Annotated in this window: 54 protein-coding genes, 1 tRNA gene, 1 other RNA gene and 2 pseudogenes (1 of these 58 only partly in view); 39 read left to right on the top strand and 19 right to left on the bottom strand. The window is 72.7% G+C overall.

What is annotated here, in order from left to right; translation table 11 throughout:
* A protein-coding gene (locus AC1WTP_RS22950; protein ID WP_481651326.1) for an NADPH-dependent FMN reductase crosses the window boundary here: on the bottom strand, positions 1-394 show its 5' portion. The gene continues 194 nt to the left of window position 1, outside the view; the window shows 394 of its 588 coding nt (coding positions 1-394); it begins with the start codon at positions 392-394; its stop codon lies off the left edge, out of view.
* Between the two features lie 94 nt (positions 395-488).
* Between AC1WTP_RS22950 and AC1WTP_RS22945 the strand changes: the two genes are divergently transcribed.
* From AC1WTP_RS22945 to AC1WTP_RS22925, 5 genes are all read left to right on the top strand, one after another.
* Positions 489-971, top strand: a complete 483-nt coding sequence (locus AC1WTP_RS22945; RefSeq protein ID WP_481651325.1) for a MarR family winged helix-turn-helix transcriptional regulator — start codon at positions 489-491, stop codon at positions 969-971.
* Positions 972-1,022: 51 nt separating this feature from the next.
* Positions 1,023-3,500: a thiamine pyrophosphate-dependent enzyme gene (locus AC1WTP_RS22940; protein WP_481651324.1), complete on the top strand. Its 2,478-nt coding sequence runs from the start codon at positions 1,023-1,025 to the stop codon at positions 3,498-3,500.
* A 110-nt stretch (positions 3,501-3,610) separates the two neighbouring features.
* Positions 3,611-4,048: a DUF3052 domain-containing protein gene (locus tag AC1WTP_RS22935; protein ID WP_481651323.1), complete on the top strand. Its 438-nt coding sequence runs from the start codon at positions 3,611-3,613 to the stop codon at positions 4,046-4,048.
* Positions 4,049-4,128: 80 nt separating this feature from the next.
* A complete protein-coding gene (locus tag AC1WTP_RS22930) occupies positions 4,129-4,596 on the top strand; it encodes a peroxiredoxin (protein WP_481651322.1) in 468 nt (155 codons plus the stop codon).
* Positions 4,597-4,675: 79 nt separating this feature from the next.
* Positions 4,676-4,747, top strand: a tRNA-Val gene (locus AC1WTP_RS22925).
* Between the two features lie 459 nt (positions 4,748-5,206).
* On the opposite strand, the gene AC1WTP_RS22920 is transcribed toward AC1WTP_RS22925, so the two are convergent.
* Together AC1WTP_RS22920 and AC1WTP_RS22915 are read right to left on the bottom strand one after the other, a co-directional pair.
* Complete coding sequence (locus tag AC1WTP_RS22920; RefSeq protein WP_481651321.1) at positions 5,207-6,460, bottom strand: right-handed parallel beta-helix repeat-containing protein; 1,254 nt, start codon at positions 6,458-6,460, stop codon at positions 5,207-5,209.
* A gap of 520 nt (positions 6,461-6,980) precedes the next feature.
* A complete protein-coding gene (locus AC1WTP_RS22915) occupies positions 6,981-7,718 on the bottom strand; it encodes a VOC family protein (protein ID WP_481651320.1) in 738 nt (245 codons plus the stop codon).
* A 305-nt stretch (positions 7,719-8,023) separates the two neighbouring features.
* Between AC1WTP_RS22915 and AC1WTP_RS22910 the strand changes: the two genes are divergently transcribed.
* Together AC1WTP_RS22910 and AC1WTP_RS22905 are read left to right on the top strand one after the other, a co-directional pair.
* On the top strand, positions 8,024-8,749 hold the full coding sequence (locus tag AC1WTP_RS22910; RefSeq protein WP_481651319.1) for a GNAT family N-acetyltransferase: 726 nt from the start codon (positions 8,024-8,026) through the stop codon (positions 8,747-8,749).
* Between the two features lie 68 nt (positions 8,750-8,817).
* Positions 8,818-9,138 carry a hypothetical protein gene (locus AC1WTP_RS22905; RefSeq protein WP_481651318.1) on the top strand — a complete coding sequence of 107 codons (321 nt, stop codon included), beginning with the start codon at positions 8,818-8,820 and terminating at the stop codon, positions 9,136-9,138.
* Positions 9,139-9,143: 5 nt separating this feature from the next.
* Here the strand turns inward: AC1WTP_RS22905 and AC1WTP_RS22900 are convergent, their stop codons facing one another.
* Genes AC1WTP_RS22900 through AC1WTP_RS22890 form a run of 3 tightly spaced genes read right to left on the bottom strand, consistent with a single transcriptional unit; the run spans position 9,144 to position 11,190 of the window.
* Positions 9,144-9,470: a DMT family transporter gene (locus AC1WTP_RS22900; protein ID WP_481651317.1), complete on the bottom strand. Its 327-nt coding sequence runs from the start codon at positions 9,468-9,470 to the stop codon at positions 9,144-9,146.
* A gap of 23 nt (positions 9,471-9,493) precedes the next feature.
* On the bottom strand, positions 9,494-10,273 hold the full coding sequence (locus AC1WTP_RS22895; RefSeq protein WP_481651316.1) for a hypothetical protein: 780 nt from the start codon (positions 10,271-10,273) through the stop codon (positions 9,494-9,496).
* On the bottom strand, positions 10,270-11,190 hold the full coding sequence (locus AC1WTP_RS22890) for a LysR family transcriptional regulator (RefSeq protein WP_481651315.1): 921 nt from the start codon (positions 11,188-11,190) through the stop codon (positions 10,270-10,272). The genes AC1WTP_RS22895 and AC1WTP_RS22890 overlap by 4 nt, the downstream gene beginning before the upstream one ends.
* A gap of 70 nt (positions 11,191-11,260) precedes the next feature.
* Here AC1WTP_RS22890 and AC1WTP_RS22885 point away from each other — a divergent pair, with 70 nt between their 5' ends.
* Positions 11,261-12,121, top strand: a complete 861-nt coding sequence (locus tag AC1WTP_RS22885; RefSeq protein ID WP_481651314.1) for a dihydrodipicolinate synthase family protein — start codon at positions 11,261-11,263, stop codon at positions 12,119-12,121.
* Between the two features lie 80 nt (positions 12,122-12,201).
* Positions 12,202-12,999 carry an alpha/beta fold hydrolase gene (locus AC1WTP_RS22880; RefSeq protein WP_481651313.1) on the top strand — a complete coding sequence of 266 codons (798 nt, stop codon included), beginning with the start codon at positions 12,202-12,204 and terminating at the stop codon, positions 12,997-12,999.
* A 113-nt stretch (positions 13,000-13,112) separates the two neighbouring features.
* Here AC1WTP_RS22880 and AC1WTP_RS22875 read toward each other — a convergent pair whose 3' ends face one another.
* The 3 genes from AC1WTP_RS22875 to AC1WTP_RS22865 all read right to left on the bottom strand — a co-directional run bounded on the left by AC1WTP_RS22875 (position 13,113) and on the right by AC1WTP_RS22865 (position 15,543).
* On the bottom strand, positions 13,113-13,856 hold the full coding sequence (locus AC1WTP_RS22875; RefSeq protein ID WP_481651312.1) for an SDR family NAD(P)-dependent oxidoreductase: 744 nt from the start codon (positions 13,854-13,856) through the stop codon (positions 13,113-13,115).
* Between the two features lie 104 nt (positions 13,857-13,960).
* On the bottom strand, positions 13,961-14,896 hold the full coding sequence (locus AC1WTP_RS22870) for a phosphotransferase (protein WP_481651311.1): 936 nt from the start codon (positions 14,894-14,896) through the stop codon (positions 13,961-13,963).
* Positions 14,897-14,937: 41 nt separating this feature from the next.
* Positions 14,938-15,543, bottom strand: coding sequence for a dihydrofolate reductase family protein (locus AC1WTP_RS22865; RefSeq protein WP_481651310.1), 606 nt, complete (start codon positions 15,541-15,543; stop codon positions 14,938-14,940).
* 76 nt (positions 15,544-15,619) lie between these two features.
* Here AC1WTP_RS22865 and AC1WTP_RS22860 point away from each other — a divergent pair, with 76 nt between their 5' ends.
* The 3 genes from AC1WTP_RS22860 (at position 15,620) to AC1WTP_RS22850 (ending at position 17,899) form a co-directional block, all read left to right on the top strand.
* Complete coding sequence (locus AC1WTP_RS22860; protein ID WP_481651309.1) at positions 15,620-16,210, top strand: TetR/AcrR family transcriptional regulator; 591 nt, start codon at positions 15,620-15,622, stop codon at positions 16,208-16,210.
* Positions 16,207-16,686: a GNAT family N-acetyltransferase gene (locus AC1WTP_RS22855; RefSeq protein ID WP_481651308.1), complete on the top strand. Its 480-nt coding sequence runs from the start codon at positions 16,207-16,209 to the stop codon at positions 16,684-16,686. Before AC1WTP_RS22860 ends, AC1WTP_RS22855 begins: the two co-directional genes overlap by 4 nt.
* Before the next feature lie 64 nt (positions 16,687-16,750).
* The gene (locus AC1WTP_RS22850; protein ID WP_481651307.1) at positions 16,751-17,899 is read left to right on the top strand and encodes a polysaccharide pyruvyl transferase family protein; all 1,149 of its coding nucleotides are present in this window, start codon (positions 16,751-16,753) and stop codon (positions 17,897-17,899) included.
* A 59-nt stretch (positions 17,900-17,958) separates the two neighbouring features.
* On the opposite strand, the gene AC1WTP_RS22845 is transcribed toward AC1WTP_RS22850, so the two are convergent.
* Positions 17,959-18,165, bottom strand: coding sequence for a hypothetical protein (locus tag AC1WTP_RS22845; protein ID WP_481651306.1), 207 nt, complete (start codon positions 18,163-18,165; stop codon positions 17,959-17,961).
* 84 nt (positions 18,166-18,249) lie between these two features.
* On the opposite strand from AC1WTP_RS22845, the gene AC1WTP_RS22840 reads away from it, so the two are divergent.
* Complete coding sequence (locus AC1WTP_RS22840; RefSeq protein ID WP_481651305.1) at positions 18,250-18,771, top strand: DinB family protein; 522 nt, start codon at positions 18,250-18,252, stop codon at positions 18,769-18,771.
* A 43-nt stretch (positions 18,772-18,814) separates the two neighbouring features.
* On the opposite strand, the gene AC1WTP_RS22835 is transcribed toward AC1WTP_RS22840, so the two are convergent.
* On the bottom strand, positions 18,815-19,678 hold the full coding sequence (locus tag AC1WTP_RS22835; protein ID WP_481651304.1) for a carbohydrate kinase family protein: 864 nt from the start codon (positions 19,676-19,678) through the stop codon (positions 18,815-18,817).
* A 64-nt stretch (positions 19,679-19,742) separates the two neighbouring features.
* On the opposite strand from AC1WTP_RS22835, the pseudogene AC1WTP_RS22830 reads away from it, so the two are divergent.
* The 3 genes and pseudogenes from AC1WTP_RS22830 to AC1WTP_RS22820 all read left to right on the top strand — a co-directional run.
* A pseudogene (locus tag AC1WTP_RS22830) lies at positions 19,743-20,778 on the top strand (ATP-dependent helicase); the annotation flags it as partial.
* A 20-nt stretch (positions 20,779-20,798) separates the two neighbouring features.
* A complete protein-coding gene (locus tag AC1WTP_RS22825; RefSeq protein ID WP_481651338.1) occupies positions 20,799-22,997 on the top strand; it encodes a DEAD/DEAH box helicase in 2,199 nt (732 codons plus the stop codon).
* A gap of 76 nt (positions 22,998-23,073) precedes the next feature.
* Positions 23,074-24,033, top strand: coding sequence for an SWIM zinc finger family protein (locus tag AC1WTP_RS22820; RefSeq protein ID WP_481651303.1), 960 nt, complete (start codon positions 23,074-23,076; stop codon positions 24,031-24,033).
* On the opposite strand, the gene AC1WTP_RS22815 is transcribed toward AC1WTP_RS22820, so the two are convergent.
* Positions 24,028-24,285 carry a DUF3040 domain-containing protein gene (locus AC1WTP_RS22815; RefSeq protein ID WP_447136897.1) on the bottom strand — a complete coding sequence of 86 codons (258 nt, stop codon included), beginning with the start codon at positions 24,283-24,285 and terminating at the stop codon, positions 24,028-24,030. The two genes, AC1WTP_RS22820 and AC1WTP_RS22815, sit on opposite strands and share 6 nt — an antisense overlap.
* A gap of 503 nt (positions 24,286-24,788) precedes the next feature.
* Here AC1WTP_RS22815 and AC1WTP_RS22810 point away from each other — a divergent pair.
* The 5 genes from AC1WTP_RS22810 to AC1WTP_RS22790 are packed head-to-tail and all read left to right on the top strand — an operon-like array spanning position 24,789 to position 30,994.
* Positions 24,789-26,816, top strand: a complete 2,028-nt coding sequence (locus AC1WTP_RS22810) for a DUF1800 domain-containing protein (protein ID WP_481651302.1) — start codon at positions 24,789-24,791, stop codon at positions 26,814-26,816.
* Positions 26,817-26,824: 8 nt separating this feature from the next.
* Positions 26,825-28,204 carry a DUF1501 domain-containing protein gene (locus AC1WTP_RS22805; RefSeq protein ID WP_481651301.1) on the top strand — a complete coding sequence of 460 codons (1,380 nt, stop codon included), beginning with the start codon at positions 26,825-26,827 and terminating at the stop codon, positions 28,202-28,204.
* On the top strand, positions 28,201-29,619 hold the full coding sequence (locus AC1WTP_RS22800; protein WP_481651300.1) for a ferredoxin reductase family protein: 1,419 nt from the start codon (positions 28,201-28,203) through the stop codon (positions 29,617-29,619). The genes AC1WTP_RS22805 and AC1WTP_RS22800 overlap by 4 nt, the downstream gene beginning before the upstream one ends.
* A gap of 9 nt (positions 29,620-29,628) precedes the next feature.
* Positions 29,629-30,222, top strand: coding sequence for an FMN-binding protein (locus tag AC1WTP_RS22795; protein ID WP_481651299.1), 594 nt, complete (start codon positions 29,629-29,631; stop codon positions 30,220-30,222).
* Positions 30,223-30,271: 49 nt separating this feature from the next.
* The gene (locus AC1WTP_RS22790; protein WP_481651337.1) at positions 30,272-30,994 is read left to right on the top strand and encodes an FAD:protein FMN transferase; all 723 of its coding nucleotides are present in this window, start codon (positions 30,272-30,274) and stop codon (positions 30,992-30,994) included.
* A gap of 660 nt (positions 30,995-31,654) precedes the next feature.
* Here the strand turns inward: AC1WTP_RS22790 and AC1WTP_RS22785 are convergent.
* Both AC1WTP_RS22785 and AC1WTP_RS22780 read right to left on the bottom strand, forming a co-directional pair.
* Positions 31,655-31,816, bottom strand: a complete 162-nt coding sequence (locus AC1WTP_RS22785; protein WP_481651298.1) for a hypothetical protein — start codon at positions 31,814-31,816, stop codon at positions 31,655-31,657.
* Between the two features lie 79 nt (positions 31,817-31,895).
* Positions 31,896-32,576, bottom strand: a complete 681-nt coding sequence (locus AC1WTP_RS22780; protein WP_481651297.1) for a bifunctional DNA primase/polymerase — start codon at positions 32,574-32,576, stop codon at positions 31,896-31,898.
* Positions 32,577-32,811: 235 nt separating this feature from the next.
* Between AC1WTP_RS22780 and AC1WTP_RS22775 the strand changes: the two genes are divergently transcribed.
* The 9 genes from AC1WTP_RS22775 (at position 32,812) to mctP (ending at position 42,504) form a co-directional block, all read left to right on the top strand.
* Positions 32,812-34,041: a helix-turn-helix domain-containing protein gene (locus AC1WTP_RS22775; RefSeq protein WP_481651296.1), complete on the top strand. Its 1,230-nt coding sequence runs from the start codon at positions 32,812-32,814 to the stop codon at positions 34,039-34,041.
* Positions 34,042-34,057: 16 nt separating this feature from the next.
* A complete protein-coding gene (locus AC1WTP_RS22770; protein ID WP_481651295.1) occupies positions 34,058-34,639 on the top strand; it encodes a flavoprotein in 582 nt (193 codons plus the stop codon).
* A gap of 96 nt (positions 34,640-34,735) precedes the next feature.
* On the top strand, positions 34,736-35,566 hold the full coding sequence (locus AC1WTP_RS22765) for a Nif3-like dinuclear metal center hexameric protein (protein ID WP_481651336.1): 831 nt from the start codon (positions 34,736-34,738) through the stop codon (positions 35,564-35,566).
* Positions 35,563-36,300 (top strand): zinc ribbon domain-containing protein, encoded by a 738-nt coding sequence (locus AC1WTP_RS22760; RefSeq protein WP_481651294.1) that lies wholly within the window; start codon positions 35,563-35,565, stop codon positions 36,298-36,300. Before AC1WTP_RS22765 ends, AC1WTP_RS22760 begins: the two co-directional genes overlap by 4 nt.
* 3 nt (positions 36,301-36,303) lie before the next feature.
* Entirely contained in the window at positions 36,304-37,527 is a 1,224-nt protein-coding gene (locus AC1WTP_RS22755) for a bifunctional RNase H/acid phosphatase (RefSeq protein ID WP_481651293.1), read from the top strand.
* An 89-nt stretch (positions 37,528-37,616) separates the two neighbouring features.
* Positions 37,617-37,697: a putative leader peptide gene (locus AC1WTP_RS22750; protein WP_355149468.1), complete on the top strand. Its 81-nt coding sequence runs from the start codon at positions 37,617-37,619 to the stop codon at positions 37,695-37,697.
* A gap of 113 nt (positions 37,698-37,810) precedes the next feature.
* On the top strand, positions 37,811-40,267 hold the full coding sequence (locus AC1WTP_RS22745; protein WP_481651292.1) for a M14 family zinc carboxypeptidase: 2,457 nt from the start codon (positions 37,811-37,813) through the stop codon (positions 40,265-40,267).
* Positions 40,268-40,597: 330 nt separating this feature from the next.
* Positions 40,598-40,855, top strand: coding sequence for a DUF3311 domain-containing protein (locus AC1WTP_RS22740; RefSeq protein WP_481651291.1), 258 nt, complete (start codon positions 40,598-40,600; stop codon positions 40,853-40,855).
* Positions 40,855-42,504, top strand: a complete 1,650-nt coding sequence (gene mctP, locus AC1WTP_RS22735; RefSeq protein ID WP_481651290.1) for a monocarboxylate uptake permease MctP — start codon at positions 40,855-40,857, stop codon at positions 42,502-42,504. The genes AC1WTP_RS22740 and mctP overlap by 1 nt, the downstream gene beginning before the upstream one ends.
* A gap of 171 nt (positions 42,505-42,675) precedes the next feature.
* On the opposite strand, the gene AC1WTP_RS22730 is transcribed toward mctP, so the two are convergent.
* Positions 42,676-43,437 (bottom strand): sulfite exporter TauE/SafE family protein, encoded by a 762-nt coding sequence (locus AC1WTP_RS22730; RefSeq protein WP_481651289.1) that lies wholly within the window; start codon positions 43,435-43,437, stop codon positions 42,676-42,678.
* Positions 43,438-43,670: 233 nt separating this feature from the next.
* Here AC1WTP_RS22730 and rnpB point away from each other — a divergent pair.
* Both rnpB and AC1WTP_RS22720 read left to right on the top strand, forming a co-directional pair.
* Positions 43,671-44,086, top strand: an RNA gene (rnpB, locus tag AC1WTP_RS22725) — RNase P RNA component class A.
* 462 nt (positions 44,087-44,548) lie between these two features.
* Positions 44,549-44,689: a hypothetical protein gene (locus AC1WTP_RS22720; protein WP_481651288.1), complete on the top strand. Its 141-nt coding sequence runs from the start codon at positions 44,549-44,551 to the stop codon at positions 44,687-44,689.
* 208 nt (positions 44,690-44,897) lie between these two features.
* Here AC1WTP_RS22720 and AC1WTP_RS22715 read toward each other — a convergent pair whose 3' ends face one another.
* From AC1WTP_RS22715 to AC1WTP_RS22700, 4 genes are all read right to left on the bottom strand, one after another.
* Positions 44,898-45,056 (bottom strand): hypothetical protein, encoded by a 159-nt coding sequence (locus AC1WTP_RS22715; protein ID WP_481651287.1) that lies wholly within the window; start codon positions 45,054-45,056, stop codon positions 44,898-44,900.
* A 273-nt stretch (positions 45,057-45,329) separates the two neighbouring features.
* Entirely contained in the window at positions 45,330-45,746 is a 417-nt protein-coding gene (locus AC1WTP_RS22710; protein WP_481651286.1) for a transposase, read from the bottom strand.
* Positions 45,747-45,753: 7 nt separating this feature from the next.
* Entirely contained in the window at positions 45,754-46,923 is a 1,170-nt protein-coding gene (locus AC1WTP_RS22705) for a transposase (protein ID WP_481651285.1), read from the bottom strand.
* Between the two features lie 254 nt (positions 46,924-47,177).
* Positions 47,178-48,305: an IS701 family transposase gene (locus tag AC1WTP_RS22700; protein WP_481651335.1), complete on the bottom strand. Its 1,128-nt coding sequence runs from the start codon at positions 48,303-48,305 to the stop codon at positions 47,178-47,180.
* A gap of 284 nt (positions 48,306-48,589) precedes the next feature.
* Here AC1WTP_RS22700 and AC1WTP_RS22695 point away from each other — a divergent pair, with 284 nt between their 5' ends.
* The 7 genes and pseudogenes from AC1WTP_RS22695 (at position 48,590) to AC1WTP_RS22665 (ending at position 55,937) form a co-directional block, all read left to right on the top strand.
* Positions 48,590-48,946 carry a hypothetical protein gene (locus AC1WTP_RS22695; protein WP_481651284.1) on the top strand — a complete coding sequence of 119 codons (357 nt, stop codon included), beginning with the start codon at positions 48,590-48,592 and terminating at the stop codon, positions 48,944-48,946.
* Between the two features lie 439 nt (positions 48,947-49,385).
* Positions 49,386-49,973: a hypothetical protein gene (locus AC1WTP_RS22690; RefSeq protein ID WP_481651283.1), complete on the top strand. Its 588-nt coding sequence runs from the start codon at positions 49,386-49,388 to the stop codon at positions 49,971-49,973.
* A 637-nt stretch (positions 49,974-50,610) separates the two neighbouring features.
* Positions 50,611-52,461, top strand: a complete 1,851-nt coding sequence (locus AC1WTP_RS22685; protein ID WP_481651334.1) for an IS481 family transposase — start codon at positions 50,611-50,613, stop codon at positions 52,459-52,461.
* A complete protein-coding gene (locus AC1WTP_RS22680; RefSeq protein WP_481651282.1) occupies positions 52,458-52,907 on the top strand; it encodes a hypothetical protein in 450 nt (149 codons plus the stop codon). Before AC1WTP_RS22685 ends, AC1WTP_RS22680 begins: the two co-directional genes overlap by 4 nt.
* A gap of 308 nt (positions 52,908-53,215) precedes the next feature.
* Positions 53,216-54,289 (top strand): IS110 family RNA-guided transposase, encoded by a 1,074-nt coding sequence (locus tag AC1WTP_RS22675; protein ID WP_481651281.1) that lies wholly within the window; start codon positions 53,216-53,218, stop codon positions 54,287-54,289.
* On the top strand, positions 54,286-54,621 hold the full coding sequence (locus AC1WTP_RS22670; RefSeq protein ID WP_481651280.1) for a hypothetical protein: 336 nt from the start codon (positions 54,286-54,288) through the stop codon (positions 54,619-54,621). Before AC1WTP_RS22675 ends, AC1WTP_RS22670 begins: the two co-directional genes overlap by 4 nt.
* Positions 54,622-55,202: 581 nt before the next feature.
* Positions 55,203-55,937 (top strand): annotated as a pseudogene (locus tag AC1WTP_RS22665) (VOC family protein).
* The last annotated feature ends 87 nt before the right edge of the window (positions 55,938-56,024 follow it).

Raw genomic sequence — 56,024 nt, 5'->3', positions numbered from 1 at the left:
GGAGCTGAGCCCGGACGGTGCCCATCCCGGTCGGCGCGGCGCCCATGATCGCCACCGGCTTGTGCGCCAGCGGCGACACCCAGGAGGTGACCGGGAAGGTCGGCCGGGACGCCCAGTCGAGCGTGTTCTTCAGCACTCCGGGCACCCCGTAGTTGTACTCCGGAGTGGCGATGAGCAGCGCGTCCGCCGCGGCGATCCGCTGCCGCAGGTCGAGTACGGGCGCCGGCGGCTGGGCCTCCTGGTCCTCGCTGAACGGCGGGATGGCGGCCAGGTTCTCGTACCGCTCGATGGTCAGCCCGGGCGGCGCGAGCCGCTGTGCCGCCCGGATCAGGGCGGTGTTGAACGAGGCGTCGCGCAGGCTGCCGGAGATGGCGAGGACCGAGAAGTCGGACATGAGGTTCTTCCTCCTGAACATCGCACACACGATTTGCGTGAGCTGCTCGATAGTAGAGGTATTCAACTATCGGCTGGCAAGTAGGATGTGAGGCATGGCGCAGAGCACCGTTCCCTCCACCGAGCGCGAGCTGACCGGGCGCTCCGGGCTGGCCGGGGACGCGGTGCGGCGGATCATGCACGTCGCCTCCGCCATGCGGCACTACCAGGACGTCGAGATCGCCGCGCTGGGGCTGACCCCGGCGGTCGCCCGGGCGCTGCACGAGCTCGACCCCGACCGGCCGCTGCCCGCCCGCGACCTCGCCGAGCAGCTGCGCTGCGACCGGTCCAACGTCACCGCCCTGGTCGACAAGCTGGAGCAGGCCGGGCTGGTGCAGCGCCGGGTGGACCCGGCCGATCGGCGACAGAAGACCCTGGTGGTGACGGAGGCCGGCCGCCGGATGCGGCAGCGGGTGCACGAGGTGATGTCCGACTCCCGACTGCTCACCGGCCTCACCACCGACGAGCTGTCCACCCTGCGTGACCTGGTCTGGAAGGTCTCCGACGGCGGCTGCCCGGAGGCGTGCGGCACCGACTGAGCCCACCCGCGCGGTTCGTGTCCGACTGGGCGAGCCGGCCCTTCGTCGGTAATGCTGTCCGACGTGACCACCCCGCAAGATCTCGACGACCGGCTCCGGGAGACCCTGGCCGCGCTGGCCGCCCCCGAGCAGCGGCGTGACCCGGCAGAGCCGGTCACCGACGGCGCGGCGCTGACCGGCGCGCAGGCGCTCGACCTGTTCGACGCACAGGTCACCAGCCGGCAGCTCGACCTCGCCGGACGTTGGCTGCGCAGTTTCGGCGAGGGGTTCTACACGATCGGCTCGGCCGGGCACGAGGGCAACGCCGCGGTCGCCGCCGCCCTACGGGCCAGCGACCCGGCGCTGCTGCACTACCGTTCCGGCGCGTTCTACTGCGTCCGGGCCGCCCAGGCCAGCCCGACCGAATCCGCCCCGAGGTCGGCCGACGGCGCGGACGCCACCGGGCCGGCCCGCGAGGAGGCGGCCGCCCCGGCCGGCCAGGACGTCGAGGATCCCGCCGCCGCGGAGCCGGCGGCGGGCGAGGAGACCGCCGTGGCGGACCGGCCGTTCGGCCGGGGGTACGCCGAGGCCGCCCGGGACGTGCTGCGCGGGATGGTCGCCTCGGCCCGGGAGCCGATCGCCGGGGGCCGGCACAAGGTCTTCGGCCGCGCCGACCTGGCTGTCGTGCCGATCACCTCGACCATCGCCTCGCACCTGCCGCGGGCCGTCGGGATGGGGCTGGCCGTGGAACGGCTGCGCCGCTTGGACATGGCCGGGCGGCGCAACGGCGCCGGGGTGCGGATCGGCAGCGGCGGCGGCGCCGCGCGCGGGCCCTGGCCGCCGGACGCCATCGTGGTCTGCTCCTTCGGCGACGCGTCGGTCAACCACGCCAGCGCCACCGCCGCGTTCAACACCGCCGGCTGGTACGACCACACCGGCCTGCGCATCCCGGTGCTCTTCGTCTGCGAGGACAACGGGCTCGGCATCAGCGTCCGCTCGCCGAAGGGTTGGGTGGCCACGACGCTGCAGGCCAGGCCGGGGATCCGCTACTTCGCCGCGGACGGCGGCGACCTGGTGCGGGCGTACGAGGTGGCGGCGGAGGCGGCCGCCTGGGTGCGCCGGCACCGGCGGCCGGCGGTGCTGCACCTGTCCACCGTGCGGCTGATGGGGCACGCCGGCGCGGACGTCGAGACCGCGTACCGCAGCGCCGAGGAGATCGCCGCCGACCTGGACCGGGACCCGGTCGTCGGCACCGCGCGGCTGCTCGTGCGGGCGGGCGTCGCCACGGGTGCGGAGCTGCTCGCCCGGTACGACGAGGTCGGCTGGCGGGTGCGCCGGATCGCCGAGGAGGTGCTCGACGAGCCGAAGCTCACCGCGCCGGCCGAGGTGGTCGCCCCGCTGGCGCCCCGCCGCCCGGTCCGGGTGGCCCGGGCGGTGGCCGACGCGGCGGCGCGGGCCAGCGGCCCCGGCGCGGCCGCCCGGGCGGAGTCGTTCGGCGGGAAGCCGCCCGAGCTGGCCGGGCCGCTGACCCTCGCGCAGAGCATCAACGCCGCGCTCGCCGACGGGATGCTCGACCACCCGCAGATGGCCGTCTTCGGCGAGGACGTGGCCGCCAAGGGCGGGGTGTACGGGGTGACCAAGGGGCTGCGGGACCGGTTCGGGGCGGCCCGGATCTTCGACACGCTGCTCGACGAGACCTCGGTGCTCGGGCTCGGCCTCGGCGCCGGGCTGGCCGGGATGCTGCCGGTGCCGGAGATCCAGTACCTGGCGTACCTGCACAACGCCGAGGACCAGTTGCGGGGCGAGGCGGCCACCATGCGGTTCTTCTCGCAGGGGGCGTTCCGCAACCCGATGGTGGTGCGGGTGGCCGGGCTGGCGTACCAGGAGGGCTTCGGCGGGCACTTCCACAACGACAACTCGGTGGCCGTACTCCGGGACGTGCCGGGCCTGGTGATCGCCGTGCCGGCGCGGCCGGACGACGCCGCGCCCATGCTGCGGACCTGCCTGGCCAGCGCGGCGGTGGACGGCAGCGTCTGCGTCTTCCTGGAGCCGATCGCGCTCTACCACACCCGCGACCTGTACGCCGAGGGCGACGGGGAGTGGCTGGCCGGCTATCCGGAGCCGGGCGCCTGGGCGAGCGGGCACGTGCCGATCGGCCGGGCCCGGGTCTACGGCGTCGGCTCGGCCGAGGACGTCACGATCATCACCTTCGGTAACGGCGTACGGATGTCGCTGCGCGCGGCCGCGACCCTCGCGGACGAGGGGATCGGCAGCCGGGTGGTGGACCTGCGCTGGCTGGCCCCGCTGCCGGTGGCGGACATCATCCGGGAGGCGGCCGCGACCGGCCGCGTGCTGGTGGTGGACGAGACCCGCCGGTCCGGCGGGGTCGGCGAGGGGGTGATCGCCGCTCTGGTCGATGCCGGATATGTCGGGGTGGCGCGGCGAGTCGCCGGAGTTGACTCGTTTGTACCATTAGGTCCGGCGGCACGTCAGGTTCTGGTCTCCGAGGAAGCCATTACCCAGGGTGCCCGTACGCTCCTGGCACGGTAAATTCCGTTCCACCCGGTGCGCCACTTGCGCGGGGAGCCACAACTGTGTGGACTTTGCCTGACGGCGTCGACGACGTCGCGAGCAGGGATGAGATGAGGAGGCACGCGACAGTGAGCGCGACCGCTGGTCAGGCCGCCGACGGGGTACGCAGCCTGGCGGACCGGTTCGGAATCGAGCCGGGGATGGTCGTCATGGAGATGGGGTACGACGACGACGTCGACCAGGATCTCCGGGACGCCCTGACGGACCGCTGTGGAGACCTGGTCGACGAGGACACCGACGAGGTGGTCGACGCGGTGCTCGTCTGGTACCGCGACGGCGACGGTGATCTCTTCGAGCTCCTCGTCGACGCCCTCGGCCCGCTGGCCGACAACGGTGTCGTGTGGCTGCTCACGCCCAAGGCGGGGCGCGAGGGGCACGTCGAGCCGAGCGAGATCGCCGAGTCCGCGCCCACGGCCGGCCTCCAGCAGACCTCGACGGTCAACGCCGGCCGGGACTGGAGCGGCGCCCGGCTCGTCCTGCGCCGCGGCGTCAAGGGCAGGAAGTAGCCGCCCCGCCCCACGCCCGGCGGACACCGCCGGGGGTGACAGGCTGGGTGCCGTCCCCGACTTCGACCGCAGGAGCTGGCATGCCGATCGAGGTGGGCGCCGAGGCGCCGGACTTCGTGCTCAAGGACCAGAACAACCAGGAGGTACGGCTCTCGGCCTTCCGCGGCCGGCGCACCGTGCTGCTGGTCTTCTATCCGCTCGCGTTCACCGGCACCTGCCAGGGTGAGCTGGCCGAGGTGCGCGACAACCTCGACGACTACGTCAACGACGACGTCCAGGTGCTGACCGTCAGCGTCGACTCGGTCTACAGCCACAAGGTCTGGGCCGACCGGGAGGGCTACCAGTTCCTGCTGCTGGCAGACTTCTGGCCGCACGGCGCGGTCGCCCAGGCGTACGGCGTGTTCAACGAGGCCGCCGGTTTCGCCGACCGGGGCACGTTCGTGATCGACAAGGCCGGCGTGGTCCGCTTCGCCGAGCTCAACGGGCCGGGCGAGGCGCGCGACCAGCAGGGCTGGCGCAAGGCGCTGGCCGAGGCCGCCGCCGGCTGACCGGCGGGCACGCCGTGCGACCGGGCCGGCGGAGGGCAGGGTAAGCTAGCCAACCTCCGGCCCGCCGTACGGGCGTTCCGGGCGCGTAGCTCAGTGGGAGAGCACTCGCCTTACAAGCGAGGGGTCGCAGGTTCGAAACCTGCCGCGCCCACCCATCACCAGCAGCACAAACGCCGTCGGGAAGATCCGCCCCGCCGGGCTGGCCGAAGCAGAACGTCTCGGCATCGACTCCGACGATGAGCCGGTGACCATGGAGCGGCTTCGACTGCAGGTGCCCCCCGCATGCTGACGCGGTTGTCGTCAAGCGCTGGAAGCGTAGGGGAGAACGCTCCGGCCGCCTCGGCGAGCTGGCGGCGGTCGCGGGGTTGCGGCTACTGCGCCTCAGCCGGGGCGCTCCGGCTGCGGGATGGCCCGGTCTCGCCGGTGGGTCGCGGTCCGTCGGTGGTTGCAGTAGGGGCATCCTGCCTGCCATCGAACCGAGCGAGCGAGAGACCACCGCCGGCCCGCCAGCGTCCGAACCTGCGTCACGGTCCGCTTGGCGTGGCGGGCCGGGCGGCCGACTCAACCTCGAACTCCAGCCAGGATCCCGACCCGCGGCTGTCGTACCAGGTCAGTTGGCGCAGCCGGGGACGCCGGTACAGTTCCTCGGTTCGTTCTTTCTGATGATGGTCTTGTCAATGCGGATGGCGCCGTCGTTGTAGATGCCGCCGGCGCCGCGGTTTGCGCTGGCGGCGTTGCCGACGATCGTGCTGCCGTCGATGTCGAGGACGCCGTCGTTGTCGTTGTAGATGGCGCCGCCCTGTTCGGCGTGGTTGCCCTTGAACACGCTGTCGGCGAGCGTCATGGTCGCGCCGTTGAACAGGCCGCCGCCGTTGTCGCCGGCGGTGTTCTCGGTGAAGAGGGCGCTCCTGATGGTGGCCCCTGCGGTGCTGTCGTGGTGGACGCCGCCGCCATCGTTGCTTGCCTTGTTGCCGGTGATCGTGCTGTGGGCGATGGTGGCGGTGCCGTCTTCCGCGTTGGCGATGCCCCCGCCGTTGCCCCCGGCTTGGCAGTTGCCGGCAGCGATGTTGCGGTCGATGCGCGAGTTGTGGACGGTCATCTCACCGGCGTTGTAGATGCCTCCGCCGTTGCAGGCACGGTTGTCGGCGACGATGCTGGCGCGAAGTTCCAGTTCGCCGAAGTTGGCGATGCCGCCGCCGTTGCCGGTAGCCGAGTTGCCGACGATCTTGGAGTGCTCGATGACGGCCCGGCCGCCCGGCTGGATCAGTATGCCGCCGCCGTCGGCTGCTCCGGTGTTGTCTGGGGGTCCGGTCAGCCGGCCGCCCGTGACGGTGACGTCCGTCAGCGTCAGCTCGCCGCCGGGGCCGACCCGAAAGATCCGGAAGCCTTCGGAGAATGTTGAGCCGTCGCCCAGGATCGTGATCCGTTTGTCGATGACGGGGAAGGCCCTGTTACCGGTCTGCCCGGTGACCTTGGCGGTGCGCTGCGCGGGGAACGTGTAGGTGCAATTCCGGGCCAGCCTGAACACCCCACCGCTGGCCCTGTTGGCCCTGCTCAGCTCCTCGATCAGCACGCCGGTGTCGCACGGCACGTCCTTGGCGTTCGTGGCGTCGGTACGGTGCCTGGGGTCCCCGCCACCTTCCCGGGACTCGTCGCGACCCAACTGGTCGTCGTCAACGACCTGCTCGGCCGTGGACCGCGCCGGGCTCGCAACACGGTCGACAGCTGAGGCACCCGCGTTCCCGGCGGGGACGCCGAGGAGGCCGACGGCGCTGGTCAATCCCGCCGTACCGGTGGCAAGCCACACCTTGCGCCGACTGGTCGAGGCGCTGCTCCGGGTCTTCTTGCGAAGGTAGCTGGGCATCGGCTCTCTGCCTCTCCTCGGATCAGACAGGGTCGCTCAACGGGCTTCCCTGGCCACAATCGGTTGTAGTGGTGGACACCACCGTATGCTTTATATTCTTCGCTTCTCGGCCATATATGAGGGAAACCCACGTTAGAGGTGGCGAGGGGTCGCGCGGGACGAGACGCTCGACGACGAAAGCCAGCTGTCGGTCAGACGGGGTACGTGCCGGCGTAGGGATCGGGCTGGGAGCCACGGGGCCAGGCCGGCCCGCTGGAGCCGCTTTCTCGTCACCGAAGACCAGGCACCAGCCGAGCCGACGCCCCTCCAGGTTCAGCCCACCCAGGGGGCACTCGTCGAAGTCCGACCGCAGCAAGCGGACAAGGAACTCCACCGTCCGGCAGTCGTAGGTGGCGCCCGCCGCACGGACCTTCGCCCAGTCAGTTCAGCTGTTGCCGTCTCCTGACCCGGCCGGTGGGGCGTCGATCGCGAGTAGGCGGCGAGTACCCAGGAATGGGTGCCGTCCGCCGGACACGGCCGTCTACCGGGGCGTCAACACGCAGAACTCGTTGCCGTCGGGGTCGGCCAGCACCACCCAGCTGACCTCGCCCTGGCCGATGTCGATCCGAGTCGCCCCGAGGGAGAGCAGGCGGTCAACCTCCGCCTGCTGGTCACCGTGGACAGGTGGAGCGAGGTCGAAGTGCAGTCGCTGCTGCTTGCCGGTCTTCGGCATCAGCGGCGGACCACCCCAGGTGATCTTCGGACCGCCGAGCGGTGAACAGATCGCGGTCTCCTGGTCCTGATCCCAGACCAGCGGCCAGCCCAGCGCTTCGCTCCAGAAGTACCCGACTTCCTGGGAACCGTCGCAGGCCAGCGCTCCGATGAACCCGCAGTCGGCAAGGAAGTTGTTGCCCGGCTCGATGACGCAGAACTCGTTGCCATCGGGGTCGGCGAGCACCACGTGAGCCTCGTCCGGCCGTTGCCCGATGTCGATGTGCCGTCCGCCGAATTCCAGCGCCCTGGCCACCGTCTGCTGCTGGTCCTCCAGGGAGGTGCTCGTCAGATCGAAGTGCATCCGGTTCTGGCCGACCTTCGGCTCCTGAGTCGGAAGAAAGCGGATTCGGAACCCGGTGTCGTCACTGGGCAGGAGCGCGACACCGTCGTCTGGATCATCGGCCATGTCCCAACCCAGGACCCCGGACCAGAACTGCGCGAGACGCAGAGGTTGGCTCGCAGCGAAGCTGAGCGCGAAAAGCTGACAGGTCATCCCTCTGCTCATCTCCGATCCGCTGGCTGACCGTTGTCGACAGGACGCCCTACCAGCCCGTCGAACGGGAGCCTAGGGGTGAGCCGGCGTCACCGCAGCCGAGTATTTCGACGGCGGCCGGAACACCCGTGACACCTTCGGATGCCGACGTCAGCAGGAGGCGGTTGCTGGTGATCGTGCGCACGACCGAATCCAACCAGCGCCGACGGGGGCGCCACGATCCGCTGCCGTCGGCGACCGGTCGGCCTTCGAGGCGAGGTCGGTCAGGGGCGCGAAAGTCGGTGGTCGGCCGGCGGGCAGCCAGGGAGGATGCGTCGATGGCTCCTGCGACCCTGTTGCGCCGTGCTCAGGATCTCTGGGTGGACCTGGCCGGCGTGGCGACCAGCTTTCCCGGGTCCGGCGTGCGGGTGGTGGTGGCGGCGGAGTCGCGGCTGTGCCCGCCGGCGTGGGCGGGCATCGTGGTGTTGGGTGACACCGGTATCGCCACCGCGCCGGACCCGGCCAGCGCCCGATTCCTGCGCGCATCGCTCACCGGCGGGCCGATCCGCGCCGCCGTCGCGGCCGAACGGTGGCGCGGTGCCGCCGGAGTCCTGGACGTCCTCGGGCCGGCCGGTCTGGCCTACCTGGACGAACAGGAGTTCCGGCCGGTACCCGGCGTGACTGGTGCCGCCGTCCTGCCGCCGGGCCACCCGGCCCTTGACGGGCTGCTCGCGGAGGTCCCCGAGGACGAGGCCGCGGAGAGCGGGATCGATGAGATCACGTCGCCGGTGTTCGTCGTCCGGAAACACGGCCGGGTGGCAGCGGCGGCCGGTTACCGCCGGTGGCCCAGTTCCGTCGCCCACCTCTGCGTGTTGACCGGCACCCGGTACCGCCGTCGAGGGCTGGCCACCGCGGTGGCCACCGCGGCGGTGGCGGATGCGCTCCGGAACCATCTGCTACCGCAGTGGCGCGCGCGCCCCGAGCCGTCCCGCCGGCTCGCCCGCAGGCTCGGCTTCCGCGAGCTCGGGGACCAGCTGAGCCTCATGATCGAGTCAGCTCCCTGACATCGACGCCGCCGACCACGTTTCGCCGGTCAGGCCAGGGCCGAGGGCCACCGGCGCCGGCTCCGGCGGTGGGGTCGCGGTCGGAGATCGCCGCGGTGCTGGACGACGACCGGCAGCCGCACTGGGCGGACGACTTCCCCGCCGAGGGCGACCGGGTCATCGCCGGGCACATCGCCGCGCAGGAGAACGGCCCGCACCCGTACGGCCACCGCCAGATCATCGAGCGGGAGACCGCCCTGGTGGTCGGTGCCATCGGGGCCGCCAACGTCGCCTCGGTCCGGGTGTTGCAGGAGGCCGGTCTGACCCGGTGGCCCACCGACCCGGCCCGAGGGGGAGACGCACCGGTACGGCGTCGCCGGGGCCTTGACCCGCGAGCCGACCTCCGGTGACCCGGTCAGTGGCTCGTCGCCCCGCCCACGTTCAAGGTCACCACCCCGGCGATGATGAGGCTGACCCCGACGACCTTGACCACCGTGATCGGTTCGTCGAGGAACGCCGCGCCGATGGCGACGATCGCCGCGGTGCCGAGGGCCGACCACAGGGCGTACGCGACGCCGACCGGGATGTCCTTCACCGCCTGGGACAGGGCGATGAAGGAGACCAGGTAGCCGGTCAGGCAGGCGACGGTGGGCCAGAGCCGGCTGAAGCCGTCGGTCGCCTTGAGCGTGCTGGTGGCGAAGACCTCGGCCGCGATGGCCGCGAGCAGGAACACGTACGGCACTGGCACTCCTTGCGGGACGACGGTCAGGCGAAGCGTTCGGTCGTCACGGGGATCAACCCGTGCTCGCGTACGACGGAGGTCAGCTCCCGGAGCACGGGCCCGACGGTGCCGTCGTCGGCGGTGGCCAGCAGGACGGTCAGGTCGAGGCTCCAGGCGATGGCCCGGCCGACCCGGCGCAGCTGCCAGCTGAACCGGTCCGCGCCCGTCCGCAGCCGGCCGGCGGGCATCCCCCGAGCCCTGGCGTCGCCGGCGACCCGCCCCCAACGGGCCGCCAGGCTCGCCAGCCGGTCGTCGGGCAGGTCCTTGGCGAACAGGACGCGGTAGACCCGTCTCTCGTGGCATCCGGCGGGCGGGTCGGCGGGGCCGAGCCGCAGCGGCGTGGCGGTGGCGAACACCTCGTGGTCGCGGAAGTGGGTGCGGAGCACCGGTTCGGTGGGCAGCTGCCCGGCGCCGAGCCGGCGGTGGACGGCGTCCGCGACGCGGCGGTCCGCCGGCGTCACCCGCTCGCGCAGCTCCGGGTCGGTACGCATGCCACGGCTGAAGGCGGCGGAACTCCACCAGCGGCCGTCCTCGGCGGTCCAACCCGCGGTGCGCAGCCCCGAGGTCGACCAGTCCTCGTTCCGGACGAACTCCTCGACGACGATCCCCTCGACAGCGCCCGGCGGCCCGCCGCCGGCGAGGATCACGTAGTAGTCCAGCGCCGGCGGCCGTCCGGCGGGGTCGGGGACCGACACCACCCGCTCCGCGCTCCGCCGCTCGATGTCCACCGGCGACCCTCCGGCCGGTCGGGTTGGTCGCGTCACGTCGGCCATTCTGCCGGTCCGCCGGCGGGAAAGTCGTCGGTGGCGACCCGCAGTGCCCGGACGCAGGCGGCCACCGCCGGATGGTCGGCGCCGCCCTTGCGGTACGCCACCCGGGTGCGCCGCCGGATGTCCAGCGGCGCCAGGCGTACCCGCGGAAGCGGTTGCCCGACGGCCAGTTCCGGCACCAGGCCGACCCCCTGGCCGGCGGCCACCAGGGCGAGCACGGCGGTGAAGTCGTCGGCGTGGTGGCGCACGGTGGGGCGGAAGCCGGCCAGCTGGCAGGCGAGCAGGGCGACGGTGTGGCACAGCGTGCCGGGGCTGCCGACGATCCAGTCCGCCGCGCGGGCGGCACCGAGCGGGTCACCGTCCGCCTGGTGGTCAGGCTCCGCCGGCACGGCGAGGTACACCGTCTCGTCCAGCAGCGGCGTCCACTCCAGCGCCGGGTCCGGCTCGACCGGCGCGATGTCGTAGTCGTGCAGGAGCGCCACGTCGAGCCGCCGGTCCCGCAGCGCGGCGGGCACGGCGACCGGGTCGAGTTCGGTCACCATCAGGTCGAGCGCCGGGTGGTCGCGGGTCAGCGCCACCAGGGCCGCCGGCAGCAGGGTGCGGACGGCGCTGGGGAAGGCCCCGATGCGTACGGTGCCGGACAGGCCGGCCCGCGCGGCGGCCAGGGTGGCGTCCGCCGCCTCCAGGGCGGCGAGGACGGCCTCGGTGTGCCCTACCAGCGCCTGCCCGGTGGCGGTGAGCGCGACCCGCCGGCCGGCGCGTTCCAGCAGCCGTACGCCGGCCTGGCGTTGCAACGCCGCCAGCTGCTGGGAGACGGCGGAGGGCGTGTACGCGTGGGCCTCGGCGACGGCGGCGATCGTGCCGAGCCGGGCCAGGTCGCGCAGCAGCCGCAGGCGGCGGACGTCGAGCATCAGCTCAGCTTACGTTTTGGTTCAGGAATCTGAACTGGTCCTGCACGGTCATCCGGCCCAGGCTGAAGGCATGACACCGACCGGTCTGTACGTCCCGCTGATCACCCCGTTCGACGACTCCGGGGCGGTGGCCACCGACGCCCTCGCCGCGCTCACCCGGCAGGTGCTGCACGCCGGCGCCGCCGGCGTGGTCGCCCTCGGCACCACCGGAGAACCCACCTCGCTGACCGGGGCGGAGCGCCGGGAGGTGGTCGACGTGGTCGCCGCGGTGTGCCGGGAACGCTCGGCGTCGCTGCTGGTCGGCGCCAGCACCGCCGAGTCGTTGCGCGCGCTGGCGGACCGGCCCGAGGTGACCGCCGCGCTCTGCCTGGTGCCGCCGTTCGTCCGCCCCGGCGAGGCGGGCGTGCTCGCCCACCTCGCCGAGCTGGCCCGGGTCAGCCCGGTGCCGCTGGTGGCGTACCACGTCCCGTACCGGACGGGGCAGCACCTGTCTGCGGACGCCCTGCGGCGGCTGGTCCGGTTGCCCGGCGTCGTCGGGATCAAGTACGCGGCGGCCGGGATCGACGCGGACACCACGGCCTTCCTGGCCGACGTGCCCCCCGACGTCGCGGTGCTCGGCGGCGACGACGCGGTCGTCGCGCCGCTGCTCGCCCTCGGCGCGCACGGCGGCATCCTCGCCTCCGCCCACCTGGCCACCGCCGGGTTCGTCGCGCTGCTCGACGCGTGGCGGGCCGGCGACGTCGCCCACGCCCGGCCGCTCGGTCACCGGCTCGCGGCGCTGTCGCGGGCGTTGTTCGCCGAACCCAACCCCGCGGTGGTCAAGGCCGTCCTGCACGCGCAGGGCCGCATCCCGACCCCGGCGGTACGGCTGCCGCTGCTGCCCGCCGCGCCGGAGAGCACCCGGGCCGCGCTGGCGCACCTCGGCGGGTAGCAGGGTCACCGACGCGAACCGCCCGTCGGTGTCGTCCGCCTGGTGTTGGATCGGGACGGGCGACGACGGGGAGGCGCGACGTGAGCTACGCGGAGGTCAACGGGCTGCGGCTCTGGTACGAGTCACACGGCACCGGTCGGCCGCTGGTGCTGCTGCACGGCGGCTACGGCGCGGTGGAGATGTTCGCCGAGATCCTGCCGGCGCTGGCCGAGCGGCGCCGGGTGATCGGCGTCGACCTGCAGGGCCACGGGCGCACCGCCGACGTCGACCGCCCGCTGCGCTACGAGTCGATGGCCGACGACGTCGCGGCCCTGCTCGGGCACCTCGGGTTGGCCGAGGCCGACCTGCTGGGCTACTCGCTGGGCGGCGGGGTGGCCCTGCGCACCGCGATCCAGCATCCGGCGCTGGTACGCCGGCTGGTGGTGGTCTCCGCGCCGTGCCGGCGGCAGGGCTGGTTTCCCGAGGTGCTGGCCGCGATGGCGGAGCAGGACGAGCGGGTCGGCGAACGGATGCGGGGCACCCCGCCGCACCAGCTCTACGCGCGGATCGCGTCGCGCCCCGAGGACTGGCCGAAACTCTGGGCCAAGTCCGGTGACCTGCTGCGGCGCGAGTACGACTGGTCGGCGGAGGTGGCCGCGCTGACCGTACCGGCGCTGCTGGTCTTCGCCGACGCCGACTCGATCCCCACCGCGCACGTGGCGGAGTTCTTCGGGCTGCTCGGCGGCGGCCACCGGGACGCCGGCTGGGACGGCGCCGGCCGCCCGGCGTCCCGGCTGGCGGTGCTGCCCGGGCTGACCCACTACGACATCGTCCGCTCGCCGGCACTGCCGGCCGCCGTGCTGCCGTTCCTCACCCACCCGGCCCACCCGCCCGCCTGATCCGCCGGCCGGCCCGCACCTCACCGGCCGGGACGCCCGACCGGGTCGAGCCCGGGCGCGGCGGCTGTGCGCCACCGCGCCCGGGTATAGCGGCGAGCCGTCCGCCGCACCGGTCAACTGGTGAAGCCACCGTCCACGTTGACCACCGCGCCGGTCAGGAAGCCGGCGTCGGCGCCGGCCAGGTGGGCCACCGTGGCGGCGATCTCGGCCGGCTCGGCGAACCGGCCGAGCGCGGTGAAGCCGGCAATCGCCGCCGCGTTGGGCCCGTCGGCCGGGTTGGCGTCGGTGTCGGTCGGCCCGGGGTTGACCAGGTTGACGGTGATGCCGTGCGGCCCGAGCTCCCGGGCCAGGCCCCGGGTCAGGCCGACCAACGCGGTCTTGCTCATCGAGTACAGCGACAGCCCGGGGAAGACCGCGCGTTCCCCGACGTTGCTGCCGATGTTGATGATCCGGCCACCGGCGGTGAGGTGCCGCACGGCCGCCTGCGCGGCGACGTACGGGGCGCGGACGTTCACCGCGATGGTCCGCTCCAGCTCGTCGGGGCCCAGCTCGGTCACCGGCCCGACCAGGAACACCCCGGCGTTGTTGACCAGGATGTCCAGCCGGCCCAGCCCGCCGGCCGTACGGTCGACCGCGGCGCGCACCGCCGCCGGGTCGGCGCTGTCGGCATGGAGGGCCAGCGCGCGCCGGCCGAGCGCCTCGACCTGCTTCGCGACCACCGCCGCCCGGTCGGCGTTGTGCTGGTAGGTGATCGCCACGTCGGCGCCGTCCTGCGCGAGGCGCAGCGCGATGCCGGCGCCGATGCCCCGAGCACCACCGGTGACCAGGGCGACCTTTCCGTTCAACGGGTTCGTCATGACTCGATCATGGAAGCCGACGCTACTTTCCGTCTGGCGGTGATCGGACGCCTCGTCGCCGACGCGGCGTCCGATAACCGCGGTCGCCTCACCACCGACCCGGCTCAGCGCAGCCGCTGCGCCAGCCAGGGCAGCAGGGCGTCGGCCTGGGCCTGCTGGAACGCCCGGACGGTGGGGATGCCGGGCGGCGGCGGTTGCCGGGCCGCGTCGACGAAGAAGCCGGCCAGGCCGGCGTACACGCCGGTCAGCGCGTCCGGGTCGACGCCGGCGGTGAGCGGCAGCCGGCGCAGCAGCGCCTCGGTGTCGTGCCCGCCGTGCAGCCGGACGTTGACCAGCAGCAGCGCGGTGTCCAGCCAGGCCGGTCCGCGGCAGGCCCACGGCCAGTCGACCACGGTCACCGCGCCGGCCGCGTCGAGCAGCAGGTTGTCGGCGCGTAGGTCGGCGTGGCAGAGCGTGTCGCCGTCGAGCGCGGCGAGTCCCCGTTCGGCGGCGGCGCAGAGCTGGGCCAGGTGCCCAGCCGCCCACGGGTCCAGCCCGGGGGGCGGGTCGGCGGCGATCCGGTGCCAGCCGGTGAAGTCGTAGGCCAGGTGCTCGGCGGCGGTCGGCGCGTGCGGCACCGGGTTCGGGGTGAGCGTGGCGGCCAGCGTCTCCAGGGTGCCGAGCACGGCGGTCAGCTCGTCGGCCCGCCACGGGGTGACCGGGTGCCGGCCGTCGACGTCGGTGAGCACCAGCGCCACCCAGGTGCCGTCGTCGTGGCAGCCGAGCAGCCGCGGCGTCGGGGCGGAACCGGGCAGCGCGGCGGTGTTGCGGGCCTCGGCGCGGTGCAGCCGGGGGCTGACGTCGTTCTGCGCCGGGCTGACCGCCTTGACGAAGGCCCGCCGCCCGCCGGCGGTGCGGACCCGGTCGGCGGTGCCGGGGGAGAAGCCGCCCGGCTGCGACACCGCCTCGACCACCCGGTCGCCGAGGATCCGCTCGACCTCGGCGCGTACGTGGTCGGGCAGGTCGGCCCAGCCGATCCGGGTCGTCGTCAGGCTCTCCACCGGTCCACGGTCGTCGACGCCGGGACCGGCCGGCAACCCGATTACCGGGCGGCCTCCGCTGCGGGCGCGTCCTCGGCCGGCCGGGCGGCGTAGTGCAGGACGACCACCCCGGTGGTGAGCGGCCGGGCGTCGAGCAGGGTGAAGCGGTGCGGGTCGAACTCCCGGGCGGCCAGCGGGATGCCGCTGCCGGCCACGATCGGGTTCAGCTTGACCACCAGCTCGTCCACCTCGGGCAGCAGCTGGCCGGCCAGGTCGCCGCCGCCGCAGAGCCAGATGTCTCCGCCCGGCTGGCGCTTCAGCTCGCGGACGAACTCCACCGGGTCGGTGTCGAGGATCTCCACCTCCGGCTCGGTGGCCGGGGGCAGCGAGCGGGAGAAGACGTACTGCTTGAGGTGCGCGTACGGGCTGGTGATGCCCAGCTTCAGGGCCGGGTCGTAGGTGGCGCGGCCCATCACCAGCGCGTCGAAGCGGCCCTGCGGCCGGTCGATGCCGTGCTGGGGGTGGGCGAACGTCGGGAACGTCTGCGGCCAGGCCTCGGCGAGGTGGGCCAGCGTCGCCGGGTCGAGCGGGATGAAGTCGGCCGACCCGTCGGGGGCGGCGATGAAGCCGTCGAGGGTGCTGGCGACGTAGTACACGAGCTTGCGCAAGCCGATCTCCCAATCACTACTGGTGTCGTGGATGCAAAAAGTACAACACCTGTCGTGGTTGCGCTAGGGTGTTCTCGTGGCACGGAATCCGGAACGGCGGGCGGCGCTGGCCGACGCCGGGTTGCGCGTACTGGCCGCCACCGGCGCACGCGGGCTGACCCACCGGGCGGTGGACGCCGAGGCGGGCGTGCCGACCGGCACCGCCTCGAACTACTTCCGCTCCCGCGACGCCCTGCTCGGCGCGCTCGGTGAGCGGATCATGGAGCGGTTCGCCCCGGACGAGCAGGTGCTGGCCGAGCTGGGCGCCCGGGAGCCGTCGCTGGAGCTGTTCACCGACTACCTGCGCTACATCGTCGAGCGGACCACCCGGCAGCCCGACCTGACCCGGGCCCTGATCGAGCTGCGCCTGGAGGCGGTCCGCCGCCCCGACCTGGCCCGGATCCTCGGCGGCACGCTGCGCCGCGGCTACCGCGACGACGTCGCCTTCCACGTCGCCGCCGGGCTGCCCGGTGGCGCGTTCGAGGTGGCCCTGCTGCACTATGCGGTGGACGGGCTGCTGCTCGACCTGCTCACCACATCGATCGGCGCCGGGTTCGACACCGACCAGGTGGTGGCCGCCTTCGTGTCCCGGCTGGTGGCCGCCCCGGCGCGGGAAGGAGCACCGTGACCCTGTCCCTGACGCCGATGACGGCAGCGCAGCTGGCCCGGCTGCGCGTTCCGCTGGAGCTGTCGTACGCCGAGGATCTGGCCCGCACCGGCGAAGTGACCCCGGAGGCCGCCCGGGCGCAGGTCGCGCTCCAGGTCGGCCGGCTGCTGCCCGACGGCGCGGCCACCGCGGGCGTGCTGCTGCGGGTGGCGGTGGCCGACGACGCCGAGGTGGGCTGGATCTGGGTCACGCTGCCCGGCGGCGACCGCCCGACGATGGCCTGGATCCACAACATCGAGGTGCATCCCGGACACCGGGGCAAGGGGTACGCGCGGGAGATGATCCGGCTCGTCGAGGCGGAACTCGCCCGGCTCGGGGTGGGCCGGCTCGGGCTCAACGTCTTCGGCGACAACACCGCGGCGATCCGGCTCTACGAGAGGCTCGGCTTCCAGGTCACCACCCAGCAGATGGCCAAGCCGATCATCCCGGCGGGCTGACGCCAGGACTGTTCACCGGTGCAACGGGAAACCCGCCCGGAACGCACCTGGGGAGGAGCGACGGATGACGCGTGGCGCCGGACTGACCATCGGTGTGCTCGGCTCGTACGGCGGTCGCAACCTCGGTGACGAGGCGATCCTCACCGGCCTGCTCGCCGATCTGCGCGAGCAGGAGCCGAACGGCAGGATCATCGTCTTCTCGCGCAATCCGGCACACACCCGGGTGGCCCACCCCGACGTGGAGGCGGTGCCGTGGGAGGGGGTCAGCCGCACCGACTCCGCGCTGGTGCTGGCCCAGCTCGACCTGCTGATCCTCGGCGGTGGCGGGATCCTCTACGACAAGGAGGCCCGCCGCTACCTGCGGGTCGTCCGGGTCGCCCAGGAGCGCGGCCTGCCGCTGCTGACGTACGCGGTCGGGGTCGGGCCGCTCAGCGAGGGCGTGGACACCGGGATGGTGCGGGAGACGCTGGCCAGCGCCACCCAGGTGACCGTGCGGGACCAGGAGTCCCGGATGGTGCTGGAGGAGGCCGGCCTGCTCAACCCGATCACGGTCACCGCCGACCCGGCGTTCCTGCTGGAACCGGAGGACTTCCCGGCGCACCTGCTGCGCGAGGAGGGGGTGCCGGCCGGCAAGCGGCTGATCGGGATCAGCGTGCGGGAGCCGGGCCGGGCCGCGGAACGGCTCGACGTGGACGGCTACCACCGGCTGCTCGCCCAGATCGGCGACTTCCTGGTGCACCGGGTCGACGCGTACGTGCTGTTCGTGCCGATGGAGCGGGACGACATCCGGCACTCGCACGGCGTCCTGTCCCACATGATCGCCGCGGAGCGGGGCCGGATCCTGCACGGCACCTACTCGCCCCAGCAGGTGCTCGGCCTGATGCGCCACTTCGACCTGGCCGTCGGCATGCGGCTGCACTTCCTGATCTTCGCCGCCATGGTGGGCACGCCGTTCCTGCCCCTGCCGTACGCCGGCAAGGTCTTCGACCTGGCCCAGCGGCTCGGCGTGCCGGCGCTGCGCGGCGTGGAGCGGGAGGTGGAGGGCCCGCTGCTCGCCGAGGTGGACCGGCTCTGGGACGAGCGGGAGCACCGGGCCGAGGCCACCGCGCGGCGGGTGGCGGAGGTGTGCGACCAGGCCCGGGGCACCGCGCAGGCCACCCGCGCGGTGCTGGAGAGCCTGCGGGCCCGGCAGCTGGCCGAGGTCGGCGGCTGAAGCGCCGGCGCCCCCCGGCCCGGCCGGCTCGCGGGCCGGGCCGGGGCGTGCCCCGCGCGTCACACCGCGGGGCCGCGCCAGCAGTACCGCCAGTGCCGGGCCCGGCCGTCGACGGTCTCCAACTCGTAGATCTCCGCCTGGGCCAACCCCTCCGGACCGAGGTGGTGGTGGGTCAGCGGGGGCCGGCCGTTCGGGTCCAGCTCGACGGTGACCGTCTCGCCGTCGGCCGGACCGCCCGCCAGAGGGATCTCTACCGTTGTCGCCATGGGCCCCATCCTGCCCCGGCGGCAGCGCCGACCGCAGCGATAGCGGGGCAGCGGGCCGGCCCGTCCCGGGGCTACCGTCAGCCGATGGCGGAGATCTCGATCGACCCCACCCTCGGCCCGGTGCTGGCCCGCACCGGCGACGAGCGGGCCGTGCTCGAATCCTTCCTCGACTTCCACCGGGCCGTGGTGCTGCGCAAGCTGCGCGGCCTCTCCGACGCCGACGCCGCCCGCCGGCTGGTGCCCTCCGCGACCACCCTCGCCGGCCTGGTCAAACACCTGACCCTGGTCGAGCGCAACTGGTTCCCGTGCCTGCTGGCGCCCGGCCCCGGTGACGTCTACCTGACCACCGAGGAGGAGGCGCTGGCGAGCTTCGCGCTGACCGGGGAGGACAGCGTCGAGCGGCTCGCCGCCGGGTACGAGCGGGCCTGCGCCCGGTCCCGCGAGATCGCCGCGCGGTTCGCGCTCGACCATGTCGTGCCGCACCCGCAGCTCGGCGAGGTCTCGCTGCGCTGGATCCTGGTGCACATGATCGAGGAGACCGCCCGGCACGCCGGCCACGCCGACATCCTCCGCGAGTTGACCGACGGCGCCACCGGCGCGCTCTGAGCCGCCGCCCGACCGCGGGCCGGCGCGGCGGCCCGGCCCGTGGTCAGGCGGACGGCAGCAGACCGGGCGGATACTCCATCCCGTCGTGCGCGCAGGCCGCGGCGGCGACCCGGGCCGCGTACGCCGCCGCGTCGGGCAGCGCCGCGCCACCCAGCCGGGCGGCGATCAGGCCGGCCGCGAAGGCGTCCCCGGCGCCGTTGGTGTCCACCACCGGCCCCGGCGGTGTCGCGGGCGGCACCCGGGTGCCGCCCGGGTGCAGTTCGGCGCCGGCGGCGCCCCGGGTCACCACCACCGTCCGCGGCGCCAGCGCGGCGGCGAGCGGCGCGGCCGACCCGGCCAGCCGGACCCCGCTGACCAGGACCAGGTCGGCCACCTCGGCGAACGGGCGGTGATAGGGGTTGGTCCCGTCCCAGTCGTGCAGGTCGGTGGAGACCGCGGCGCCCGCCGCCAGCCCGGTACGCAACGCCGGTAGCAGGCCGAGCGTCCAATCCATGATCGACAGGTGGACGTGCGCCGCGTCCCGGACCAGCCCGGCCAACTCGGCCGGCGCGAACGGAGCCGGTCCGCGCCACGGCCGCGGGTCGTAGAGCGACATCCGCCGGCCGGCCGGGTCGACCAGGTTGACCGACCGCCGGGTGCCCGCCGGGTCCTCGGCCAGCACGGTGTGCACGCCGGTGCGGGCCAACGCGGCCCGGACCACGTCACCGGCCGGGTCGGCGCCCAGCACGTCCAGCACCGCCACCCGCAGGCCGAGTGCGTGCGCGGCGAGCGCCACCCCGGCGCCGGTGTTGCCGATGCGCAGGTCGATCGGGTCGACGGTGACCGAGTCGGCGGCCGGCAGCGGCAGCGCGGGCACCCGCACCCGCACGTCCACCCCGAGGCCGCCGATCACCAGCAGGTCGTACATGGGGTTCGACGGTAGCCTGCCCCGGCCGCCTATCCTGGGCCCGGGCGTCGACGAGGGGGAGCACGTGCTGGTCATCCACGGGTTGTGGCTGCCCGGCGACGGCTCGGACGGCGGGCTCGCCGTCTGGGCCGAGGACAGCACCCGGCCGGCCGAGGCGCCCCGCCGGCCCGGCCGCGCCCCGCGGGAGCGCCCGCACCCGTTCGCCGCCGACCACGCCGCGCTCGCCGCCGCGCTGGCCGGGGCCGCCGAGCCGGCCGACCTCGGCACCGCGCTGCTCACCCTGCCCACCCGGGCCGGCGCGCCGCTGGACTCACCGGAGCTGGTCCGGACCGCCGCGGTGGCACCGGCCCGCGGGCCGGTCACCCTCGCCGGCTGGCGGGTCCCCGTCCTGGTGTACGCCCCGGACGCCGCGTGGGCGCTGCTGCGCCGTCCCGAGCTGACGGCCGCGGCGCCCGGCGCCAGCCTGCGCCACCTCGCCGAGCTGGCCGAGTTCGCCGCCGACCTGGTCACCCGTGGCCGGGTGCTGCCCGGCCTCGCCGGCGTCCCCGCCCAGGCGACGGATCCGGCCGGGGCCCCCGGCGCCGACGGTTCCGCCGGGGCCGACCCCGCCGCCCCCGAAAGCGGCGGCCGGGCCCGGGCGGTGTGGCGACCGCTGCTCACCGGCACCGACGCGGCCTGGGCCCGGGCGCTCGCGCTGGCCCTGCCCCCGGCCGCCCGGGCCGTGGTCGAGGTGGACCGGCTCGACCCCGAACCGGACGGAGGCCCGCCGGCCCGGCGCACCCCGGCCGCCCCCGACCGGGACACCGCCGGCCGTCGGTCCGCCGCCGAGTTCGCGCCGGGCACGCTCGTCGCGCAGGCCCTCGACGCGCTCGCCGACGCCGCGGCCCGGGCGGCGCTGGGCGAGATCCGGCTCGGCCGGGGCGTCCGCCCGAACGGCGCGGTGCCGGCCTGGCTGACCGCGCTCACCGGCCGGCGCCGGGACTTCACCGCCGACCCGGCCGCCCTGGACATCCTCCGCGCCGAGCTGGACGCCTGGCAGCGCGACGCCGCGGGCGGCTCGGTGCGGGCCAGCTTCCGGCTGGTCGAGCCGCCCGCCGACGAGATCACCGAGCCGGTCGTCGTGGTGCCCGCCGACCGCACGGCGGCGGTCGGGCAGGGCGGGCGCTGGCGGGTCGAATTCGGGCTCCAGGCGGCCGACGAGCCGAGCCTGCACGTCGACGCCGGGCAGGTCTGGCGGGCCCCGCAGGCGGCGGCTGGCCTGGCCGGCCGGCTGGACAGCCCGCAGGAGACCCTGCTGGCCGAGCTGGGCCGGGCCAGCCGGCTCTGGCCGGAGCTGGACACCGCGCTGCGTACCGCCACCCCGGAGGCGCTGGAGCTGGACGTCGAGGGGGCGCACCGGTTCCTCCGCGAGGGCGCCCCGGTGCTGCACGCCGCCGGGTTCGCCGTGCTGCTGCCCTCCTGGTGGCAGCGTCCCTCGTCGCGGCTGGGCGCCCGGCTGCAGGCGCGCAGCCGGACCGCGCCGGGCACCGTGGCCACCGCCGCCGGCGGGGTCGGGCTGGACGCCCTGGTCGACTACCGCTGGGAGGTGGCCCTCGGCGACCAGCCGCTGACCGCCGACGAGCTGGCCTCGCTGGCCGCGCTGAAGACCCCGCTGGTCCGGCTGCGCGGCCGCTGGGTGGAGCTGGACCCGAAGCGGCTCGCCGCCGGGCTGCGGCTGCTCCGCTCGGCCGGCGAGCTGACCGTGGCCGACCTGCTGCGGCTCGGCCTCTCCGACGCGGCGCAGCCCGACGCGCTGCCGGTGCTGGAGGTGACCGCCGACGGCGCGCTGGGCGACCTGCTCGCCGGTGCGGTGGAGCGGCGGCTCACCCCGCTCGACCCGCCCCCGGGCTTCGACGGCACGCTGCGGCCGTACCAGCGGCGGGGGCTGGCCTGGCTGGCCTTCCTCCAGTCGCTCGGGCTGGGCGGGGTGCTCGCCGACGACATGGGGCTGGGCAAGACGGTGCAGCTGCTCGCCCTGCTCGCCGGGGACCCGCCGACGGCCGGGCCGACCCTGCTGGTCTGCCCGATGTCGCTGGTCGGCAACTGGCAGCGGGAGGCCGCCCGGTTCGCGCCCGGGCTGCGCGTACACGTGCACCACGGCGCCGAGCGGGCCCGGGGGGCGGAGTTCGCCACCGCCGCGCACGACGCGGACCTCGTGCTCACCACCTACTCGGTGGCGGCCCGGGACGCGGTCGCGCTGGCCGGCGTCGACTGGCACCGGGTGGTGCTGGACGAGGCCCAGGCGATCAAGAACGCCGCCACCCGGCAGGCCGAGGCGGTACGCGCGCTGCCCGCCCGGCACCGGATCGCGGTCACCGGCACGCCGGTGGAGAACCGGCTCGCCGACCTCTGGTCGATCATGCAGTTCGTCAACCCCGGGCTGCTCGGCCCGGCGGCCACCTTCCGGAAGCGGTTCGCCGAGCCGATCGAGCGGCACGGCGACGCCGAGGCCGCCGAGCGGCTGCGCCGGATCACCGGCCCGTTCGTGCTGCGCCGGCTCAAGACCGACTCGTCGATCATCTCCGACCTGCCGGAGAAGCTGGAGATGGAGGTGGTCTGCAACCTGACCGCCGAGCAGGCCTCGCTCTACCAGGCGGTGGTCGACGACATGATGGCCCGGATCGAGTCCAGTGACGGGATCGAACGGCGGGGGCTGGTGCTGGCCACCATGACCCGGCTCAAGCAGGTCTGCAACCACCCCGCCCAGTTGCTGCGCGACGGTTCCCCGCTGGCCGGGCGCTCCGGCAAGCTGGCCCGGCTGGAGGAGATCCTCGACGAGGTGCTCGCGGCGGGGGAGAAGGCCCTGCTGTTCACCCAGTACGCCGAGTTCGGCGGCATGCTGCGCGGGCACCTGGCGGCCCGGTTCGGTCGCGAGGTGCTCTTCCTGCACGGCGGGGTGGGCAAGGCCGAACGGGATGCGATGGTCACCCGGTTCCAGTCGCCGGACGGACCGGCGCTGTTCGTGCTCTCACTCAAGGCCGGCGGCACCGGGCTCACCCTGACCGCCGCCAACCACGTGGTGCACGTCGACCGGTGGTGGAACCCGGCGGTGGAGGACCAGGCCACCGACCGGGCGTTCCGGATCGGCCAGCGCCGCCGGGTGCAGGTACGCAAGTTCGTCTGCGCCGGCACCGTGGAGGAGAAGGTGGCCGCGCTGATCGCCGACAAGCGCGGCCTGGCGGAGCGGGTGGTCGGCACCGGCGAGCAGTGGGTGACCGAGCTGTCCACCGCGCAGCTGCGCGAGCTGTTCACCCTGGAGCCCGGGGCGGTGGCGGAGTGAGCGGACGCAGGGCGCGAACCATCCGGCTCGGCGCGGTCGTGCCGCACCCCGCCGCGCGGCCGAGCGGAGCGGCGGCGTGAGCGAGACCGCGAAGGGCAGGTTCGCCGATTACGGCCGCCCCCGCCGGGTGGACGGCGGCCTGCGGGCCCGCAGCACCCGGGGCGCCATCGGCCGGTCCTGGTGGTCGCGCCGCTTCCTGGAGGTGCTGGAGTCGTTCGCGCTCGGCACCCGGCTGACCCGTGGACGGTCGTACGCGCGGGCCGGCCAGGTGGTCCGCCTGGACATCGCCCCCGGCCTGGTCAGCGCGGTGGTGCAGGGCTCCCGAGCCCAGCCCTACCAGGTGCGCATCGCGCTGCCGGCGTTCCCGGCCGCGCTCTGGTCCCGGATCGAGGACGAGCTGGCCGCCCAGGCGTTCTTCAGCGCCCGGCTGCTCGCCGGTGACCTGCCGGCCGAGCTGGAGGAGCTGTTCGCCGCCGCGGGCGGCCCGCTCTTCCCGGCCGGGATCGAGGAGCTGGACCAGCGTTGCGACTGCCCCGACTTCGCGGTCCCGTGCAAGCACCTCGCGGCCACCTTCTACCTGCTCGCCGAGGCGTTCGACGCCGACCCGTTCCAGCTGCTGCACTGGCGCGGCCGGGCCCGGGCCGAGCTGCTCGACCGGTTGCGCGCCCTGCGCGCCGGGGTCGCCGGCGACGCCGCGGCCGGCGCTGGACGGTCCACGCCGGACACCCCGCCCGGCGATCGACCGTCCATGCCGGACGCCTCGGGCGCGACGGCGACGGCCGGACCGGCGGCGGACACTGCGGACGCCCCGGCGGTCGGCGCCGCGCGGGCGGTGGTCGGTCTGCCCCCGGCGCCGCTGGCCGAGACGGTGGACCGGTTCTGGCTGCCACCGGTGCCGCTGCCCGACCGGCCGCCGAGCCTGGCCACCGGGCCGGACCTGCTACTGCGCCAGCTCGGCCCGCCGGCTCCCGCCATCGGCGGGCCGGGGCTGGTGGAACGGCTGCGGCGAGCCTACCGGGCCCTCGGCGGGTCATAGCCAGCGACGCCGGTACCGCCACATCACCGCGGCGTTGGCCAGCAGCACCACCGCGCAGATCGCCCCGGCCAGCCGGCCGGCCAGCACCGTCATCGCCGGCAGCGAGGCCCACAGCACGATGGTCAACAGCATCAGATAACGGCCGCGGCGGGCCCGGGCCCGGGTGTCGAGCCGGGCGAAGAACGCCGGGTCGCTCTCCCGGAGGTGGCGGGTGATCTGCTCGAACCTGCGCTGATCCTCTTTGCTGAGCATGTGCCTTCCCCTCACGCGTTCAGCGGTTCGGCGGCATACCCGCTGCGGCCGCGGCTCACGCTCCCGTCCTGGTGCCACTTTGCCCTCCGCCAAGGTCGGCGCCTCCCGCCGAGGTCGTCGGCGGCGCTCCCACGCCGGAGCCGAACCGCCCCGCGTGACGCGCCGCCCGGACCACCTCAGCTGAGGCTTATCCGCACCTTAAGTTTCGCTGTGCCGTTGAACGGCGCGATAAGCGTCGGGTACGGCGAAAACGTTACGTCGGGGTCGGAGGGTGACGCGTCGGCCCTGCTCCGGGGGTCCGTGGCCGGTGGGGTGGAAATCCCGCCCGGCCCGGCGCCGCTGAGGGCTGTCTTAAGTGCCCTCGCGGGGCCTCCGGGAGCGCCTTGAGGGGCCCGGAGGCCTTGGTTACTTTGCCGTAGCAACCCCCTCAGGCAACAGTCGCCGCACCTCGACCTTCGCTGGTCGCAGCCGTGCCGGCGCTCGGTAGAAATCGGGATTCGTACATGGCCGACCAGAATCTGCCACCACGGCGACCGCGGGACGACCGCGGCTGGGACGCACGACAGCACCCCAGCACCGGATACCGCGATTCGAACGCGTCCACCCCGTACGGTCACCCCTCGCCCCACCCGCAGCAGGAGTACGCGCCGGCCCCGCGGGGACCGCAGTGGGTCGGTCCGGACGGCTTCGGCCAGCAGGTCGTCCCGGCCCGCCCGGCCGGCGCCGGACTGCCCAACCTGGACGACGACGAGGAGCCCGGCCGCCGGGTCGGCCGCCGTAGGGCGCTCGCCACGCTCGGCGGCGCCGCGGTGGTCGCCGGTGGCGCCGCCCTCGCGATGACCCCGCAGGTGCGCAGCCTCTTCGGCGACGAGCCGGTGGGCGACGCGACCGGCACCGCGGTCACCGACGGCACCGCCGCCCGGCCCAGCGGCCAGCAGCCGAGCACCGTGCGCACCTACACGGAGCAGAACGAGAGCTACATGGGCTCCCGGGCCGGCGAGGCGCTGAAGAAGAACGCCCCGGCCGGCGGCCGGACCTTCTCCGGGCCGGCCGCCGCCGCGGCCGAGACCCCGGTGACCGTCAGGACGGTGCTGGCCAAGGACCCGATCCTGCACCTCGCCCGGCGGGCCACCTTCGGCGCCACGCCCCGGGTGGTCGCCGACATCAAGGAGAAGGGGATCGACGGCTGGCTGCGCTGGCAGCTCGACCCGGACAAGATCGCCCCCACCCGGGCCGAGCTGAAGCTCGCCGAGCTGCCCACCCTCAAGCTCTCCACCCAGCAGCTGCGCGACCAGCGCGACCAGCTCAACGAGCGGGGCGCCCAGCCGGAGCGGGAGATGGTGGAGGCCACCGTCGCCCGGCAGATCTGGTCGGACCGCCAGCTGTACGAGGTGATGGTCGACTTCTGGAACGACTTCCTGCACGTGGCCGCGGACTTCGACGGCGGCGAGGTGTACCGGGCCTCGTTCGACCGGGACGTCGTCCGGGCGCACGCGCTGGGCAGCTACCCGGAGATGTTCCTGGCCGCCAACAAGCACCCCGCGCTGCTGCTCTACCTCAACCAGAACGACTCCCGCGCCGATGCGGTCAACGAGAACCTCGCCCGGGAGAACCTCGAGCTCTACACCGTCGGCGTCGACGGCGGCTACACCGAGAAGGACGTCCGGCAGGCCGCCCTGCTGCAGACCGGTCGGGGCGTCAACGACGGCCGGTACGTCTTCCGGCCCGAGCGGCACTACGTCGGCAAGGTGAAGATCCTCGGCTTCACCCACGCCAACAACTCCCGCGACCCGAAGAAGGCCGAGGCGGCCATCGACGCCTACCTCACCTACATCGCGCTGCACCCGTCGACCGCGAAGTATGTGGCGCAGAGCCTGGCCACCCGGTTCGTCTCGGACACCCCGCCGAAGTCCCTGGTGGACCGGCTGGCCAAGACGTACACGGCCAACAAGGGCCGGATCAAGCCGGTGCTGATGACCCTCTTCAGCTCCTCCGAGTTCTGGGCCGCGGTGGGGCAGAAGGTACGCCGGCCGATGGAGTATCTGGTGGCCACCTACCGCACCCTCGGCGTCTCGCCGGAGGCGTCGCCGAAGCACGACAACGGCGACAACAAGCGCACCCCGTTCGCCCGCGGCCTGCGGCAGATCCACGACAAGCTGCGCGAGCTGGGCCAGTACCCGATGGGCCAGCCCACCCCGGACGGTTACCCGGACGTCTACGTCGCCTGGACCTCCGCCGGCACCATGGTCAACGGCTGGAACGAGGCCGGCGACCTGCTGGCCGGCTACCGCACCGAGTTCACGTTCACCCGGCCGGAGAAGCTGGTGGCCAGACCACCGGCCACCGCCGGGGCGTACGTGGACGCGCTGGCCAAGCGGCTGGTGCAGCAGAAGCTCTCCGCCCGGGAGAAGGCACTGATCCTCGGCGTGGCCGGCGTCTCGGTCGACACCAGGGTCGACGCCACCTTCAACGGGGCTGTCGCCGCCGTCGCGCGGGCGATCCTCGCGTCCCCCCAGCACCACCTCCGGTGAGGCATTCGATGGAGAAGACCGTGTACTCGTACCCCCTGCACCCCGAATGCCCCGACCTGCGGCGGCTGGCCGACAACCCGGCCGAGGCGCTGCTGCGCGCGGAGGCCGACATCGTCGCCGCCGAGAACGCCGCCGAGCGGGACCGCTACCGACGGCTGGAGGACCTGGAGGAGGCCCAGCAGGACGGTCGCGGGGTGACCCGGCGCACCTTCGTCGCCGGCGCGGCCGCCACCGCCACCGCGCTGGCCACCGCCCAGTTCGTCACCACCTCGGCGTCGTTCGCCGCCACCAAGACCGGCACCCTGGTCCACGTCTTCCTCTACGGCGGGCTGGACGGGCTGAGCCTGGTCGCCCCGGCCGCCGACCCGGTGCTCGCCAAGGCCCGCCCCGACCTGCTGCTCGCCGACGACTCGCTGGCGGTCGGCCGCGGGTTCAAGCTGACCAGCGCGTTCAAGCCGCTGGAGCCGTGGCTGAAGTCCGGCCAGCTGGGCTTCGTCCCGGCGGTCTCCGACGAGCGGCTGTCCCGCAGCCACTTCCAGGCCGCGGACGCCTGCAACCTCGGCGGCCTGCCCGGCGAGACCGGCGGCCGGGGCTGGCTGGACAGCCTGGTCGACTCGCTCGGCAAGGGCACCGCGTTCCGCAGCGTCGGCATCGGCAGCACGCTGCCCCGCTCGCTGGTCGGCACCAACGGCGCGCTGTCGCTGAACAACGTCGGCTCGCTGCGGCTCAACGGCGACGACCGGTTCCGCGCCGCCACCGAGAAGGCCATCAAGGGGCTCTTCACCGGAATCAACCACCCGGTCGAGGAGGCCGTGCAGTCCGGCCTGGGCGCGCTGGCCACCGCGCAGAAGCTGGCCGCCAAGCCCTACCGGCCGGCCGAGGGCGTGGAGTACGAGGGCGTCGGCCGCGCCTTCCAGCAGCTCGCCCAGCTCATCAAGGGCGGCGCGAACGTCCGGGTGGCCACGGTCGGGATGGGTGGCTACGACACCCACGAGAACCAGGGCAGCCGGTCCGGCGGCCAGCTGCACCGCCGGCTGAACGAGCTGGCCGGCGCGATGGCCGCGTTCTTCACCGACCTCGGCGAGCAGGCCGCCGACGTGACGATCATGGTGTCCAGCGAGTTCGGCCGGCGGGTCGCCTCCAACGGCGGCGGGACCGACCACGGGCACGGCGGGGTGGTGACCATCCTGTCCGGACGCAAGCTGGCCGGCTCGCTGCTCGGCACCTGGAACGGATTGAACGATCTCGACTCCGGCGACGTACCCGAATACAACAACATGTTCAACGTCTACGGGTCCGTCGCGCAGGGTCGGTTCGGGCTCACCAACGCGGAGGTGGAGAAGATCTTCCCCCGGCAGAAGTACGCCCCGATGAAGCTGTACGCGTGACGTACACCCGTACGCACGCCGCCGGCCGCCGCACCGGGACCCCGTCCCGGCACGGCGGCCGGCCGGCTGCGGACGTACCGCCACCGGTGCCGCCGCGGCGCGGACCCGGCGGCCGGCGGCTGCTGGCCGCCCTGCTGGTGGTCGGCCTGCTGGCCAGCGTGCTGCCCTGGTGGCTGGACACCCCGGCCGGCTCGCTGCGCGACTCGGCCGCGACGCTCACCGCGGCCGGCCGGATCACCGGCCTGGTCGCCGGCTACCTGCTGCTGGTGCAGGTGCTGATGATGAGCCGGCTGCCGGTGCTGGAACGGTGGATCGGCGGCGAGCAGCTGGCCCGCTGGCACCGCGACGTCGGCGCCACCCTGCTGGTCGCGGTGCTCGCGCACACCTCGCTGATCGTGGTCGGCTACGCCGGCCTGGAGGACAACTCCGTGCTCACCGAGGCGGGGGTGCTGCTGCGCGACTACGAGGACATGGTCTCCGCGTTCGCCGCCGCCGGCATCATGGTGCTGGTCGGCTTCACCAGCATCCGGGCCATCCGCACCGCGTTGCCGTACGAGCTGTGGCACGCCCTGCACCTGTCCGCCTATCCGGTGCTGCTGCTCGGCTTCGGCCACCAGTTCAGCAACGGCGCGCAGCTGTTCCGCCCCGGCCCGGTGCGCACCTTCTGGATCGCCCTGTACGTGCTGGTGGTCGCCGCCCTGCTCTGGGGCCGGGTGGTCGTCCCGCTGCTGTTCAACCTGCGGCACCGGTTGCAGGTCGCCGACGTGGTCGCGGAGAGCCCGGACACCATCTCGATCTACCTGACCGGTCGCCGGCTGGACCGGATGGAGCTGCTCGGCGGCCAGTTCTTCCGCTGGCGGTTCCTCACCCGGGGCTGCTGGTGGCAGTCCCACCCGTTCTCGGTCTCCGCCGCGGCCAACGGCCGCTGGCTGCGCCTGACCGTCAAGGTGGTCGGTACCCACACCGCCGACCTGCGCGACCTGGACCCGGGCACCCGGGTCTGGGTGCAGGGGCCGTCGGGCACCTTCACCGCCGCGCACCGTACCCGGGAGCGGGCCCTGCTGATCGCCGGCGGCAGCGGGATCACCCCGATCCGCGCGATGCTGGAGGAGCTGCCGCCCGGCGCGGCGCTGATCTACCGCGCCCGCACCCCGGCCGACGTGCTGCTCAGCCGGGAGCTGGACTGGCTGGCCCAGGCCCGCGACGTCTCGGTCTGGTACGTCATCGGCTCCCGCCACGACCCCGGCCCGCGCCAGGTGATGAGCCCGGACGGGCTGCGCCGGCTGGTGCCCGACGTCGTCCGGCGGGACGTCTACCTCTGCGGGCCGCCCGGCCTGGTCGAGCAGTCGCTCCGGGTGCTGCGCCAGGCCGGGGTGCCCCGCCGGCAGATCCACCTCGCCACGTTCGAGTTGTAGGAAGGCAGCATGCGCCGCGCACTCCTCGCGATCACCGGCCTGGCGGCCAGCACCACCGCGATGGTGGTGCTCAAGGGCGGGCCGGACACCACCCAGGTCGCCGCCCAGGGCCGGCCGGTCGACGGGCGGCCGGCGGCTCCCGGCGCCGGTTCGGCACCTCCGCAGGCGCCACCCGGGGCGAAGGACGGGACGCCGGCCGGCAGCACCGCCTCGCCCCGGCCCGCCCGCACCACCACCGCCCGACCCCCGGCGAGCCGGCCCGGCTCCGGCACCCGGGCGCCGTCCGCGCCGAGGACCAGCAGCAAGCCGGCGCAGCCGACCACCCGCACGGTGACCGGGCCGGTGGTGGAGAACGAGTACGGCAACGTCCAGGTGCAGATCACCCTGGCCGGGTCGCGGATCGTCAACGTGGTCGCGCTGGAACTGCCCGAGGAGACGGCCCAGTCCGACCAGCGCAGCGAGCAGGTCGACGACCGCTACAGCGGCAGCTCCGGCGAGGTGGTGCAGCAGCAGAGCGCCGACCTGGACACCGTCTCCGGGGCGACCGCGACCAGCGACTCGTACCGGCAGTCGTTGCAGGCCGCGATCGACCGGGCCGGCTGAGGTGCCGGCCGCGCCGGCCCGGCCCGGGCTGCGCCGGGTCGAGCACGTGATGGGTACGGCGATCAGCCTGGACCTCGCCGACGACCTGCCCGCCGCCGAGCTGGCCGAGCTGGCCGACGGGGTGTTCGGCTGGCTGCGCGAGGTGGACGCCCGGTTCAGCACGTACCGGGCGGACAGCGAGGTGTGCCGGGTGGACCGGGGCGAGCTGCCGGTCGCCGACGCCTCGGCCGACCTGCGGGAGGTGCTGGCCCGCTGCGCGGAGCTGTGGCGCGCCACCGACGGGTTCTTCGACGCGTACGCGACCGGCCGGCTCGACCCGTCCGGCTACGTGAAGGGCTGGGCGGCGCAGGTCGCCTCGGACCGGCTGTGCGCAGCCGGGGCGGTCAACCACTGCCTGAACGCCGGCGGCGACGTGCGGGTGCGGGGGCGGTCGGCGGGCGGGCGGCCGTGGCGGATCGGCGTCCGGCACCCGTGGGAACCGATGGCCACCTGCCTGGTGCTGACCGGCACCGACCTGGCGGTGGCCACCTCCGGGGTGTACGAGCGCGGCCCGCACGTCAGGGATCCCCGGCGGGGCGCGCCGGCGAGCGGCCTGCGTTCGGTGACCGTGGTCGGCGCGGACCTCGGCGTCGCCGACGCGTACGCCACCGCGGTGGTGGCGATGGGCGTCGCCGGCATCGGCTGGTTGGACCGGCTCGCCGGGCACCAGCACGCGATCGTCACCGACGACGGCCGGTTGCTGCACTCGAACAAGCTCCCGCTGGCCGACTGACGCGGCGGACCACGCGCCCATCGCCGCCCCGGACCGGGCGTCTGCCCGGGGCGAGGCGGAGGAAGCTCCTCGTTCCGGTCCCTTTGCTCTGCTTCAGCGGGCGCAGTGGTCGGATCGGGGCGAGGAGGAGGAAGCTCCTCGTTCCGGTCCCTTTGCTCTGCTTCAGCGGGCGCAGTGGTCGGATCGGGGCGAGGAGGAGGAAGCTCCTCGTTCCGGTCCCTTTGCTCTGCTTCAGCGGGCGCAGTGGTCGGATCGGGGCGAGGAGGAGGAAGCCTCCTTCGGGACCCTTTGCTCTGCTTCAGCGGGCGCAGTGGTCGGATCGGGGCGAGGAGGAGGAAGCCCTCCTCCGGGACCCTTTGCTCTGCTTCAACCCGCGCAACGGTCGGAGCCCCAGAGTGCTGCGTGGGTTGAAGCAGAGCAAAGGGCGCGTGGGGTGACTGGTCGCACCCGAGCCCGGATGCGCACCGCCTCGCCCGGTCGAAACGGCCTTCCCGCCCGGCCGAGCACGGCGTCGGCCGGCACGAGCAGGGCGGCCGTCGAGGAGCACGGCGTCGGCCCGGCGCGGGCAGGGCGGCGGCCCGAGGAGGACGGGGCCCGGTGGAGCATGGCGTCGGCCCGGTGGATCACGGCGGCTCGCTCGGCTCGGCGTGACCCCTGTGGTCAGCGGGTCGGGCGGTGGGTGCCGGCGGGTCGGGAGCCGGCGGGCCGGGGCCGGCCCGGTCGGGAGCCGGCGGGCCGGGTGCCGGCCCAGCGGTACGCCGGGCGGCTGTGCCGGGGTGGCTCGGTGCCGTCCGGCTGGCGCGTGGTGTCGTCGGTGGACATGGAACCCCCGCTCCTGGCTGCTGCGCCGTCGCCCTGTGCAACGAGGCGGGGCCGGCCGGCGACGCTGCCCGACCGAGGTTCACATCCCCCGGCGCGGCAGCGGGAGGTGCCCGGGAAGCAGTTCCGAGCTCAACGTCACGCCGGTGGCCCGCAGCGCGTCGATCAGCGCGTTCTGCACCAGGTAGGAGTCGGGCAGCTGCCAGCGGGCCTGTTCGGGCGCGACGGCCCAGCGTACGGTGCCCTCCGGCAGCCGGGTCGGTGGCGCGGGGATCCACGAGCCGGGTCCGTGCCGGACCACGTGGAAGCAGTGGTCCAGCTCCGGCCGGAGCGGGTCACCCGGGCGGACCAGGAACATCCAGCGGCCGGTGGGGGTCACCAGCACCGGCCCGCGGACGCCGACGCCCGCCGGATGGGTCCGCACCGCGTCGAGGACCCGCCGGCCGAGGTGCGCGGCGACCTCCAGCACGTCGAACGCCCGGCCGGTGGGGAGCAGCACGCCGTGCGGCCGGTTCCGCCACCAGGTCGCCACCCGGGCCGGGTCGGCGCTGGCCGCGTGCTCCCAGTTCTCCAGGGCGGGGTGGCAGCCGACGGTGGGGCAGCCGGCACGGCCGCAGACGAACCGGCTCCGCGCCAGGCAGGCGCCCGGGGTCACCTCCCAGCCGTGCAGCGCGTAGCGCACGGCCACCCGGCGCAGCCGCACCCGTTCCAATGGCGACAGTTGGACGACGCGCGGCCCGACGTTCCCCCACATGTGTGCCATCTCCCCTCGGCGGACCCGGTCGGACACCCAGGTCGTATGTCGAACACCGTCACTGCCGTAACCCGCGCTCGTTGGATTGACGAACGGTTGATGCAAGTTGCACGAAAACTATGAGGACTGGCTGTACGGCTGACGTACAGGCTGTGCGACCAGCGAAAACCTGAAAGTGAACGTCGCGCCCGCGGAGGACCACCCGGCACGCCGGCCGGATGGAGGCAAGGGGAGGGATGGGGAGATGGACGAGTTACCCATTGGGCGGCGGGTGGCCTACTGGCGCGGGCGGCGCAAGATGTCGCAGCAGGTCTTCGCGGACCGGCTGGGCAAGTCGAAGAGCTGGGTGGACAAGGTCGAGCGCGGGGTACGCCGGCTGGACAAGTTCTCCGTCCTCTACGAGATCGCCGACATCCTCCAGGTCGACGTGCAACTGCTGCTCGGCAAGGACCCGGAGCGGCGTACCGACGCGTTGAACTGCATCGACCAGGTCGAGGTCCAGGAGATCCGGGCCGCCCTGGAGCGCTACGACGCGATGAGCGCGTACTTCGACGCGGCGCCGCACCCGCCACCGCTGGCCGACATGCGCAAGGCGGTCAACCACGCCTGGCTCACCTACCAGTACGGCCGCTACGGGATGCTCACCCGCGCGCTGCCCAAGTTGCTGCGCGACGCCCAGGCCGCCGACGCCGGCTACCGCGGGGACCAGGCCCGCGAGGCGGCCCACCTGCTCGGGCAGGTCTACCAGATCGCCTCCTCGGTGCTGCGCAAGCTCGGCGAGTGCGACCTGGCCTGGCTGGCCGCCGACCGGTCCATGGCGGTCGCCCAGCGCGCCGACGACCAGCTGCTCGCCGGCATCGCCACCACCCGGGTCTGCAACGCGCTGGTCGCGATGGGGCGGGCCCGGCCCGCGCTGGAACTGAACGTCACCATCGCCAACCGGCTCGCCCCCGGTGGAGGCAACGACGCCTCCCCGGAACGGCTCTCCGTCTACGGCATGCTGCTGCTCCAGGGCGCGATGGCCGCGTCCCGGATCGGCGACTCGGCCACCGTCGACGACCTGCTCAACGGCGCCCAGGAGGCGGCGACGCTGCTCGGCAGCGACCAGAACCACTACTGGACGTCGTTCGGCCCGACCAACCTGGAACTGCACCGGGCGGCCGCGGCCGTCGAACTGGGGGACGGCGGCCGGGCGGTCGAGGTCCACCAGCAGCGCGTCCAGGAACCGGCGTTCAACGCGCTGCTGCCGGAGCGGCGGGCGCACCACCTGCTCGACATCGCCCGCGGCTTCGCCCAGATCGGCGACGTGGCCAACGCCGGGGAGATGCTGCTGCGTGGCGATCGGCTGGCCCCGTCCGAGATCCGCTGCCGGCCGATCGCCCACGAGGTGATGTCCGACATCCTGCGTCGCACACGTGGTGCGCCGCCTTCTCCGATCGCGGAGTTGGCTGAGCACATGGGAGTAGGGGTATGAGCGCGGAGCCGGCCTGATGACCGGCCCGCAGCACACCGGGCGCCGCCAGGTGCTCTACGTCATCGCCTGCGGATCGCCGCTGGCCCGCCACGTCGGCCGGCTCGTGGAGCTGGCCCAGCAGGACGGCTGGGACGTCTGCGTGATCACCACGCCGGACGGCGCGAAGTTCGTCGACCGGGCCGCGCTGGCCCGACAGACCGGTCACCCGGTGCGGAACCGCTACAAGAACCCGGGTGATCCGGACGTCCTGCCGCCGGCCGACGCGATGATCGTCTGCCCGGCCACGGTCAACACGGTCAACAAGTGGGCAGCCGGGATCACCGACACGCTCGCGCTGGGCCTGCTGGTCGAGGCGCAGGGCCAGGGGGTGCCGCTGGTCGCGGTGCCGTTCACCAACGCGGCGATGGCCCGCCACCCGGCGTTCCGCAGCGGCATGGCGCGGCTCGCCGAATGGGGGGTGACGGTGCTCTTCGGCGACCACGTCTTCCCGCTGCACCCGCCCGGGACGGGGGAGCGGCACCTGCACGCCTTCCCGTGGGCACTGCCGCTCAGTGCGGTACGCGACCGGCTCTGCCCGGTCGGCCCCGCCGTGGCCTGAAACATCCGCCGCGCCCGAGCATCCGCCCGGGCCGCCCGGGTACCGGTAAGCTGGCCCGCCGTGAGCACAAGCGCAGTTCCGCCGACCGTCGCCGACGTGGTGGCCGAGCTGGAACGGCGCTACCCGCCGGTCTGGGCGGAGGACTGGGACCGGGTCGGTCTGGTGCTCGGCGAGCCCTGGGCCCCGGCGCGCCGGGTGCTCTGCGTGGTCGACGTGGTGCCCGAGACGGTCGCCGAGGCGCTCGCCGCGGGCGTCGACATGATCGTCGCCCACCACCCGCTGCTGCTGCGCGGGGTCTCCTCGGTGGCGCCCACCACGTACAAGGGGCGGATCGTCCACCAGTTGATCAAGGCGGACGTGGCGCTGTACGTCGCGCACACCAACGCCGACGTGGCCGCGCCGGGCGTCTCCGACGCGCTGGCCGCCCGGTTCGGGCTGACCGGGCTGCGCCCGCTGCACCCGCCCGCGCCCGGCTCGCCCGCGCACGGCGCCGGGCGGGGGATCGGCCGGATCGGTGAGCTGCCGGAGCCGATGACCCTCGCCGAGCTGGCCCGGCACGCCGCCGCCGTGCTCCCGGTCACCGCCTGGGGGGTGCGCGCCGCCGGCGATCCCGGGCGGACGATCCGTACCCTCGCGGTCAGCGGCGGCTCGGGCGATGCCTTCCTGGCCGACGCGACCGCCGCCGGGGCGGACGCGTACCTCACCGCCGACCTGCGCCACCATCCCGCCGGCGAGCACCTCGCCGCCGGCGGCCCGGCCCTGCTGGACGCCGCCCACTGGGCGACCGAACGACCGTGGCTGGACGACCTGGCCGCCCTGCTGCGGGCGACGCCGGGTGTCGAGACGCTGGTGTCCGACCGGGACACCGACCCGTGGACCGTACACGCCGCCCCACCCGCGGTGGACGACAAGGAGCCCCGACCGTGAAGGCTGACCCCCAGGTCCAGCGCCGCCTGCTCGACCTCCAGGCGATCGACACCGCGCTCACCCAGCTCGCCCACCGCCGTCGCACGCTGCCCGAGCGGGCCGAGCTGGAGGCGCTGGCCCGCCAGCTGTCGGCGCTGGAGGACGAGCGCGTCCGCGCCCAGGTGGCGGTCGACGACCTGGACCGGGACATCGCCCGGCTGGAGAAGGACATCGACCAGGTGCGGGCCCGCAAGGCCAAGGACGAGGCGCGGCTCGCCGCCGGCAGCGGCCCGGCCCGGGAGCTGGAGGCGCTCCAGCACGAGCTGGCGTCGCTTAACCGCCGGCAGGGCGATCTGGAGGACGCCGAGCTGGAGCTGATGGAGCAGCGGGAGACCGCACAGGCCGTGCTGGACGACGTGGAGCGGCGCCTGGCCGAGGCCCGCGACCAGCGGGAGGCCACCGAGCAGCGCCGCGACGAGGCGTTGGCCGAGATCGGCAAGGAGGAGGAGTTCAAGCGGTCCGCCCGCCGGCCGCTCGCCGACGACCTCCCGGCCGACCTGATCCGGCTCTACGACAAGATCCGCGAGGACACCGGGCTCGGCGCGGCGCTGCTCACCGCCGGCCGGTGCGGCGGCTGCCGGCTGGAACTCTCCGGCGCGGACCTGGCCCGGATCCGCAAGGCGGACCCGGACGACGTGGTCCGCTGCGAGGAGTGCCGGCGGATCATGGTGCGCACCAACGAGTCCGGCCTGTAGCCGGTGGCGCCGCGCGTGGTCGTCGTCGAGGCCGACGGCGGATCGAGGGGCAACCCCGGGCCGGCCGGCTACGGCGCGGTGGTCCGCGATCCGGACACCGGCGAGGTGCTGGCCGAGCGCTCCGAGTCGATCGGGGTGGCCACCAACAACGTGGCCGAGTACCGGGGGCTGATCGCCGGGCTGGCGGCCGCCGCCGAGCTGGGCGCCGCCGAGGTCGAGGCCCGGATGGACTCGAAGCTGGTGGTCGAGCAGATGTGCGGCCGCTGGCAGATCAAGCATCCCGGGCTACGCCCGCTCGCCGCCCAGGCGGCCGGGCTGGTCGAGCGGTTCGCCGCGGTCCGGTTCAACTGGATCCCCCGGGAGCGCAACCGGCACGCCGACGCCCTCGCCAACGCCGCGATGGACGCCGCCGCCGGCGCCGCGCCGGTGGTCCCGGTCGTCGAGCCGCCGCGCGTGGTGGAGCCGCCGCGCGAGGTCGCCGGCCCCGAGCCGGCGGGCCGGGCGCAGGCCCGCGAGGCGGCCGCCCGCGCCGCCTCGGCGCGGACCACCGGCACCGATCCGGCCACCGCGCCCGCCTCCTGGGAGCCGCGGCCGAGCTTCACCGCCACCCGGTTGATCCTGGTGCGCCACGGCGAGACCGAGTACACCGCGCAGCGCCGCTACTCAGGTCGCGGCGACGTGCCGCTCTCCGAGCGCGGCCGGGCCCAGGCGCGGGCCACCGCCGCCCGGGTGGCCGAGCTGGCGCCGGCCGTCGCGGCGGTGGTCAGCTCCCCGCTGTCCCGGTGTACGGCGACCGCCGAGGCGATCGCCGGGGCGCTCGGCGGGCTGCCGGTGCGCCGCGAGGACGACCTGATCGAGTGCGACTTCGGCGCCTGGGAGGGGCTCACCTTCGCCGAGGTACGCCAGCGGTGGGCCGGCGATATGGACGCCTGGCTCGCCTCCACCCGGGTGGCGCCGCCGGACGGGGAGTCGTTCACGGCGGTGGCCGAGCGCACCCGCCGGGCGGTGGACGCGCTGGTCGAGGCGTACCCCGGGGAGACCGTCGTGGTGGTCTCCCACGTCTCGCCGATCAAGCTGGCGCTGCGGGACGCGCTCGCCGCCGGCGACGCCTTCCTGCACCGGCTCTTCCTGGACGCGGCCGGCATCTCGGTGCTGGACGTCTGGCCCGACGGCGGCGTCGCGGTCCGCACCGTCAACGAGACCGCCCACCTGGCCGAGTTCGCCTGACTCCCAGGAACCGGGACGGTGGTGGAGGCCACCGTGGACGATCCGGGAACTTGTTGACACTCCACCGGCGGCCGTTGAAGATCGGTTTCGTGCGTAGCGTTCACCTGACGAAGCGGGGTCACATCGACCTGCTGCGCGTCGCCAGCGCCGCCTGTCGACGCTCCCTCTGACGCCGGGTTCCACCCTTCCTCGCACGCTGCTGGCGTAACCCCGACGCCGCGGGTCTCCGGCCCTGCGGTGCGTCCGCCTGCGCGCACCCCTCCTCAGGACAGGAGATGTGTCCTTGTTGGTCCGTAGACACCTTTCCCGGCTCACCGCCACCGCGTTGACCGCGTCGGTGCTCTCGACGGCCGCGCTGACCGCGCCCGCCGTCGCCTCGGCGTTGCCGGCGGTGCCGCCGCGCGCCACCGACCTCGCCGACGTGCGGGGCTATCCCCAGCAGCACGTCCTGCCGGTCTGGCCGGACAACCCGGCCGACGCCTCGATCCCGATCGGCGTCATCCCCTACGACGACATCGCCCCGAAGCTGAACGCCCTGCAGGCCGCCAGCGACCGGGTCTCCGCCCGGGTGGCCGGGAGGTCCGCCGGCGGCTACGACCTGTACGCGGTCACGGTGACCGCGCCGGAGAGTCGCGCCGAGGCCCGGCAGCAGGAGGCTTGGAAGCGCCGCATCGAGGACGAGCCGGCCCGGGCCCAGCAGGACGCCGCGCTGCTCGCCGGGTACAAGACCCCGCTCTTCGTCAACGCCAACATCCACGGCAACGAGTGGGAGGGCACCGACGCGGCGCTACGGGTGATCGAGGACCTGGCCACCGACACCAGCCCCGAGGTGGCCCAGCTGCTGCGGCGCAACCGGCTGGTCTTCAACATCACCTCGAACCCGGACGGCCGGGTCGCCGGCACCCGGGCCAACTCCGCCGGGTACGACCTGAACCGCGATCTCACCATCGTGGCGCAGCCGGAGACCAACCTGATCCGTCAGCTGATCATCGACACGAAGCCGATCATCACGCTCGACCTGCACGGCTACGTCAGCCCGACGCTGCTGCACCCCAGCACCCCGCCGCACAACGTCAACAACGAGTACGACCTCTACATCAAGCACGGCCTGCCGAACGCCCTGGCGATCGAGGCGGACCTGCGCGGCCTCGGGTACGCCGAGACCCAGCGGGCCCGCATCCCGTTCCGGGACGACGAGCCCGGCGTGTGGGACGACTTCCCGCCGATCTACGTGCCGTCCTTCGCGATGCTGCAGAGCAGCATCCCGTACACCATCGAGGCCCCGCTCAACCCGCGCGGCAGCACCCTCACCCCTCAGGAGCGGGTGCGCCGCTCGGGGATCAACACCGATGTGCACGAGGTGGCGATCCGGACCTCCCTGCGGTACATCCAGGAGCACCGGGCCGAGGTGCTGCACGACCAGGCCGAGGTCTACCGGCGCGGCTGGGCGGGCGAGCCGCTGCGCGACATCCCCGACGGCTACGTGCCGGGCTGGGGGCCCGAGGACGACTACCGCACCACCTTCCCCCGCGCGTACGTCATCCCGACCGGCGCCGGCCAGCGATCGGAGCCGGCCGCCGCCCGCCTCGTCGACCTGTTGATCAGCAGCGGCGGCCGGGTGTGGCGGGCGAAGAAGCCGTTCGCCGCGGGCGGCCGGGCCTACCCGGCCGGCTCGTACGTGGTCGACCTGCACCAGCCCAAGCGTGGCCTGGTCAACTCGCTGCTCGAACCCGGCGCCGACATCACCGACCGGGTCGACGACCTCTACGCCGGCCCGGCCGCCTGGAGCCAGGGGCTGACCTGGGGCGCCACCGTGGACACCGTCTGGGACGAACTGCCCGACGTGCGGCTGGAGCGGACGTACGACGGGCGGGCCGAGGGGTACCTCCCGCCGGGCAACGGTGACCTGCGCCTCGACCTGCGCGACGCCGCGGACCTGCTGGCGGTCAACTCGCTGCTGAGCCGGGGCGTCGCGGTGCACCGCCTCGCCGACGGTTCGGTGGTCGTACCCGGCACGCCGGCCAACCGGAAGCTGGCCCGCGCCGAGGTCCGTGCCCACGGGGTGACCTTCGACCGCGCGCCGGCCGGCTGGAGCGGGACCCGGCTGGACGAGGTGGTCGTCGGCCACCTCGGCACGGTGGAGGAGCGGGACACGCTGGCCGACCTCGGCTTCGCGGCCCGTGCCCTGACCGCCGCCACGCTCAGCGCCAGCCTGACCGACGACGTCGACGTGCTCCTCGTCGCCAGCACCGTCAACCTGGCGAACCTGACGGCGGAGAACCGGGCCGCCCTGGACGCCTTCCTCGCCCGCGGCGGCGGTGTCGTCGGCCTGGGCACGCCTGGGGCCGGCTTCAGCAACGCCGCCGGGCTGCTGTCGGTGACCGCCACCGCCGGCCCGAGCCTGGCCAGCGGGGTGGCCACCGTGGTGAACAGCGGCGGTCCGGTCACCGCCGGCGCCACCGGGCACTCGTTCATCAGCCAGCCGGTCTGGTTCACCAACCTGGGCTCCGGGGTCAGCATCGAGCAGTCGTACGCCGCGGACCCGCTGCTCTCCGGCTGGTGGGTAACCGAGGGCGCCGGCGGCCAGGGCGCGGCGGCCAACCAGGCCAGCATCGTCCGTGGGGTGTCCGCCGGGGGCAACGGCGTGGTGCTGTTCGGCACCGACCCGACCTTCCGCCTGCACCCCAAGGGCCTGCAGCCGCAGCTCGGCCGCGCCCTGCTCTGGGCCGCCGAACGGTGACCGTCAAGCGGTGAGCCGATGGGCGGGCCCGGGTGCGCGACGCACCCGGGCCCGTCCGCGTCCGGGCACTCGCTCGCGACCTGGACGGCCCGGATATTCGTCGGGCCACGACGGGTCCGGTGACCCGTCGGCACCGGGCCCGTCACCGTTCGTACCGGCGTCCGGGTGTGCCAAGAAGTGAGCGCCGGGCCGGAAATCTCAGCCCGCCCGCCGTTCGGCGCAGCCGGCACGCCGTTCGGCGCAGCGGTGTGGATCAGCTGAACGTGACGGCGCTCACAGGGTCGTAGCCTCCGGCCGTCACATGCCGAGCTACGACTGGAGGTGGGTCAGATGGCTGCACCCGAACCGGCCACACCCGCACCGGAGACGCCCCTGACGGGGTCGTCCCGGGCAAAGGACAAGAGCAGATGGAACTGGCTGCTCTTCATCCCGATCGTGGTGCCGCTGATCCCGGCGTTCTTCAACGCGGACGGCCCACGGCTGTTCGGCTTCCCGCGGTTCTACTGGCTCCAACTGGCCTACATCGTGCTGGGCGTGACCACCACGACGGTGGTCTACCAGCTCACGAAGAAGCGGGGTGACCGCTGATGTGGCGCGACCACCTCACCGAGATCATCATCTTCACGCTGCTCTTCCTGCTGGTCAGCGCGATGGGGTTCGTGGCCGCCCGGTGGCGGGCCCCGCGGGACATGGCCCACCTCGACGAGTGGGGCCTGGGCGGGCGCAACTTCGGCGGCTGGATCACCTGGTTCCTGGTCGGCGGTGACCTCTACACCGCGTACACCTTCGTGGCGGTGCCGGCGCTGGTGTTCGGCGCGGGCGCGATGGGCTTCTTCGCCGTGCCGTACACCATCGTCATCTACCCGCTCGTCTTCCTGGTGCTCTGCCGGCTCTGGTCGGTGTCGCACCGGCACGGCTTCGTCACGCCGGCCGACTTCGTCCGCAGCCGGTTCGACTCGCCGGTGCTGGCGCTGCTGGTCGCGATCACCGGCATCGTCGCCACCATGCCGTACATCGCGCTGCAACTGGTCGGCATCGAGGCGGTGCTCAAGGCCATGGGGGTGACCGGCGAGAGCACCCTGGCCCGGCACCTGCCGATCATCATCGCGTTCGCCATCCTCGCCGCGTACACCTACCAGTCCGGGCTGCGCGCGCCGGCGCTGATCGCCTTCGTCAAGGACACGCTGATCTACATCGTGATCCTGGTGGCGGTGCTGTACCTGCCGTACAAGCTCGGCGGCTGGGGCGAGATCTTCGACGCGGCCGACGCGAAGTTCGACGCCTCGCCGAGCCCGGGCGACGGGATCCTGCTCAACGCCAACAACCAGCTCCAGTACGTCACGCTGGCGTTCGGTTCGGCGTTGGCGCTCTTCCTCTACCCGCACAGCATCACCGGCGTGCTGGCCAGCCGGAACCGGGACGTGATCAAGCGGAACATGTCCGCGCTGCCGGCGTACAGCCTGCTGCTCGGCCTGATCGCGCTGCTCGGCTACATGGCCATCGCGGCCGACGTGAAGCCGCTGCCCGGGGCGTCCGAGGGCACGGTGGACAACAACACCATCGTGCCGCTGCTGTTCGACCAGCAGTTCCCGAGCTGGTTCACCGGGGTCGCGTACGCGGCCATCGGGATCGGCGCGCTGGTCCCGGCGGCGATCATGTCGATCGCGGCGGCGAACCTGTTCACCCGCAACATCTACAAGGAGTACCTGCGGCGGGACGCCACCCCGGCGCAGGAGGCGAACGTCTCGAAGATCACCTCGCTGGTGGTGAAGATCGGCGCGGTGGCCTGCATCGTCTTCCTGGACCCGCAGTTCTCCATCGACCTCCAGCTGATCGGCGGCGTCATCATCCTCCAGACGCTGCCGGCGGTGGCGCTCGGCCTCTACACCCGCTGGTTCCACCGGGGCGCGCTGATCGCCGGCTGGGTGGCCGGCATGGGGCTCGGGATGTGGATGCTCTACCAGATCTCCAGCCCGACCCGGAAGCACTTCGCCGGCTCGGCCTTCCCGCTGGAGAAGTTCGGCTTCGACACCACCCGGACGATCTACGTCGGCATCGTGGCCGTCCTGGTGAACCTGCTGGTGGCGGCGATCGTGACGCTGATCCTGCGGGCGGTGAAGGTGCGCGAGGGCAACGACGGCACCACGCCGGACGACTACTTCGCCGACGAGGGCGACCCGCGGGTGACCCCGGGCGAGCGCCGGGACGCCGACGCGGCGCCGGAGCCGGTCGCCTGAGCATCCCCGGCCCCCGGCTGCTGACCACCCGGGGGCCGGGCGCGGCGTGCTCCAGTGGGCGATGCCGCAGCGGACGTGATGCCGCCGGGTCGTCGTGACGACCCGGCGGCATCGCCCTGTCCGGGCCGCCGCCCGCCCCGAAGGAACCGGTCGGCGAGGAGTACCGAGCGGTCAGGCCAGCGCGCGGACGAGCAGGTAGAGCCCGATCACCGTGCCGAACGTGACGATGACCGTCTTGAGCACCACCGTCGGCAGCCGACGGACCAGCCGGGCACCGGCGTACCCGCCGACCAGTGTGGCCGGCGCGACCAGCCCGACGGCCGCCCAGTTCACCGGGCCGAAGAGCGCGAAGATCACCAGCGTGGTCGACCCGACCACGGCGGAGAGCAGGTTCTTGATCGCGCTCACCCGGGCCAGCGTGGCGTCCAGCACCAGGGCCAGGCCGGCGACCAGCATCACCCCGAGCGCCGCGCCGAAGTAGCCGCCGTACACCGCGCCGAGCGCGACCATGGTCTGCACGGCGACCGTACGGCGGCGCGGCGACAGGTCGCGCGGATGCCCGACCAGCCGGCGCAGCGGGTCCTGGAAGGCCAGCACCGCCGTCGCCCCGAGCACCAGGAACGGCACCACCAGCTCGAACGCGCGCGCCGGGGTGGCCAGCAGCACCAGCGCCCCGGCGATGGTGCCGACGATAGTGGTGGGCACCAGGGTGGCCAGCGCCCGTCCGCGCGGCAGATCGACCCGGCTGCCCGCCACGCTCGCCAGGTAGCCGGGGAAGACCGCCACCGAGTTGCTGACGTTGGCCGGCACCGGCGGCAGCCCGACCGCGAGCATCGCGGGGAAGGTGATGAGCGAGCCCCCGCCGGCCACCGCGTTGACCGTGCCCGCGGCGAGACCGGCGACGAGCAGCAGCGCGGCGTCGGAGAGATCCATGGTCCCCAGAGGCTAGTACGCGCCCCGGGCGCCACCCTGTGCGGTGCCCGGCGGCAACCGGCCCGGCCCATCCGACCGGTCAGGGCGGCACTATCCGGTAAATACCGGTCATCGAGGATCGGGGAGGACCACCTCCCTGAAGTAAAGATCGGTCCCGGGTGTCGGCCGGAGTCAGGCGGGTCGGGGCGGCAATAGTTGCGGGGCGCGCGTCGTTAGGATGAGTGCGCGACGGACGAGTCGACCGGGCGGTCGCGTCGGCGGGCTCCGGCCCGCCGCCGAGGAACGTCCGGACTCCACAGGGCAGGGTGGTTGCTAACGGCAACCCGGGGTGACCCGCGGGACAGTGCCACAGAAAACAGACCGCCGGCCCCATCGGGGACGGTAAGGGTGAAACGGTGGGGTAAGAGCCCACCAGCACCCCGGGTGACCGGGGTGGCTCGGTAAACCCCACCCGGAGCAAGGCCAAGAAAGGGTCGTCGCCCGCAGGATGACGACCCGCGCAGACGCTTGAGGGTGGCCCGCCCGATGTCTGCGGGTAGGCCGCTGGAGCCTGCCGGCGACGGTAGGCCGAGATGGATGGCCGCCGCCGGCGCGGGCCCTTCGGGGCGCGCGTCGGTCACAGAATCCGGCGTACAGGTCGACTCGTCCGTCGCCCATCAGGCCAGCCGCTGTCACATAGCGGCTGGCCTGGCGTTTGTTCGGGTACTGCTGGTCGTCGCCGGTCATCCTTGGTCAGCGCTTGACGGCCCAGCAACGGCCCAGACGGCCCGTAGACGGCCCAGACGGCCCGTAGACGGCCCAGCCGACCCCTCGCTAGGTTCACCGGCACCGGTAGTGGGCGCAGCGGGCGGGTGGCTTAGAAGAAGTGGTACCACTGGCCGGGCAGGGGCCTGATGGCTTCGGCAAGGTCCTGCTCGGTACGTCCGCAGACCCACACGGCGGCATGGCCTTGCAGGGAACGAGCACATCCGGGCCCCCCGTACCAGTGCACCCTGCCCGCCGGGTCGTCCTCGTCAACCGGCACAGGCGGTAGCTCCAACGCGGCGTACTGCCCGGTGAGCCGCGCCGCGAGGGCATCCTCGTAGTCGCCCATCGCCAAGTACATGCCCTCATGGAGCTGGGCGTCCCGCCGCACGTCGTCCAGGCCATCGCCCGCCATGCCGACGTGAAGATCACCCTCAAGGTCTACTCCCACGCCAACCTCGACGTGATGCGTCAGGCGCTCGGCAAGCTCGACGGGCGGCTCTCATAGCCCCTGTTGCTGTCACCGCCCCGGGAAGCGATCTTCTCGGGGCGGTTCTCGCTGATGGTATGTGGTGGGCGCGGCAGGTTTCGAACCTGCGACCCCTCGCTTGTAAGGCGTAGCTGGCGATGGTCACGGTGTCCGCCGACGTCCGGGACGTCCGCGCACTCCCCCTGATCCGTCCGCTGGTGCTCGCCAGCGTTCGGCGCCGTTGGTGTCAGCTGCGGATGTCAGGCGAAACCGTGACCGGCGTCGGGACGGCGTCGCCGGCGACGACCTCCAGGAGATGGCCCGCGACGTCCTCGCCGGACGTACCGAACTCCGACAGATCGCCGCCACCGACGCCTATGGCGATGTGCTCCTCGACCGGTTCCAACGCTTCACCGAGTGGGAACAGTGCCTCGACCCAGAAGAGCGACAGCGCCTGGCTGCCGAGGCAGCCGCCGTATCGTCCAACTACGACGAACGGGACTAGGTAACTGGTGTTAAACGGCGGTTGACCGGGTCCCGGTCGACCGACGTTGTCGGGTGGGCGGTGTCGGTTTTCGGTGTGCTGGTTCGAGGGTTTCGGGTGCTGAAACCGTTGCTGGGGCGGCGGTGCAGGCCCTTCAGAGCGGTTGCCGGGTGGGGTCAGCCGGGGCCTGTGGTCTCAGGCGGGGTTGATGGCCCAGCCGTGGAGGGTGTGGGTGAGGCCGAGGGTGGCGAGTCGGGCGAGGTTGATCGCGGCGGCGAGGAGGGTGAAGTCGGCGGCGACGCGGTGCCGGCCGCGCATGCGGGCGCGGCGTCCGCCGTGGCGGCGGCGCATGAGGTGGGCGAGTTTGCGTTCGACTTTGGGTCGGGTGGCGCGGTAGTCGGCCTGCCAGGCGGGATGCTGTTGGCGGGTGCGGGCGGCGGTGAGATGGGCTTCGTGCCGGCTGATGGTGATGCTGCGGCCGGTCTTGGAGTCGGTGCAGTGGGCGCGGAGGGGGCAGGTGGCGCAGGCGGCGCCGAAGTCGGCTTTGCCGGCGTGGCGGGCGTGGCTTTTGACCGGTCGGATCGGGATGGTGTTGCCGGCCGGGCAGGTCACCGCGGCATCACGGAGGTTGATGTCGAAGCGGTCCTTGGGTGAACTTCCCGGTCGGGGCGACGGGCGGCTGGACCTTGGTCTTGATGTCGATCCCGGCACTGTCGAGCTGTTGCAGGACGTCACCGGCGCCGTAGGCCGCGTCGCCGTAGACGGCGGCAGGGCCGGTGGCGGCGGTCGGGTCCGTGAGGTCGGCGATGAGCCCGGCGACCGGTTCGACGTCCCCGGCGTTGCCGGCGGTGACCGCGGTCGCGGTGATGACCTCGACGTCCGGGTCGACGGCGATGTGGCCCTTGTAGCCGTCGAAGCCGCGGTGGTTGGTCTTGTGACCGTGCCGGGCCTCGGGATCGACGGTGGAGATCACCCGATCCGGGGCGACCTTCCGGGCGATGCGCAGCGTCCCGTCGTCGCCGGCCTCCAGGTCCTGACCGAGGACGGTGGCCAGCAGCCGCATCGCCTGACCGACCGGCTCCGGCAGGTCGGTGAGCCCGTCGAGGGCGGCGAGCAGGGCGTAACCGTCGCGGGCGCGGGAGTCCACCAGGGCGTCACGGGCGGTCTTGTCGTCCCAGTCGATGACCGGCTTGCCGGTGCTGCTGTAGTCGTCACCGCTGGACAGCACGGCCCGTAGCCGCCCGGCCAGGTCACCGCCGGCGACGGCGAGCAGACCCCGGACCGCTGAGCGGATCAACGTGATCGTGTCCATCGTCGCGACCGCGTCATACAGGGGCGTGGAGTCCAGCACCCGCCGCCGGCCCAGCAGCCCAGCCGCCCGGGCGGCGTCCAACGCCACCTCGAAGATCCGGTCCGGGCGGTCCGAACGACGCAGCCGTTCCCGCATGTCAACCAGCACCGTGTGGGCGAACCCGACCCGGCCCGCGCCGTCCCAGCCGCCGACCCCCGCGGCGTAACGCCAGCGGGCGTCGAACGTGAACCGGTCCACCGCTTCCCGGTCCGACAGCCCTTCGAGGCGCTGCAGCACCATCACGGTGGCCACCACCGACGGCGGCACCGACCGCCGACCAACCACCGCGAACAGGTCGGCGAACAGCCCATCCGGGAACAACGCCTCCCGCTGCTCATGCAGAAACGTGAAGATCGAGTTGGCAGGTAACGCCTCGCCGCAGAACCGGCTCACCGGATCCAGCAGGTCCAACTGCTGCGAAGCCACACCCAACGCCACACCAGCAAACTATCTGAAATAGATAGAAAACGATGACCGCCACGCCCGTGGAAGCCACCGTTTAACACCAGCTACCTAGTACTGCAACGGCAGTTATGGCGGGTAGCCGCGGTGGCGGTAGTGGCTGGTGCGGGCTTGGTGTTGGCGTCGTCGGCGCCAGTGTGACCAGGCCCAGGTGCGTGCCGGGCAGGGCGGGGTGGTGAGGATCAGGGACACCATGAGTCGGCGGATCTCCGGTACGGTGTAGCCGATCATCATGCCCTCGCCGGTGCCGGTTCCCCTTTTGCGGTAAGGGTTTTGGCTGCGGTGAGCCAGGCGTGGGTGGCCATGGCGAGGGTGATGTGGGCGTGCCAGGCCCGCCAGTCACGCACCTGGTAGTCGTCGAGGCCGGCTTCTTGTTTGGCCTGCTGGAAGCATTCCTCGATGGCCCACCGGCTGCCGGCGATGCGGGCCAGGTCGATCAGGCGGGTGCGGCGGGGTCCGTAGCAGACGTAGTAGGCGATCTCGCCGGTGGTGATGCTGCGGCGTGCGAGGAGCCAGTGCCCGCGCCCGGGTCGCCAGCAGATGCGTATCGGCATGCGGGCCCAGTCGTAGTCGCGAGGGCCGTGGGCGCCGGCGCCGGCAGACAACCGGCACCATGCCTGGGCGGGTAGGGCGGCGATCAGCTCGTCAGCCCGTGCCGTGCCCATCGTGGTGGTGATCATGTCATCGTTGCGGCGGGTGGCCAGCACATAGCCGACGTCACGCTCTTCCAGCCAGACCCGCAGGCCTTTGACCTGGCCGTAAGCCTCGTCGGCGGTGACCCAACCGACCGGCACCCCGGCATCCAAGGCCCGAGCCAGCATCGTCTTGGCGATCTGCGGCTTCGTCGCGAACTCGACGTCGTCCGGGATGCCGGCGGCCCGGCACCGCTGCCGGTCGTCGGTCCACGCCGCGGGTAGATACAACTGCCGATCGATCAGCCCGTGGCCCTTGACCGAGCGATAGGCCAGGAACACCCCGACCTGGCAGTTCTCCACCCGGCCGGCGGTGCCGGAGTACTGCCGGGCCACTCCCGCCGAGCGGACGCCCTTCTTGAGGAAGCCGGTGTCGTCGACGATCAGCACACCCTGCGGGTCGCCGAGGTGCTCGATCAGGTAGTCCCGCACGTCATCACGGACCGCCTCGACGTCCCAGTCCGCCCAGCGCAGCAACCGCTGCATCCCGTCCGGCGACACCTCACCGGCGCGCTCCGCGAGGGTCCAGCCGTTCTTCCGCTGCAACCCGGCGGCCAACCCGCACAGGTACTGCCGCACCCGAGCCCGCGGCTCCGCCCGCCGGAACCGACCGCCGATCCGCGCGTGCAACCGATCCAACTCCGCCGCCCACGCATCGACCTCCACCGTCGTCACGGCAGACATCATGCACTACAGCGCATCCATAACTGCCGTTGCAGTACTAGCCGGTACCAAACCAGTGAACGCTTCGGTGTCAGCGCACTAGCGCATCGTCCGGCCATCTGCAATCCCGCTGGTCAGACCCCACTTGTAAATTAGCTCTTGCCCTGCTCGCCGGCGTGGACAAGTATGGATCCCGGCAGAGATCGAGTATGGATCCTGGCAGAGATGCGGTCCGAAACAGGCGTATTGCGCGTTGAGCGCTACGCCGTCTAAGAAAAGGAGCCTGTATGGCAACGGGGACAAAAATTGTCCGAACTGGCGTCGTCGCGTTGGCGCTGGCGATGATCGGGGTAACCGCCGCTGCGGTGCCCGCGCAAGCGCATTCAGGCAGTTGGTCGAAGACCCGCAGTGGTTGCACGTACACGGGCGGAGTCTTCAGCACCCACGCCTACGCATGGACGCAGAAGGAATCCGGAAGCTGCACCGGGCACGCCTGGCTGTGGGCTATTTCCTGCGACGGCGGTCAGATCGTTCATGCCTCGGGATTCGTTTCTCTGAGCGAGCCGAATATGTACCTCGTATATCACAAGACGCAGGAGAATGAGCAGTGGGGACAGAGCCACTACGCCAGTGCTCCCTGCTGAGCTTGGTGAGATTCTTAAGCCGAGTTGCTAGTGTCCCCGATTGTCGAATCCCAACGCCACCATAATTGCGCGGACGCAGGTCGCTGCGATTAGTGGACGAGTGAGATGATGCGGAAGTAGCCACCACGCGACGAGTTCGTTGAGGATATGCAGTGGGGCCGTGCAGTTCCCTCCGGTTGATCCGGGCCCAACGATTTTCGGGTTTAGATCAGCCGGAGGGCTGCTGGGGCGGAGCTGTTCATTGGTGAGTAGTCTGAACTCCGTTCGGCCTCATTGGGCTTAAGGCGTACGAACTCTGCGTCCTGGATCTTTCGTCGGATGGTGACAGAGGCGCCGTCAGGCGACCGCGTTCAACTGAATGAGATGGCACGCTAATTTGCCGAGCTTGCGGCGCCGGTGACTGGTGCGTCTAATTAAAGATTTTGACCTCAAGCTTGTCGTGAAGATGGAGTTTGTCACCTTGAAAATCTCGGCAAGGCTCGCCGTGTGTGCGCTGCCACTTGTGCTAGCTGCCTGCTCTTCGGCGAATGCCGAGCCGAGCAGCGGGAATGCTCCATCGTACGGGACGTCTCCGGTGCCGCCAAGCAAGGGTGTAAACACTGGACCGGTAACGAGACAAGACTATGAGGAAGCGGTCCGCAAAACTGAAGTCTGCTTATCTGAGGCGAATGTCGAACAGAAGAACTTCGGTTGGGACCCGGTCGGCAATGATGAGATGATCCTCCTGTACAAGTCACCTGTTATGTCGGTGAAGGACGCCCTCAAGGTCGCCGAGAAATGTCAGGCGGAGCATCTTGACGCCGTTCGGGCTGGTTATCAGAGGGACAATGCATCCTTCATGTCACCGGAACTCATGAAGGCGGTGCAGGCATGCGTCCGAGGCAAGGGAATCTCCGTCACGGGGCGAGAGAAGAGTCCGAGCGACTTGATGCAGTCTGTGCCGCGAGAGAAGTTGTTCGACCTGGCTGATTGTGTGCATGATACCGCCTCTGAGATGTTCCCAAAGACTCCGATTCAGTTCCCCTAATCATTCGTTTATGCCGGTCCTGGCGAATGCCCTGCCATCACTGTCTGCCGTCGACCCGCCCAACTGGGGAGCGGGCTGGCCGCCCGGTGGGCCATGTCAAGCGGGCCTTGACGCAGGTTCGGACGCTGGCGCGCCGGGCGGTGGTCTGCTCGGCTTGCCCGGGTCGATGGCTGGCGGGATGGCCTACGGCAACCACCCATGGACCCGGCGGCTGCCGACGATCTTGGGCCATCCTGGAGCCGGAGCGCCCCCGCCGGAGGCGCTCTAACCGCAACCCCGCCACCGCCGCCAGTTCGCCGGCGGCCCGGCGTGCGCTCCCCTACGCCGCGCGGGTCCTGGCCGCGCGGCCCGGCCGGCTGCCGGCACGCCAGTCGGTCAACGGTTGTCGTTCTGCGGCGGCTCCTCCGGGCTTCCCGCTCTCCGCGCCAGCCGCCGGGCGTTGGCGTGACGGTCGCAGAGCGACAGCGGCAGCGGCCGGGGCGCGCCCAGGCGGCGGCGCGTGCGGCCCGTCAAGGGCCGCCTTGAAGACGTACAGAAACTTTGAACGGGGATTCTGTGAGGGTGTTGTCCGACTCCGGTTGATGCGTTACACGGTGGATTCACTTGATGCGTGACACTCCGCCGAGTGCTGGTGGAGATGAGCGTGACCGAACAGCGGTATCGGGCCGTGTTGGAGGTTCAGGCCGGGCTTGCAGTGACGGAGGTGGCCGACCGGTTCGGCGTCTCCCGGCAGGCGGTGCACCGGTGGCTGCGCTGGTATGCCGAGGAAGGCTTGGATGGATTGCGGGATCGCTCGCACCGGCCCCAGGGACACCCGGCCCAGATGCCGGCCGCGGTCGAGTCGGCGATCTGCGAGCTGCGCCGCAACCATCCCCGGTGGGGTCAGCGGCGGCTGCGCTACGAACTCGGCCGCCGGGGTTGTCCCGGTCCGGTTCCGTCGTTGAGCACGATCTATCGGGTGCTGGTTCGGCATGGGCTGATCGATCCCGTGCCTCGCCGTCGCCGGCGGGAGGACTACCGGCGGTGGGAACGTGGCCGGCCGATGGAGCTGTGGCAGATGGACATTGTCGGCGGTGTCATGCTCGCCAACGGCCGGGAGGCCAAGGTGGTCACCGGCGTGGATGACCACTCCCGGTTCTGCGTCATCGCCGCTGTCGTTCCTCGGGCCACCGGCCGGGCCGTTTGCCTCGCGTTCGCCGAGGCTCTGCAACGGTTCGGGGTGCCCGAGGAGGTGCTCACCGACAACGGCAAGCAGTTCACCGCCCGATTCAACGCCGGTGGCGGGGAGGTGATGTTCGACCGGATCTGCCGGGAGAACGGCATCACCCACCGGCTCACCAAACCGCGATCACCCACGACTACTGGCAAGGTCGAGCGGTTCCACCAGACCCTGCAACGCGAACTGCTCGACGACGTTGAGGTCTGGCCGGACCTGGAGGAAGCCCAGGCGGCCATTAACGCCTTCCGCCACGAATACAACACCGGGCGGCCGCACCAGTCCCTGGACATGGCCTTCCCGGCAGACAGGTTCACCACCCGCCCCACCGAGGCGCTGCCGCTGCGACTGCCGCCGACGCTGACCACGACCCGAACCGACCCGGATGAGGCGCCACCGGTCGCGCTGCCGAAACCGCGCCCGTCACACGACCAGCAGCCGGCGACCACGACGGCGCCGCTGGTCATGGCTGCCAACGGCGTCGACCCGGTCAACCTCGCCGTCGAGATCATCCGCACCGTTCCCGCCTCGGGCAACCTCGCCGTCTGCGGGCAACAGTTCTGGCTCGGCCCAGCCAGGGCCGGACTCGCCATCGGCCTCTGGGTCGACACCACCGTCGTCCACCTCCTCCTCGGCGGCGTCCGACTCAAGACCGTCCCCTCCCGGCTCAGCCCCACCCACCTGCGCCAGCTCCTCGCCGACGGCGGCCGCCCCGCCGGGCCGCCCCCGGTCAACGCCGGCCAACTCAAGCTGGGGGCTCCCGTCGAGGTCGACCGGCTCGTCAACCCCATCGGCCTGGTCAGCCTCGCCGGCCGGCAACACCCCATCGGCTACCACCTCGCCGGCCGACGCGTCACCATCCGCCTCGACCGCGGCGTCCTGCACCTCCTCGACGCCGACCGGACCCTCCTGCGCAGCCTGCCCAACCCGCTCACCCCGCCAGAGCAGGCCCGCATCCGCGACGCCCGCCCCGCCGGACCCCCACCAACCCCAGCCCCCGAACCACAACGCGTCGAACGACGCGTCAGCAGCCGCGGCGCCCTCGTCATCGCCGGCCAGAAAATCCACGTCGGCATCGGCCACGCCGGTCGAACCCTCACCGTCGAAGACGCCGACACCACCTTCCGCATCCACGACGGCGACCAACTCCTCACCGAAGTCCCTCGCACAACCACCAAGCCCATCGCCCGGTTCAAGGTCCGCAAGCCCGAACCCCCTCGCCAGCGTCGGATAGCCTGCACCGACCGCGACGACCACGGAGCCCGACCATGAAGCTGCCGCCCGGAGCCACCGGCTTCAATTCGCAACCCGGCGACCAAGCAGACCTCAGGGCCCTCACCGCCGTCCTTCGCCACGCCGCCCGCGCTATCGACGCCACCGTCACCGGCGTCACTCCTGCCGGCGTCACGCCAAACTTCCACACGGTCGACATCACCCAGGCTGAGCACCACATCGCGGTGCTGCGGCACACCACCCTGCCGTTCATCGTCTTCGCCCGCCCCCAAGCCAACGGCGATGTCACCGTCACGTTCGTCGACCACCCCGACCTCGCCGCCGCCATCACCAACCTGACCGACGCCCAGGTCCTCACCGTCGAGCAGCTACGAACCCCGCTGTCACAGGCCGACCTGAGCGCCCTCGACCCCCACGAGCACGACCAGATCGGCTATTGGAAGCCGACCACTGTCGGCGAGCTGCTGTTCAACTTCTGGGACTGAACACCAGTAGCCTGAGACAAGGAACAACAAGATCGTCTAGCCGGACGTGTCACGGATCAAGTGACAGCGATCCGTAACGCATCAAGTGGAGCCCGACAATTCTGTGAGGGTGTCCCCGCCGGCCGGGCCTGACCCGACTTTGAACTGGCTTCGTGCCCTCATGTGGACCCGTCGACCCGGTTGGCGGGGACACCTCTCTCGGCACCTGCACGGGCCGGCGTGGTGACCTGATTAGGAGCTCGGGTTCGTCCCTCATCCCCGTTCTGTCCAGCGTTCTCCTCGTGCGCGGTGGTCGAGCCTTGCCGTCAATGCAGCAGGTAGGAGGCAGCGTGAGCGAGGACCAGGACGTGACCGTCGGGGTCGACACGCACAAGGACGTGCACGTCGCGGCGGTGTTGGACCAGACCGGTCGGGTGTTGGGCACCAGAGGCTTTCCGACGACGATGCGCGGCTACGCGCAGCTCGCCACCTGGGCTGAATCCTTCGGCACGGTTGCCAGGGTCGGTCTGGAAGGCAGCGGCAGTTACGGCGCCGGGTTGCTGCGGTTCCTGACTGAATACGGCCTGACCGTGGTCGAGGTCGACCGCCCGGACCGCTCCACCCGCCGCCGGATCGGCAAGACTGACACCATCGACGCCGAGTCCGCCGCCCGGGCGGTCCTGTCCGGCCGCGCCAGCGGCACCCCGAAGACCCGTCACGCCCAGGTCGAGATGATCCGGGCTCTGCGCGTTGCTCGCCGCGGAGCGATGAAGGCTCGGATTCAAGCCGGAGGTCAAGTCGAAGCGCTCATCGTCTCGGCCCCCGAACCCGTGAGAGAACTGGTGCGCGGGCTGGCCGGCAAGAAACGCATCCCTGTCTGCGCCGCTTTGCGGCCTGGCAGAGTGTCTGACCCGGTGGCCGCCACGAAGGTTGCGCTGCGCAGCCTCGCCCGACGCTGGCTCGCCCTCCAGGCGGAGATCGACGACCTCGACGGCCACCTGGCCGCCCTCGTCACCTCCGCCGCCCCGGATTTGGTCGCGCTGCCTGGCGTCGGCGTCGACACCGCCGGGCAACTCCTCGTCACCGCCGGCGACAACCCTCACCGCTTGCACTCCGAAGCGGCTTTCGCCCGGCTCTGCGGCGTCGCCCCCATCCCAGCCAGCTCCGGACGGACCGACCGCCACCGCCTACACCGTGGCGGCGACCGCGACGCCAACCGCGCACTCTGGCGCATCACCCTCGTCCGCATGCGCTGCCACCAGCCCACCAAGGACTACGTCACCCGCCGAACCGCAGAGGGCAAGACCAAGACCGAGATCATGCGATGCCTCAAGCGCTACATCGCCCGCGAAGCCTTCACCTACCTCGTCAGCGAGCCAGCGATGCTTCAATCATCGCCGTGACCGACAGCTGGCCCACGGCACTGCACACCGCGCTCCGGCGCGGGCAGCTACTCGTCGCGGAGGTTCCCGCCTCCCGGCCCGACCGCCGCGCCTGGATCGCGATCTACCCCCTACAGACCCCCGCCGCTACCGGCCACGGGTTCAACCTCTTCCACCGTGAGTTCGAAGCCAGCTACATCGACAACGGCTGGTGCGTCGGGCCAGGTGACGGTATGACCGACGTGCGGACCGCGCACGCTCAAGACGAGATGAAGCTCAACCAGGTGCTCACAGCGTGGGGCCTCGATCCGAGCCAGCTCACCTACGCTCATCGGACCGACTACCCCGTCTGACACCGGCTCAGGACTTGCGGAAAATAGGAGCGTCCACTTCGCCGGCGGCCGGCTGTCCTGCGCCGTTGATGGTTGACACGGCGGGCCTCGGTTGACGTTTGACACCTGGTCGGCCCGGCCCTCTTTTCGTCTGTAGCCAGGCGGGAGGAGCACCGGGTGGGACTCGCGGAGTTGAGCGTCATGGAGCAGCGGAAGGAACGCACCCGGAACCCCATCGATCGACTCTTCCGGCCCGACCCAGCTGACGGCCCCGAGACGGCCTGACGTGGGGGAGTGGTGGCATTCGCCCAGCTCAGAGGCTATATCGTCACTAGAATCCGGCGTACAGGTCGACTCGTCCGTCGCCCACCAGGTCGCAGCCTCGATCGAGGCTGCGACCTCAGCGTATATCCGGCTATCTATGGTCGTTGGTGGTCCTCATCGGTTCGCGTTCGACGCCCTGACCGCTGCATGTCACGGCTACCGGCCCACGGATGGCCCGGGATGGCCCGGGATGGTTCGGGTCCAGTCGTCGTGACCGGAAGCGACGCGAATGTGTCCCCACCGCGGGGGTCCCAGCGACAGGCCTTAGCATCGTCGGGATGGCAACGCGGCTCGTGCAAATCAAAATGAAGGCTCGGGACGACTCCGCGCTGGGCGGTTTCTGGGCGGAGGCGCTCGGCTGGGGAGTCTCCAGCGAGGGACCCGGCGTGACCAACCTCGAACCCGAGGGCTTCGTCTCCCCCGACCCCGTCGCCGTCTGCATCGACCTCATCGCCTCCCCGGAACCCAAGACGGTGAAGAACCGCGTGCACGTCGACCTCGCCATCACCTCGGCGGCCCATCAGGCGGAGGTGGTCGCGCGCCTGAAGGATCTCGGCGCAACACCCGCCGACGTGGGCCAGGGCGACGTCCCGTGGACGGTCATGGCCGACCCGGAGGGCAACGAGTTCTGCGTGCTGGACGCGCGACCGCTCTACCGGGACACCGGACCGATCGCCGCGGTAGTGGTCGACTGCGCGGATCCGCGAGCCATGGCCCGCTTCTGAAGCGCGGCCACGGACTGGACCCTCCACGAGGTGACCGACCACAACGCGGTACTGCGCTCCGCCAAGGGCGTCGGCCCATATCTGCGGTTCGTCCGCACATCCGACGTGAAGACCGTGTGGAACCGCGTCCATCTCGACGTCCGCCCATATCCCGGTGACGACCTGGAGGCCGAGGCGGCCAGACTGCGAACTCTCGGTGCCACCCCCATCGACCTGGGCGAGAGCGTCCCGTGGACGGTCCTCGCCGACCCGGAGGGCAACGAGTTCTGCCTCCTCGCCCCAGGCTGACCCAAACCCTCTTCATCCGCTCACTACGGCCAGGAGCCCGGACTCTGCGACGCGCACCAGCACCCTCGGCGGAAGGTGGCCGCCAGT

The sequence above is a fragment of the Micromonospora sp. R311 genome (assembly GCF_056780015.1).
This window is presented reverse-complemented; position numbering and strand designations above follow the sequence as displayed.

Bases quoted from the DNA above. Each gene is read 5' to 3' on its own strand.
- AC1WTP_RS22770 (WP_481651295.1), top strand. From the start codon at position 34,058: ATGACCGGCCCGCAGCACACCGGGCGCCGCCAGGTGCTCTACGTCATC.
- AC1WTP_RS22680 (WP_481651282.1), top strand. From the start codon at position 52,458: ATGAAGCTGCCGCCCGGAGCCACCGGCTTCAATTCGCAACCCGGCGAC.
- AC1WTP_RS22675 (WP_481651281.1), top strand. From the start codon at position 53,216: ATGCAGCAGGTAGGAGGCAGCGTGAGCGAGGACCAGGACGTGACCGTC.
- AC1WTP_RS22815 (WP_447136897.1), bottom strand. From the start codon at position 24,285: ATGCTCAGCAAAGAGGATCAGCGCAGGTTCGAGCAGATCACCCGCCAC.
- AC1WTP_RS22915 (WP_481651320.1), bottom strand. From the start codon at position 7,718: ATGAGCAGAGGGATGACCTGTCAGCTTTTCGCGCTCAGCTTCGCTGCG.
- AC1WTP_RS22850 (WP_481651307.1), top strand. From the start codon at position 16,751: ATGACGCGTGGCGCCGGACTGACCATCGGTGTGCTCGGCTCGTACGGC.
- mctP (WP_481651290.1), top strand. From the start codon at position 40,855: ATGTGGCGCGACCACCTCACCGAGATCATCATCTTCACGCTGCTCTTC.
- AC1WTP_RS22805 (WP_481651301.1), top strand. From the start codon at position 26,825: ATGGAGAAGACCGTGTACTCGTACCCCCTGCACCCCGAATGCCCCGAC.
- AC1WTP_RS22780 (WP_481651297.1), bottom strand. From the start codon at position 32,576: ATGGCACACATGTGGGGGAACGTCGGGCCGCGCGTCGTCCAACTGTCG.
- AC1WTP_RS22730 (WP_481651289.1), bottom strand. From the start codon at position 43,437: ATGGATCTCTCCGACGCCGCGCTGCTGCTCGTCGCCGGTCTCGCCGCG.
- AC1WTP_RS22945 (WP_481651325.1), top strand. From the start codon at position 489: ATGGCGCAGAGCACCGTTCCCTCCACCGAGCGCGAGCTGACCGGGCGC.
- AC1WTP_RS22795 (WP_481651299.1), top strand. From the start codon at position 29,629: ATGCGCCGCGCACTCCTCGCGATCACCGGCCTGGCGGCCAGCACCACC.
- AC1WTP_RS22840 (WP_481651305.1), top strand. From the start codon at position 18,250: ATGGCGGAGATCTCGATCGACCCCACCCTCGGCCCGGTGCTGGCCCGC.
- AC1WTP_RS22845 (WP_481651306.1), bottom strand. From the start codon at position 18,165: ATGGCGACAACGGTAGAGATCCCTCTGGCGGGCGGTCCGGCCGACGGC.
- AC1WTP_RS22685 (WP_481651334.1), top strand. From the start codon at position 50,611: ATGAGCGTGACCGAACAGCGGTATCGGGCCGTGTTGGAGGTTCAGGCC.
- AC1WTP_RS22930 (WP_481651322.1), top strand. From the start codon at position 4,129: ATGCCGATCGAGGTGGGCGCCGAGGCGCCGGACTTCGTGCTCAAGGAC.
- AC1WTP_RS22695 (WP_481651284.1), top strand. From the start codon at position 48,590: ATGGCAACGGGGACAAAAATTGTCCGAACTGGCGTCGTCGCGTTGGCG.
- AC1WTP_RS22875 (WP_481651312.1), bottom strand. From the start codon at position 13,856: ATGACGAACCCGTTGAACGGAAAGGTCGCCCTGGTCACCGGTGGTGCT.
- AC1WTP_RS22740 (WP_481651291.1), top strand. From the start codon at position 40,598: ATGGCTGCACCCGAACCGGCCACACCCGCACCGGAGACGCCCCTGACG.
- AC1WTP_RS22790 (WP_481651337.1), top strand. From the start codon at position 30,272: ATGGGTACGGCGATCAGCCTGGACCTCGCCGACGACCTGCCCGCCGCC.
- AC1WTP_RS22890 (WP_481651315.1), bottom strand. From the start codon at position 11,190: ATGCTCGACGTCCGCCGCCTGCGGCTGCTGCGCGACCTGGCCCGGCTC.
- AC1WTP_RS22920 (WP_481651321.1), bottom strand. From the start codon at position 6,460: ATGCCCAGCTACCTTCGCAAGAAGACCCGGAGCAGCGCCTCGACCAGT.
- AC1WTP_RS22910 (WP_481651319.1), top strand. From the start codon at position 8,024: ATGGCTCCTGCGACCCTGTTGCGCCGTGCTCAGGATCTCTGGGTGGAC.
- AC1WTP_RS22785 (WP_481651298.1), bottom strand. From the start codon at position 31,816: ATGTCCACCGACGACACCACGCGCCAGCCGGACGGCACCGAGCCACCC.
- AC1WTP_RS22720 (WP_481651288.1), top strand. From the start codon at position 44,549: ATGGAGCTGGGCGTCCCGCCGCACGTCGTCCAGGCCATCGCCCGCCAT.
- AC1WTP_RS22775 (WP_481651296.1), top strand. From the start codon at position 32,812: ATGGACGAGTTACCCATTGGGCGGCGGGTGGCCTACTGGCGCGGGCGG.
- AC1WTP_RS22810 (WP_481651302.1), top strand. From the start codon at position 24,789: ATGGCCGACCAGAATCTGCCACCACGGCGACCGCGGGACGACCGCGGC.
- AC1WTP_RS22835 (WP_481651304.1), bottom strand. From the start codon at position 19,678: ATGTACGACCTGCTGGTGATCGGCGGCCTCGGGGTGGACGTGCGGGTG.
- AC1WTP_RS22885 (WP_481651314.1), top strand. From the start codon at position 11,261: ATGACACCGACCGGTCTGTACGTCCCGCTGATCACCCCGTTCGACGAC.
- AC1WTP_RS22940 (WP_481651324.1), top strand. From the start codon at position 1,023: ATGCTGTCCGACGTGACCACCCCGCAAGATCTCGACGACCGGCTCCGG.